The organism is Marinobacter sediminicola, assembly GCF_031157525.1.
Taxonomy (GTDB): domain Bacteria; phylum Pseudomonadota; class Gammaproteobacteria; order Pseudomonadales; family Oleiphilaceae; genus Marinobacter; species Marinobacter sediminicola.
The window spans coordinates 173,015-230,685 of sequence record NZ_JAVIXR010000004.1 but is presented as its reverse complement, the minus strand read 5'-3'; the positions used below and the strand labels follow the sequence as shown (position 1 = coordinate 230,685).

Below are 57,671 nucleotides of genomic sequence, written 5' to 3'. Positions count from 1 at the left end.
CGAGTACAGTACCCACCACCACCAATCCGACAGGCAGGGTTGCGTACTCCGGGGCCGGCGCCAGAAGGCGCCCCTGAATGCTTCCGATAAACACAATAAAGGGCGCCGTGCACATGGCCAATGCCTGCGCAGCTACCAGTACCCATACGTTGAAGGGCATCGCTTATTTTTTCCTGTAAATGATTCCGGGGTGGCACTGAACCATTTCGTAAAGATCGGGCAAGCCATTGAGGGATTCAGACGCACCCAAAATCAAATACCCCCCGGGATTAAGGGTGGCGTGTATGCGGGTCAGGATATCTTTCTTATGATCGGCAGAGAAATAGATCAACACGTTACGACACATCACAATGTCGAATTTGCCCAGCATATACCGCTCAAGGAGGTTCAGTTCTTTGAACTCCACCATGCTTTTGATTTCGGGCCGAATCTGCCAGCCGCCGTTGGTGGACGGTGTAAAAAACGCTCTCTGACGTTCTGGCGACAATCCTCTGCCAATAGCGATCATCTCGTACTCACCCCGGCGGGCGACTTCAAGCACGCTTTTGGAGATGTCTGTCGCAGTCACCTTCACATTGCGCAATTTCCCGGGCTTCTGACGCCGAAACTCGTCCACAATCATCCCAACCGAGTAAGGTTCCTGACCTGTAGAACAGGCAGCTGACCAGATTCTCAATGGGGTTGCCGGGGAGCGCTCGGCAAACTCGGGGAGCAGTTGTTCCTGAAGGATACGGAACGGGTGGTTATCACGAAACCATAGGGTTTCGTTGGTGGTCATTGCATCAATGACCACTTCTCTGAGACTTGCCCTACCGGACTTTTTCAAAAGCCCGAGCAGATCACCCAGAGAATTCAAATCATTCTCTTCCAGTATCCGCCGCAAACGGCTTTTCACCAGGTACTGCTTGTTTTCGCCCAGCAAAATACCACACGCATCCTGCAGGAACGACTTGAAGGCTTCATATTCCTGTGGGGTAATTTCTGCTTTCATTGGATCTCAGTTCTGTATGAATTACCTGTCGAAAAAGCCTCAGCCCTGATCTAACACTTCCATGACCCGCCCCGCCAACTCATCCGGGCTGAACTTTGCCATGAAATCATCAGCTCCGACTTTCTTAACCATCGCCTTGTTGAATACACCACTCAGTGAAGTATGGAGCATAACAAAGAGCCCACTGAGTGCGGGATCACTTTTGATTCGTGTAACCAGTGTATACCCGTCCATTTCGGGCATTTCTACATCCGAGATAGTCAATGAAAAATGATCGGTTGCCTTGGAGCCATCCGCTGTCACTTCCTTGAGATATTCGAGAGCCTGCTTCCCGTCGTTTCTCAAAACCACTTCCATGCCGATGGCTGTAAGGCAACGCTCAATTTGCCGGCGCGCAACAGCAGAGTCATCCACCACAAGAATTGGCAGGTGTCCGGCTTCTCTTTCCGCGCTCTTGTTCCGAACCGCCTCCGTCACATCGTCACTAATCGGAGACACCTCAGAAAGAATCTTCTCTACATCTATGATTTCTGCCAACTTATCATCAATCTTGGTAACAGCTGTAAGGTAGATATCCTTCCCTGCCCCTTTTGGAGGAGGAAGAATATCTTCCCAATTCATGTTCAGTATTCGGTCGACACCAGTGACCAAAAACCCCTGGGTTTTGCGATTGTACTCAGTGATGATCACAAAGCTATTGGGCAAGTCCTCCTGAGGTATCCCTGGCAAACCAATAGCCATCCCAAGATCAATAACCGGAATGGTCTCGCCCCGCGTATGTGCCACACCGCGAACCACTGCACGGCTGTTAGGCATGGAATACAGCTTGGGGCACTGCAGTACTTCCTTCACCTTGAACACGTTGATGCCGTATATCTGGCGGCCGCGCAACCGAAACAGTAGGAGCTCAAGGCGGTTCTGCCCGACCAACTGCGTGCGCTGATTTACACTGTCCAATACCCCTGCCATCGCAGTCTCCCCTGGCCGGCCTGTATCACCGGCATACATTTTGCTTTCTATTATGTTGAGTTGTCAGAGCGACGCAATAACGTCGCCTGCAAGCGGTTAGGCCTGTTTAACGGCCGGAAAGCCGCAATCCTTAGGCATTCTCAGTGGTATTTGCCGTATTACTGACAGCATAGGACAAACCAGCAGATATGCGCACCCAGCTTTTAGTATGGACCATTCTCGTAGCGGCGGTTGCAAGCCCGGCACAGGCGAAAACAACCGCCGACGAGATACGCGAAGCAACAACAGCACTTCTCGAGACCTTTGCCGCAGCGCAAGCCGGGAGGGGCTATAACGTCACCTTCGAAACCGGCAACATTGACAGCAGGCTGGCGCTGGCCCCCTGCTCTGCAGATCTGGCTATAGAGTTCACTGGCGACCCATGGAAAAGCGAGCACCCCTCAGTTCAGATAGCCTGCGCCGGCGAACGCCCCTGGCGTATGTTTGTAACGACTACGGTTTCCATCAACGGCCCTGCACTGGTCGCTGCCCGCCCGTTCGGAAGAGGTGAGCGCGTAACGGGTAATATGCTTGAAACCCGATCTGTTGTGGTTAATGCCAGCCGACGGGGAATAATAACCGATTCACAAATGGTTGAAGGTATGATCGTACGCCGACCCGTGAATGCCGGATCGGTGCTCACCCCGGACCTTCTCGACGCACCGAACGCTGTCAGCCGGGGCGACCATGTTATCATTACCGCCCGCCGCGGGGCCTTTTCAGTGCGCTCCCGCGGTAAGGCTCTGGCCAATGCGTCGGTGGGCGAACAGGTACTTATAGAAAACCTTGGCTCATCTCGCACGGTAAAAGCGAACGTAACAGCCCCCGGCCATGTAGAAGTGCCAATGTAGCGCCCCATGGCAAACTCTTTCCGCCGGCAGGTTTATGCCGGCGTGGCTCCCTGCCCGGGACGGCATCAGAAGTGTGACAAAATGTTAACAAGATTCGATAAATTGATCCTAAAGTATATCGGCCACTAGCCGTTAAATGGATATAAACCAGAGTCAGCCCACACAAGGTGTGGCTTAACCGTAAAGCAGGTATTGATATGTCAGTTGACTTAAATGGAATTGGCCAAGGCCAGGTCAACACCCAGAGAACCACGGCCGATAAGTCCGCCAACACCCAGAGCGCCAAGCAAGCCGCTCCCGAGCAGGCTAATGCCAAAGCTCAGAGCGCCCGCGGCGAAAACGTGAATCTGAGCAGCCAGGCCAGGAACCTCAAGCAGCTGGAACAGAAGCTGGGGGACTACCCTGAAATGGACGATGAGCGAATTGAGCAGATTCGTTCAGCCTTGGAAAACGGCACTTATAAAATCGATGCAGAAAAGCTGGCCCAGAAAATGCTTGATATGGATAAAAGCATTTTTGGGTGAGTAAATCATGGCTGCAATTGATAATCTGAAGAATCTCCTTTCGCTGGATATCCGTCAGCTTGAAACCCTGGCGGACATCCTGAAGAACGAAAAAACCTGCCTGTCCGACTCCGATACCAAAGCACTCGATACTCTGACTCGAGAAAAAAACGCAGTTTTGGGAGACATTCGCGAGCGTGCAAAGCAAAAAATCCGCACGCTTGTAGCAATGGGGTTTCGGCCAGACTCTGGTGACCCTTCCCGCTTTATTCGCAGTGCCGGGCTTGATGAGCTTTACGCCCTTTGGCAAGAAGCCGATTCAAAGCTTCGGGAGTGCCATATTCTTAATGAGAACAACGGGCGCATTATAAACCATCTTCAAAAACGCCTTACCCGGCTTACAGACATATTCCGGGGCGCTTCTGGCCAGCAAAAACTTTATGGTGCAAAGGGCCAGCAAACAACCGTATCAAACCGAACGGTACTTGCCAGCGCCTGATTATCGCGTATAGATAGTCATGCTCGAATCAGGGTGAAAACTGATGTCCTGAATACTGACGTTGCCCATGGATGGGCTACCTCCACCGCTGACCCGAATATTGTCCATTCGAATCTCTTCAATGCGCTCCGGAAATGCCATGGTTACCCGGCCATTTTCAGCCACCGTGTAGCGCGGCTCCCCGTCGCGATAATGGACGCCGGTGATCGTAAGGTCTGAGTCCAGAACGTTGAGTACCGGAAAAAACACATTGGCTGTGAGTTTCATACCCTCTATGACATCAGGCTCCACTTGACCTGCGCCCTCGTCAGAACCAGAGCCGCCAGCCATACCACTAACAATCTCAACCCGATCAAATAAAGAGCTGTTGCCCTGCCCGGCAACGGCAGACAGCTCATCCTCTGTCAGCGGCGACATTCCAGCCGCATCAAATAACTCACCGGCTTCTGCTGCCTGAGCTGCATTCGCGTTGTTGCTCGCTGCAAATGTCACCAATGGCTGAAATGGAAGCGTTGCCATGGTAACCATGGCCGCCGCACTGCGATAACGGGACTGATGCTTCAACACACGGCCGAGCTCTTTCTCGGTTATCCAGCCTGCCGCAATGAACACCTCACCCAGACGCACGCCACTCTCACGCTGTAATCTGAGACCCTCGTCAACCTGACTCTCAGACAAATAACCGCGATTGACCAGCAGTCGCCCGAGTCGTGATTTTTCCTCAAACCCTTTATGGAATCTCACTAAGCCTCTCCCATTTCCCACAGTGATTACCGTACAACGCGACCCGGTGAGTATGTTACTGCTTAACTACCATCAAAATATTAGCTGACAACCGCACATTCTGCGCGGGCGTGTGTCCCGAAAAAACAAACATATCTGTTAAGATCGGGGCATTCATGAAGCCCCCTGATTATTACAGGAAATTCACTCACAACTATACTAAGCGAGAGCCCGGCAATGACAAATTTGGTAAAACCCTTTAGCAACGTGATCCAGGTCGTACTTATGCTTCTTGGCCTGTCGCTCGTTGCACTTAACGCAAGCGCCCAGACCGATACGGATAGTGCAGATCAGGCGCTTCCGAAAGTGCGCATCCTGACTAACCAGGGGGCTATAGAGCTGCAACTTCGCCCAGATGTGGCACCGGAAACCGTAGAAAATTTTCTGCAGTATGCTCGCGAAGGCTTCTTTGATGGCACGATTTTCCACCGGGTTATTCCGGGTTTCATGGTTCAGGGTGGCGGTTTCACAAAGGACATGGCCCGCAAGGAAACCCGCTCGCCGGTCCGAAACGAAGCCTCAGCAACCTTGCCTAATCTGCGTGGCACTGTTGCCATGGCTCGGACGAACGCCCCGGATTCAGCCACGTCCCAGTTTTTCGTTAATGTCGCAAACAACGATTTCCTCAACGCAGGTGTTCGAGGAGCCGGCTACGCCGTTTTCGGAAAGGTAACCGCGGGAATGGGGGTGGTAGACAATATTGCCGGAGTGAAAACTGCACGTGTTCGGGGCATGGCCGATGTGCCGGTGAACCCTGTGATCATCGAGAGCGTTACTCTGGTTGAATAAAACAACGCAACAAGGCACCACGATGAACCCCTCGCCAGCTCCGCCCGCCATAACGCCGGCGGAGCTGGGTTGGTTCGATGACGTGTCAGAATCCAGCCAGGCATACATCAAACTCAATGACCTGCCAGCACGTTTTGCCGCGCTGCCCGAGGCAGGCTGTTTTGTGGTTGCTGAAAACAGCTTCCGATCGGGCCTTAATTTTCTTGCCGCGTGGCAGGCCTGGCGAGCTTTTGGCCCATCACATTCAGCCACCCTGCACTTTATCTCAGCAGCCCGCTGTCCCCTAAGCCGGCAGGATCTTGAAAAAGTTCTTTCCCGACGGCCAGAACTTCGCGAGTTTTCGGATGAATTGATTGCCAATTATCCGGCCTTGATTCGCGGCACCCATCGCCTGGTGCTGGAGGGTGGCAGAGTTCGCCTGACCCTTATATTTGGTGCTAGGCATGAAGCTTATGACACAGTTTCTTTTCTGGCTGACGCATGGTTTTTTAATGTCGGCTCACCAGCCGAAAGCCGGGGAGCGTGCCCGGAAGAGACCACCAACCATATCCACAAGTTCAGCAGGCCCGGCACTACCCTCGCCGCTCCGCAATCTACCCAGGCCTGCCAGATTGCACTTGAAAAAGCAGGCTTTCTCAAACAGGCCTGCAATAGCCTCGACAGTCAGCCAGATAGTTTCTATGGCATCTTTCAGCCCGGCAAGGGGCCTTCTCCCGCGCAGAGCAAGCCCGCGGAACCAGGCATGTCTGTTGCTGTAATTGGCGCTGGTATTGCAGGCTGCCTGCTTGCAAACAACCTCGCGCAACGCGGCTACTCCGTCACGCTCGTGGACGCTGCCGACGATGCTGGATCGGCGGCATCTGGAAACCTTCAGGGTGCAATGTACGTCAAACTGGGTGTGGAATTTAATCACCAAACCGAACTCGCACTCTCAGCACTAACCTTCAGCCAGCGTTTTTACAGCAACCAGGGAGGGCCGCTTTGGCATCCGACCGGGCTGCTTCAACTTGCCTGGAGTGACGGCGAGCAGGATCGCCAGCGCCGGTTTATCGAACGTAACCAGTACCCAAAAGATGTATTGCGACAAGTATCCAGGGAAGAGGCAGAAACACTGACCGGCGCAGCCTTGGAGAGCGGTGGACTATGGTTTCCGGGCAGCGGTTGGCTTGAGCCAGGCAAGCTCTGCAATGCGCTTGCCATGCACCCTCGCATACACAAAATGTTTGGTTGTTCTATAACGAAAATGGTGGCCACTGGAGACCAATGGCGCCTTGCCTTAACAAACAATGACAGCCCGAACATTCAGGCAAACCGTGTTGTTATCTGTGCCGGGCACTTGAGCCCGCTGCTGATTCCTGGCTCGGGTGCATTTCGCTTCAAGGCCATTCGAGGCCAGGTCACTCATCTACCTGAAGCCCTTGCCGCCAGCCCCAGTGCTGTTATCTGTGGAGCCCGGTATCTCAATCCGGCCCACGGTCTTGAGGGACAGCGACAGGCAGTTATTGGAGCAACGTTTGATCTTCACGACCGTGAGCCCGAGCCCACAACCGAAAGCCATCGGGAAAATATCAGGGCGCTTTCAGCCATGGTTCCGCAAATGCTGCCACCAGGCATGGCGAGCAGCGATCTGCCAGAGCGGCTTACTGGCCGTGTCGGGTTTCGCTGCACAACCCATGATTACCAGCCCGTAGCAGGGCCATTTTATGATGGCTCCGGAGTAGCAGTATCAGGGCTTTACCTTTTTACAGGGTTAGGCAGCAAGGGCCTTACTTATGCCCCTTTGCTTGCCGAGTTTATGGCAGATCAGATATCCGGACAGCCAACGGCTCTGCCTCGGTCTTTGGCAAAAAAGCTGGCTACTGCTCGCATGCATAGGCCAAACGTGGCGTCTTCGTAATCAATTTTAGCTAATGCTCTGCGCCAAGGCGCCGATACACTTAACAGATAGGTCTGTTCTCCAGAGGGTAAGACAGGTGTCCATTTTTGTTAGCGAACCAGGTCGTCCAGTAGGGACAAGGTTGCCGGAAGTATTTCGGGGGCGACGCGTGGGTGATGTCAGTGAGCTGACAGAGGGTCAACCCATCGATCCTGAACGCGGCGAAGCTACGGATGCCGAATTTCAACTTGCTGCTCGGTCAGGCCGGCATCGCGCACTGGAAGAGTATGGCGCAGCTGTTTCAGGCGAGCGCAAAGACCAACGGCCATATCTGCCAGTTTCGTCCATCTGCTCTCCTGTGCTTTACTCATTGCCCGCCTCTGGGACGGTGGCTGAAGCAATCACCTTGCTGGAAGAGCAAGGCGCCAATCATCTGGTGGTTACTGCCGATACTCACATTGCAGGGCTCGTAGCACAGCAATGGCTCCTGGCATGGCTCCACGAACATCAGGCCGATGCCATGAGCCACAGCCTGACCCAAATAGAGTTGCCGGCATTCCTTACAGCCTCTCCCGAAACAGATGCTCACCAACTAGCCAGGCTCATGCTGGCACATCAACTGAGCGCGGCCCTTGTAATTGATGCCAAAGGCCAGCCCGTGGGCATTGTCACCAGCACAGACTACCTTCGCCTGTATGCCAGCGCCAGCGGACAACAAGGCAATGTCTAGACATTAAAGCGGCAGATATGCTGCAGACTAAGGTGTCAGCAGCGTACCCTCAGGGCTCAGCAGCAGTATTGCCCAATCCGCCCCGATACGTGTCAGCGCCACAACTTCGTCATCCCGGTAATTGGCCAGCTTCATAACGTTCGAGTCTGCGGCATTTATCTGAAAGCGCCACTCATTACGATATGCTGCAGTTTCTGCATCCGGCTCGTCTTCGGGCACCAATGATATTCGCGCAACGATGCCAGTTTCTGAGCCACTGGTTCCTGCGGAACCGGTGAAATCACCATCGGAAACACCTCCGGCAATCAAGTCTCCGAAAAAGCCGGTTAATGTCGAAAACTGCTCGCTGGAAAGATCGTTTTCATCATTCAAGTTAAACGAGCGAACAATCTCTCCTTCAATGGTATAGCCCAATATGAAGCCACTCAGGCTGGAGTCCGGCTGACTTGTCAGGCTCAAACTGTCTCCGTCGCCCTGCTCTACGGTGTATCGGTTGCTGCCATTCCCAAGCAACCACAAAGTGGTTCCCTCTACTATGCCGTCAGCAACCTGCTCATCCGCGTCTGTACCACGCTGGCGCACGTTAAGCTCACCATCTTTTGATGCCGCGCTGTAAAAATAGACATCTTCGCCTCCCAGTGACGACTCACCGTTAACCGAACCCATGGCAGACCCAAACAATATCGGGCTAAGCCCCGTTGCCCTTGCGCCAGCAACACGGTCGTCTGCGGCGGACCCAGCTTGGCGAGTCCAAGCCAATGTCGGAGCAAAGGTGTTCCCGTCAGGTAATGAATCTATCCGCTGCACGAAGCTGTCAAAACCGCCAGCGGAGGTTTGATCCGGCCATTCACCCTCGGTTTCACCAGCAATCACGACAAATCCGCTTGCGGGATTGATACCTGCCGAGCGAACTATGTCGTCGGCAGTGGTACCAGTGCGAGTGGTCCAGGTTTCTACATATTCTCCGGTATTGCTCGCCTCGTCATACCAATACAACGACGAAACAACATCCTTCCCACCGACTCCGGTCGTACCACTTGCCGGGCCTTCCGCAGTGTATGCCACCACAAGTTCATAGCGGATCGTGCGGATATTGTTTTGCACCACCTCACGTCTCGCCACACCAACGACCGGATCCGGTGCTGCTAATTGGTCTCCGGGCGCGGATACTGAAAGCGACTGCAGTAGATTCCCTTTCTGGTCGTATATTTTCACAAACACCCGGTCACTATCGGCACTATCGTAACCGGCCACGAACATTTTGCCGCCATGCCCCACCACAACATCAGTTGCGACAAAGCCAACTCTAGAGCCAACGGTCAACGGCGATGTCAGCTCATTAATGCTGACGCGAAGTACGTCTTCGTCGTCAACCCGGGCGTAATTTTCTCGGCCAAGCTGATAGAGCGTATCCAGCCCCAGAAGCATAAAACGATCATCCGGCCCCGCATTGAAGTAGGAAGCAGGGTCCTCAACCGTCACTGTGAAGCTAACCTCATCTGTGCCCACGGGGAATACCAACTCGTCGTTGGGTAGATCGGTCCCGAATTCGGTATTCAACCGCGCCGACGAATCTTCCGTATGGCCCAGCTTCGCCCGAATCTCTCCATCTCGCTCACCAGTAAGGCGCGCAATGTACGTGCGGGAGTCGCCCACATTCAACGCATCGCGGGTTCCGCCTTTAACCGTCTCCAGGTGTACTTCTGGCTCGTTGTCATCAATAACCAGATTAGTGCGAGCACCCTCATTGGTTGGCCCAACCGCCGCGAGACCTGAGCGCACTTCTGTCAGGCGCAACTGTGCCACTTCTGTAGGTTCGGGGAAGCTATCATCTACAACTTCCAGACGAATGTAGCACTCGGTTATACCTGGTTCGAAGGTGATTACGCCTCCTGTATAGACACCAGGATAAGCCCCTGCGGGATCCGTTTCATAAGTGAGATAGGGAATGTCTTCGAGCAGTGCCTCACTGCCGCTACCAAGAGCCACAATATCGGTACCGGGAATAGCGTCGCCAGTGTTGGCTCGACCGTGGTCACACCGTTGATGGGGCGCCGTAAAGCCAGGGTCGCAACTTTGTGGGTTGTAATCCGATATCAATTCGAAAGCGACGGCGACACGGGTTACGGATGGACGATCCAGCAGTACTTTTACGAAAACCGGCCTGGTGGGCAACGTAAGATCGAGGGGGCTTGCAGTCACCGCACCATTAGCATCATAGGTATTGACGGTAAAGCTGTGCTCTCCCGGGGTTTCCAGATCGGGCAACTCACAGCGCTCCCGGTTTGTGTCTGGAATGGAGGGAGATTTTCCTTCTGTAAACGTCTCGGCTTCGAGTGAAAGCACGTTGTATTTTACTTCAATATCGAATGGCACTGCGCCCGCCATCTGCCCGTCAGTGCTCACCAGATTAATATTCGTCAGCTTACCAAGGTCGGCATCGCCCCGGGCTCCGCCATTCAGGCCTGGCACACCGCGCATGATAATGCCCTGTCGGGCCTTGTTGCTGGTATCTTCCAAAGCCAGCCAGGAAGGCGCATTGGTCAACGAGTAGTCAAGTATGTCCTCCCCGCCATAGGCACCAAAGTTGTAATAATACTCAACGCCTATGTAGGCAACCCCTGGCGGAATACCCAGAATTGTCGGCTGGTCGGGATCTTTCTCGGTTTTACAGCCTGCAGCAATGAGGGTAAGTGACAGAGCAATACTCACCTGCAAAGCGGTGACAGGGCGGGGAAACAACTCGGCGCGCATGGAAAAATCCGTTTCAGAACGTTGTTGTTATAGCAGTGCGTGAATCCTGGCGGAAACCACCGATTTACACACAGTTACAGAGTGCCTCCATGTTAGCCAGTTTCGGAAACCGGGTATCTGCGCGAGTTCTCAGATTCACCGGCCAGCCGAACTTCGCCGGGACAGTTGCCCGCCAATTGTGAATCCAGTGCCTATAACAAACCATGTTCTTTAAACATATCCAGCAAGGCCACCTCATCCATAACTTTTACGCCAAGTTGCTCAGCTTTTGTGAGCTTGGAACCCGCAGCCTCACCCGCCACCACACAGGATGTTTTTTTCGACACGCTGCCCGCAACCTTTGCACCAAGGGCTTCCAGCTTTTCCCGGGCTTCATCACGGGTCATTTCAGATAAGGTTCCAGTGAGCACCCAGGTTTGACTGTGCAGGGGCTTTTCACCGCCGGTAACTTCCTCTTCCTGCCATTTAACACCTGCGGCACGAAGGGCTTCGAGAGTCTCGCGGTTGTGGGTTTGCTCAAAAAAGCTGCCAATATGGCCAGCGACAATTGGCCCAACATCTGGCACAGCGATGAGCGCGTCCATGTCTGCCTCTGCTACAGCCTCCAGAGTGCCGAAATGAGATGCCAGGGACTTTGCCGTAGCCTCACCCACCTCCCGGATACCCAATGCATACAGAAAACGCCAGAGAACCGGCTGCCGTGAGCGATCGATGGCTTCAACAAGATTAGTAGCCGATTTCTCACCCATTCGCTCCAGACGAGTTAAATCCTTGACGGTCAGCAGATAGATGTCTGCAACGGTTTTAACCATGCCTTGGTCAACCAGAATATCGATCCATTTATCACCAAGGCCTTCGATATCCAGGGCTTTTCTGGAGGCATAGTGGCGGATCGCTTCTTTTCTTTGGGCAGGACAAAAAAGACCACCCGAGCAACGCGCGATAGCTTCGCCTTCAATCTGGATAACATCCGAGTCGCACACAGGACATTGTTTGGGAAGCTCCACCGATTGGGCGTTTGCCGGGCGCTTTTCCAGAACCACCTTCACAACTTTAGGAATAACGTCGCCAGCCCTGCGGATAAACACAGTATCGCCGATATGAACATCCAGCCGGCGTATCTCATCCATGTTGTGGAGAGTGGCATTGCTGACCGTCACCCCCCCGACAAACACCGGCTTCAGGCGTGCAACCGGTGTAACAGCGCCGGTGCGCCCAACCTGAAATTCAACATCTTCAACAACGGTCAGCTCTTCCTGGGCAGGGAACTTCTGGGCAATTGCCCAGCGTGGTGCACGGGAAACAAATCCCAAGGCTTGCTGATAATCCAATCGGTTTACCTTGAACACGATGCCGTCTATTTCGTAAGGCAACCCACCGCGCTTCTGCATTAGCTCTTCATAAGCCTTTAGGCACTCCCCGGCGCCAACCGCTTTGCGCATTTCGGGATTAATCCGGAATCCCCAGCGCTGAACCTGCTGCAACCCCTCCCACTGTGTGTCTGGCAACAAGCTCTCGTCTGTGACCGCGACGCTGTAGGCGCACATCTCCAGTGGCCGCCGTGCGGTGACCGTTGATTTCTTTTGGCGCAAGCTTCCAGCAGCGGCATTTCTCGGGTTCACAAAGGCTTTTTCGCCCTGATTTTCCAGCCTTGCATTCAACGCTTCAAAGCCGGCAAGAGGCATATAGACTTCACCTCTTACCTCCACAAGATCGGGTACGTCACTGCCTCTAAGCCGCAGTGGGACCGATGGGATAGTGCGGATATTGGCTGTGATATCTTCGCCGGCATAACCATCGCCCCGCGTTGCCGCCCGAGTGAGGGAGCCTTGTTCGTAATGCAGGCTAACCGCCAAACCATCGAGCTTGGGCTCACAGACATATTCAACGTCTTCATCCGTGCCCAGCCTTTCTCTCACCCGGCGATCAAAGTCTCGGAGTTCGTCTTCATTAAAAGCGTTGTCGAGCGACAACATGGGCAAGCGATGAACAACTTCCTCGAAGCTGGTTTCAGCACTGCTCCCTACCCTGCGAGTAGGCGAGTCTGCAGATTCCAACCCCGGGTGCTCCGCCTCAAGATTCTGAAGCTCCCGAAACAGGCGGTCGTACTCAGCATCCGGGATGCCGGGATCATCCAGCACGTAATACCGGTAATTGTGTTCATCAAGGGCGGAACGCAACTCATCTACCCGCTTGATCGTTTCCGGTAACGGCTTGGTCATAGCTTAGTGCTCTTGGCTGTCAAAAAAATGCCCGGACAAACCCGGGCATTGTTATTTCTCGTTCTGTCCCAGACCGGCTCAGTGGCGTGGCGTTTGCTGCTTGCGCTCAAACTCACGGATGCGCTGCCGACAATGCTCTACGGTTTGGGCTGTCATCACGCTGCGCCGTTCATCTTTGAGTTCGCCACCCAGATTTCGGACCACACACTGGGCCGTTTCGTGCATAAAATCAAAGGCCTGGAGTGCATTTGTTGGCCCTGGCATACTCATAAAAAAGCTGATGCCAGGTGTTGTCATAGCAGCCGCATCATTCGGCTTGAACGTGCCTGGCTCTACGGCATTTGCAACACTGAATTGTACAGGGCTGGTGGTATTCTCTGCCTCATGGCGATGGTAAATTTCCATATCACCGTGAGCCAGGCCACATGCCTCAAACAGTTTCTGCAAAGCGGTTCCGCTGAACTCTTCCCCCTGGCGAGCAAGCACGTTTATAACGATAACCTCACGGGCTTCCGGGCGATTGGCTCCCGCCAAAGGTTGGTCTGCGCCAGAGCTTCTCTGCGGCTCTCGACGAGCGGTATCTTCTTCGACATCAATAGCAGGGCTTTCAGCAGGCTCGGAAACAGGCAGTTCTTCCTCTGATGCCCCCCAACCGGTATCAGCGGTCAAATCATCCGGTTCAGCAGACGACCATTCGTCCTCTTCAGGATTTGCATCCGTGTTTTCCAGCTCCCAGTCATCGACATTATCTTCGGGCGGTTCATGCCCCCATGACGTGTCATCGGATGCAAACGTGTTTTCCCCAAGTGTTTCTTGAACAGGTCGTGTTGGCTTCTGTGGCTTAGCCTGAAAACGCGAGGGCTTTTCACGCCGCACGTAACCACGCTCTTCGAGTGTATCTTTTGAAATCGCCCTCGCCCCACCGTTCGGGAGCTCAGGATTATGGTAGTCATCCAGCGGAGACTCTTTCAAGTCATCAACACCCATACCGGATGAAATCGCAATAGATTCTTTGCGGGCGCGTCGCATGCGCCTCAATCCGTCGATAACAATGGCAAGGATAACCAAGGTGCCGATGGCAATTAACCATTCCCTAAGTGACATAGTGCTGCTGTCCTGTTTGCAGATCAGATCCGGAAGCGAATAAAGGGCTCCGGCTGATACTCTAAAAAAAGCCCGTAATGAATACAACGCAAAGCCGCATCACATGGCCTTTTTGTCATTTTTGCGGTTTTCTGGTCAGCGATATTTCAGGCTTCAGCCAGAGCGGCCGCTTCTTCCACATCCACAGTAACCAAGCGCGAGCAGCCAGGTTCGTGCATGGTAACCCCCATCAGCTGGTCCGCCATTTCCATAGCAATTTTGTTGTGGGTTATGTATATAAATTGTACCTGTTTTGACATTTCCTTGACCAGATTTGCATAACGTCCAACGTTTGCATCGTCCAGGGGGGCGTCAACTTCGTCCAGCATGCAGAAAGGCGCCGGATTGAGCTGAAAAATCGAAAATACCAACGCAATGGCCGTTAAGGCCTTTTCACCGCCTGAAAGCAGGTGGATGGTGCTGTTTTTCTTACCCGGTGGGCGCGCCATGATAGCCACACCCGTTTCCAGAAGGTCCTCACCAGTCAGTTCCAGATATGCGTTGCCGCCACCAAACACCTTCGGGAACAGGGCCTGAAGGCCGGCATTTACCTGGTCAAACGTTTCCTTGAAGCGCTGGCGCGTCTCCCGATCGATCTTGCGAATGGCAGTGTCGAGAATATCCAGCGCTTCGGTCAGATCTTCATGCTGGCTGTCGAGATAGGTCTTGCGCTCGCTCTGCACCTGATACTCGTCAATCGCAGCAAGGTTAATGGCTCCAAGGCGCTGAATACGATTACCAATTTTTTCCAGCTCTTCTGCCCACTCGTGCTGAGTGGCACCTTCCGGCAGTTGCGGTAGTATTTCCTGCAACTTCACATTCAGCTCTTCAAGTTGCTCAATGTGATTCCCCGCTCGGATCTCAAGAGCCTGAGATTCCATTTTCAGCTTTTCCAGCTTGGTACGAACATCCTGCACCCGGTGATCGGTGCCACTTCTACCCTGCTCCTTCTCACGCACCTCGCGATCAATTTCTTCCAACGCGTCTCGGGCCACGCCAAGTTTTTCTTCTTCGGCAAGACGTCGATCCAGCAGCCCTTCGAGCTGCATTTGCAGATCTTCCACGGGTTCTTCCGCGCTCTCTCTCGATTCTCTGAGCATTTCAAGCCGTTCTTCCAACCGTTCTTTCTGTAACTGCATACGATCTATAGTCTGACTCAGGCCATCTCGTTGACTACTCAGAGTTTGCAGTTGTAATTGCAGCTGGTGGGCGTGATCCCGATCATGACGTGCTTCCTGGCGCAGGCCATCAAGCTTTTCTCTAAGTACGTCGCGCTGCTCCAGGAGGCGCTCTTTTTCATCGTCACCGTCTTCAGCCTGCACCAACGCCTGCTGCCATTCTTCACGGGCGATGCCCAGGCTTTCCTGCTGACCCTCGAGGTTCAGCGCCACATCCGAAGCATCTTCATGAATCCGTGCAAGCCGCGCATCAATCTGCTCTGCCCGCGCACGAAGACCACTGATCCTGGACACGACCTGGCTGAGTTCACGATCAGTTTCACTTAGCTGGGCCTGCGCCTCATCCCGTGCAGCTTCTGCTCTTTCTGTTTGCGCCTGCAGTGCTTCATAACGAGCGACCACCTCTTCCTGAGAATGCTCGGCTTGTGCCAGTTGCTCCGCCAGCTCATCCACTTTCTTCTGCCGCTCGATAACGCCGATCTGGCTGACATCCGAATCAGGCATCAACACCCAATCCTTCGCCACCCAAACACCTTCGGGGGTAAAGATGCTGCGCCCTTCTGCCAGCGCCGACCTCTGCGACAACGCCTCCTCAAGGGTGTCGGCAACGTCGATGCCTGCCAACATGGCTGTTACCGCAGCGACACCGGTCGCTTTTGCTGCAAGGCCTTGAGCAGATGCCTTGTCGCCAGCACCCACCTCCATCACAGCAAGACCTTTTGGCGCGCTCTGTAAAGCCATTGAAATGTGTTCAATTTCTGGCAACAAGAGCCCCTGGCTTAGGCGACCAATCGCCTGCTCTACAGCAAATTCCCAGCCATCTTGTATTTGCAGCTTGGCGGCAACCCGTGGCAGGTCACCAAGCCGGTGTTCTGAGAGCCACGCTTGCAGCGTGTCATTCTGACCACCCATTTGCTCATCCAGAAGCGACTGCTGGGATTCCAGTGCAGCCTGTAAACTCTGCACCCGTTGCCGTACGTCTGTCAGGCTTTTTTCAGTATCCCGTTGATTTTGTCGGGCATGCTGCAACTCATCCTGCTCCGCTTCAATGCGCTCAGCCATTTCCTCGCGCTGCAGCGAAAGCGTTTCCTGCCGTTCCTGGAAATCCTGTAGCTCATCTCGATCAATCTGGTCATCCAGTTGCGCCTGCTCTTCCTGAAGTTTGCGCTGACGGGCAAGAAGCTGATCTATGGCCTCCTCAAGAGACTTGATGCGTGACTGGGCAAGCTCTGCCTCACGACGAGCATCAGCCGACCGTGAACTGAATTCCTCCCAGCGTTGCTGCCACTCACTCATGGCGTCTTCCGCCAGCTGAAGCTTTTCTCCGGATTCTTCAGAACGAATAGCAAGAGCTTCCTGCTCTGGCTCAATCATCTCCAGCTCTTCACGGATAGCAGACAGCTTGTCTTCGTCCTGGGCAAGCTCGCGAGTGAGCTCGCGCTGGTTGGCCATGGCTTGATCCAATTCCACCGCGGTTTGCCGACTGCGCTCCCGTTGATGCTCAAGACTCTGCTCAATGCGGGCAATATCTGCGCCGGCCTCGTAATAGCGGGCCTGAGCACGATTAAAGTGCTCTGTTCGCTCGTGGTGGCTGTCGCGAAGGGATTCAAGGGACGTTTCAAGGCTGATGCGTTCAGTAAGCTGCTTTTCAAGCTCTAGCTCTGTGTCGCGGATTTTGCCACGCCAGGATTGAAGATCATTATCGAGGGCTTGCCAGCGCAGAACCGTGAGTTCGGCTTTTTTCTGGCGTTCCTCCTGCTTGTAGGCTTTGTATTTTTCTGCAGCAGCAGCTTGCCGCTCAAGGTGCTGTAACTGGCGACCCAGCTCTTCACGAAGATCTGTCAGGCGCTCAAGGTTTTCCTGGGTGCGCCGCATCCTGTTTTCGGTTTCGCGGCGCCGTTCCTTGTATTTGGAAATGCCTGCAGCTTCTTCGATATAGACTCGCAGCTCTTCAGGTTTGGCTTCAATCAACCGTGAAATCATGCCTTGCTCAATGATGGCATAGCTTCGAGGGCCGAGGCCGGTACCGAGGAACAGATCAGTAATATCGCGGCGTCGACATTTCGTGCCGTTCAGGAAATACTCCGACTGGCCTTCCCGGGACACCCTGCGCCGAACGGATATCTCGTTAAAACGCACGAACTCACCGGGAGCCGACCCATCACTGTTATCAAACACCAGTTCAATGGACGCCTGACCAACCGGCTTGCGGGAACTGGAACCATTAAAGATAACATCAGTCATGGATTCGCCTCGCAGGTACTTGGCGGAACTCTCCCCCATTACCCAGCGAACGGCGTCAATAATATTGGATTTACCACAACCGTTAGGCCCGACTACCGCAGTCAGGTTGGTAGGAAAAGGCACGGTAGTGGGATCAACGAATGATTTGAACCCGGCAAGCTTGATGGACTTCAGGCGCATGTCACGCGCTCTCCTCCTCCATGAGAATACTCAGGACCTGTTGGCGCTGATGCTCACCAAATGCCTGTATTGCAGATTCTAAACGAGCTGCGTCACCAATCAGCGCAGCTTCTGCAAGCTGCTGAAAAAAGGCGGCGGTTTGGCCTATGCCGCCCCGGAAGTTCTCAAGCGCAACAAAATAGGTACGACTGATGGCAGGCCGGAAGTTTTCGAGCGTTTCCTCCAGAAACGGATTTTCCACCAGTCGATAGGCATAAAGCAGAACCTCAAAGCCCGCCTCGATCACTTTCTCGGCAGCATCCGGCCCAGTCGAGTTCACAGCTTGCGCTATTGCTTCAACCTCACGAACCCGCCCAAGAATTCCGCCCAGCTCTTTATTACCGGCCCAACGCTCAACGAGTTTTCGCCCGAGCATGCAGAGCAGGTCGATGTAAATATCATAAAGATTGTTGACGCTGGCCACCGTCAGGCTGGAAACCACTGCGCCCCGGCGGGGAAATATCTCAACCAGGTGCCTCCGCTCAAGAATTAACAAGGCTTCGCGCACGGACCCCCGGCTGACGCTAAGATCGCTGGCAACCTTGAGTTCCTGAATGCGGCTACCAGGCTTCAGATCCCGTGTAACAATCCGCTGCCCCAAATGCTGGGCGATCTGTTCGGAAAGACTTTCTGGAGCCTGAAACGTCATACGAAATGGTGCTCACTTCTGAAAATGGGGCGAATACAAGACCGTGAGTTTACCACAGGGATTCTACATCCCCACCCCTCCTGAACAGGCATTTTATTTCGGCCTGCACTTGTGCAGGAACAGGCTTGTCGTATTTTTGACGCTTAGCTCGACCTTCACAGATTCCGTCACCAAACCGCTTTAAGTTCATCGCCTAAATAACTGCTTATAAACAATTTAAAGATCATGGCACGATCGGTGCTTAGAGCTTCCTGAAGCATTGATACACTTTGCCAGTGAGTGAGCCCAAGTGAAAAACACACCGTCGATACAACGAACCACCAAACAGCCAATAAATCTGTCTGCAATCAGGCAGGCGTTTCAGCGATGGTCAAACAGCCCCGACCCACTCACACGGCTGACGCGCCGGCTATCCACTACGCTCTCGCTGGAAACTCAGCTGGGAATTCTGGCGGAAGAAATTGGCAATGCTATCCCCTTCGATGCGCTGAGCTACCGCCATACAATCGCACACCGTGACTTCGTGTTTGCTACCGGCATGGGCGGCCCCCACCAATGTGAATACCGCCTTAACCTGGAAGGGTTCTTTTACGGTACGCTCACGCTAAACCGCCGAAAGAGGTTTACGGATGATGAGCTCCAAGCCATCGAGATGGTCATCAGCGCCGCTATCTTTCCGCTGCGCAATACCTGCCAATATATTGCAATTGAACAAGCAGCTCTAACGGATGCGCTCACATCAATCCCCAACAAGCGTGCGCTTGATGAACACCTTCAGCGAGCAAGCTCGTTGTCAGACAGGCACGGAGAGGAATACACGCTGATCCTTTGTGATCTGGACCATTTCAAAACTGTAAACGACCAACACGGCCACGTAGTAGGTGATCACCTGTTGAAACTGACCGCAGAAGCAATTGAAAACGCGATCAGAAACTCAGACAGCGTGTACCGGTTTGGTGGTGAAGAGTTCGCGATTTTGCTACCACACACCGGTGAGCGGGAAGCGCGAGACGTTGCTGACCGCGTAAGAAATGCGGTTGGCGATATCAAGATAGATTGTGGCGGTACAGAGCTATCTGTAACCATCAGCTGCGGCCTAGCAAGGCACCTTTGTGAAGAAAGCCCGAGCCAATAGATAGCCCGCGCCGATGAGGCTCTTTACAGGGCGAAGGCTCAAGGCCGGAACTGCACTAGAGTATTTGCAAGCATTGGATGAATAGCCTGGGGCCTGCGGCACCCAGGCTATGCATTTCAGATATTACTTGTCGGAATGGGATTTCCGGGGTCTGCCCGTTCCTCTTTGTGGCTTTCCGGCACCGCCACGGGCCTTATCAGAACCACCACTACGGGCGGGCTTGGTGTCACTGACATCCCAGCGCCTGGCTCCAGGCTTCTTGCCTCCGCTTCCAGGGCTTTTTCGTCTCTGCCGCTCATGTGCGGCCTGCTCGTCCGGGGTTTTCTGAGGTATATCCACAGAGGCAAGCCCAACTTTTTTGCTCAGGCTATCGACCGCTTTCTGGTCCAACTCCTCCCACTTCCCAAGCGTCAGCCGGCTTGGCAAGAAGACAGGGCCATAGCGCACCCGCTTAAGCCGGCTTACCCGTACACCCTGAGACTCCCATAAACGACGAACCTCACGGTTGCGACCTTCAAGAAGCGTAACGTGGAACCAGCGGTTTATGCCGCTTCCACCGGCCTGAGTGATATCGCTGAACTTTGCCATACCATCTTCGAGCAAAACGCCCGCCATCAAGCGAGCTATCATGGCGTCATCCACCTCACCGAACACCCGGACGGCGTATTCCCGGTCAATCTGGCTGGAGGGGTGCATAAGGCGATTGGCCAACTCACCATCGGTGGTGAACAGTACGAGACCCGTAGTGTTAATATCCAATCGGCCGATGGATATCCAACGGTTATCCTTCAGCCTTGGCAGACGATCGAAGACCGTTGGCCGGCCCTCGGGATCCTTACGGGTAGTGACTTCGCCTTCTGGCTTGTTATAGATAAGAACCCGACGCACCGTAACAGCGGCTGCCGCGACGTCCAGTCGTTTTCCATCCAATTCAAACGTATCGCTTACCGTGGCTTTCTGGCCGGGCACTGCAGGCTCACCATTCACGATAAGACGTCCGGATTCCATCCAGCCTTCTATTTCCCGACGTGAGCCTACTCCAGCACGGGCCAACAATTTTTGAATCCGCTCTGGCTCGTCATTGATAGCCGTATCTGCGGCCGGTTTCGCTTTTCTTCCGGGGCGTTCTGACGCCATGAACTTAATCCTTAATCGCTGACTGACACCCGAATGGTATCAGTGAAATGTCTGATCTGGCGTGTTGTCGCCAGTGGGCTGAACTGATGCTGAATCAAACTCGATCTCAGCCTGTATATTCTTTTCAATTTCCCTACCGATTTCTTCCAGATCCCGGATTTCAGACAAAGGTGGCAATTCAGTCAGGCCGGAAAGATTGAAATAGTCGAGAAATTGACGGGTTGTCGCATACATAGCCGGTCGGCCAGGAACATCTCGATGCCCTACAATACGGACCCACTCTCGCTCAAGTAAGGTGCGAATGATATTGCTGCTTACCGCAACACCCCGGATATCTTCAATTTCACCGCGAGTGATTGGCTGACGATAGGCAATCAGGGCCAGAGTTTCCAGCAGAGCACGGGAGTAGCGTTGAGGCTTCTCCTCAAAAAGGCGACTGACCCAAGGCGCGAACTCCTCACGAATCTGTAGGCGATAGCCGCTAGCAACCTTGCGCAGCTCGAAACCGCGACCCTCACAGGCATTGCCCACAAGCATCATTACGTGCTCCATAACTTGCCGCGCCGGGCGCTCATCCTCTGGGAACAACTCTCTTAGCTGGTCCAGAGTTAGAGGCTTGCCCGCTGCAAGTAACGCCGCTTCGGCAATCGCCTGAATTTTAGCGAGGTTTTCTTCATTCATGATGGCTATCAGCCTTCTCAGTGCGGCGTTCCAATGCGATATTTATTCTAACGTGCCGCCCGCGCACGCACGTGAATCTGGCCAAGCACTTCTGCCTGTACCACTTCTATCAGCTGCTCTTTCACCAATTCCAGGGTCGCCAGAAATGTCACCACCACCCCTAACCGCCCTTCCTCAATGGTAAACAGGCTTTGGAAGGTGACGAACTGATCATCCCGCAACACTGACAAAATAGCGGACATGCGCTCGCGGGTGGACAGCCTTTCCCGCTCAACGTGATGACTGGTGAAAAGGTCAGCTCTGCTCAGTACGCCCTGCAAGGCAAGAAGCAGATCACGCATTTCAACGTCTGGGTGCGCTTGATTTGACGGAAGCTTCGGCAAGGATGCGGACACAGTAAATGTGTCGCGCTCCATGCGCGGAAGGGTATCAATATCCTCAGCGGCTTTTTTGAAACGCTCATATTGTTGCAGTCGACGAATGAGCTCTGCACGCGGATCCACCTCATCGTCTTCCTCTGCCTCATGCCGTGGCAACAACATACGGGATTTGATCTCCGCAAGTGTTGCCGCCATTACCAGGTACTCAGCTGCGAGCTCGAAGCGCATGACTTCTACGGCGCCAATATATTCCATGTACTGCCGGGTTATCTCACTGACGTCTATATCCAGAATATCCATATTCTGGCGCCGTATGAGATACAGCAATAGATCTAGCGGGCCTTCAAAAGCCTCAAGAAACACCGCAAGGGCATCCGGCGGGATATACAGGTCATTAGGAAGGTCAACAACCTCCTTACCTGATACCCGCGCTAATGGAGCCTGATCTGGCTTAGCGATAGCTCAATCCCATCGCAGCTCGAACTTCGTCCAGAGTATCTCTTGCAGCGTCCCGCGCGTGCTCACGCCCTTCCTGCAGAATGGAATGTACAAGATCTGGACTGTTTTCATATTCAAGAGCCCGCTCACGAATGGGGCGCTGCTCTTCCACAATTGCGTCAATTAATGGCTTTTTGCAATCCAGGCAGCCTATGCCGGCACTGCGACAGCCCGTTTGAACCCACTCTTTGGTGGACTCATCGGAGTACACCTTGTGCAGACCCCAAACAGGGCACTTTTCAGGTTCGCCGGGGTCAGTGCGACGCACTCGCTGTGGATCTGTCTGCATGGTACGAACTTTTTGAGCGACGGTATCGGGATCTTCCCGCAGCCCAATGTAGTTGTTATAGGACTTGGACATTTTTTGACCGTCCAGCCCCGGCATTTTTGAATCGGGCGTTAAAAGGGGCTGTGGCTCAGGCAATATGATCTTGCCACCACCTTCGATGAAGCCGTAAAGGCGTTCACGATCACCAAGGGAGATATTCTGCTGCTCCATAAGTAACGCTCGGGCAGTTTCAAGCGCTTCCATGTCGCCCTCTTCCTGATAACGCTTTTTGAGTGTGCGATAGAGCTTGGCGTTCTTCTTACCCATCTTCACGATGGCCGCCTCTGCCTGGTCTTCAAAACCGGGTTCACGCCCGTAAAGATGGTTAAAGCGGCGTGCCACTTCGCGGGTGATTTCCACATGGGAGACCTGGTCTGCGCCTACAGGCACCTTGCCTGCCCGGTACATAAGAATGTCTGCCGTCTGCAGTAGTGGATACCCAAGAAACCCATAAGTTGCCAGATCCTTTTCCCGCAGTTTTTCCTGCTGATCCTTATAGGTGGGAATGCGTTCCAGCCAGCCCAGCGGTGTAATCATGGACAACAGCAAGTGAAGCTCTGCGTGTTCCGGTACTTGAGACTGGATAAACATGGTGGATGAGCCAGGATTCACCCCCGCCGCCAACCAGTCGACCACCATATCCCATACGCTTTGTTCTATGCCGGACGGGTCGTCGTATTGCGTTGTCAGGGCATGCCAATCGGCTATAAAGAAGAAGCACTCAAATTCGTGCTGGAGTTTCACCCAGTTTTTTAGCACACCATGGTAATGACCTAGATGTAGCTTGCCGGTCGGACGCATACCAGACAAAACCCGTTGCTGGGACTCTACTGAACTCAAAGCACAAACTCCTTCTTTTGAATGGGATTCGCCCATACTAGATCAGACGACCCAGCATTATAAATAAAAAACCCCCGCTCTGCAGAACAGAAACGGGGGTTTTCACGAAAGAAACTAACTTACCAGCCAGTTACTTCCTTCAGAGCCTTACCAATATCGGCCAAACTGCGAACAGTTTTAACGCCGGCATCGTTCAAAGCCGCAAACTTCTCGTCTGCCGTGCCCTTACCACCAGAGATGATGGCACCGGCGTGGCCCATACGCTTGCCCGGAGGTGCTGTAACACCGGCAATGTAGGCAACCACTGGCTTAGTGACGTTATCCTTGATGAATGCAGCCGCTTCTTCTTCAGCAGTACCGCCAATTTCACCAATCATCACAATCGCTTCTGTCTGCGGGTCATTCTGCAGCAGTGCAAGGATATCGATGAAGTTGGAGCCTGGAATCGGGTCGCCACCAATGCCTACGCAGGTAGACTGGCCGTAGCCGAAGTCTGTGGTCTGCTTGACCGCTTCGTAAGTCAGGGTGCCGGAACGGGATACGATACCCACCTTGCCTGGCTTATGAATGTGGCCCGGCATAATACCGATCTTGCACTCACCCGGAGTAATCACACCCGGGCAGTTAGGACCAATCATGCGAACGCCTTTACGATCAACGTATTCTTTGGCGTAAAGCATGTCGATGGTCGGAATGCCCTCAGTGATGCACACGATCAGCTCAATACCGGCATCTGCCGCTTCAATGATCGCATCCTTACAGAACGGAGCAGGAACATAGATTACGGTAGCCTCGGCTCCGGTCTTTTCTACTGCTTCACGAACGGTATTGAATACCGGCAGGCCCAAATGCTCAGTGCCGCCCTTACCCGGGCTTACGCCACCGACCATTTTGGTTCCGTATTCGATAGCCTGCTCAGAGTGAAAGGTACCCTGTGCGCCAGTAAAGCCCTGGCAAATAACCTTGGTGTCTTTATTGATCAGGATGCTCATTATTTACCCCCTGCGGCTTTAACAACTTGCTCTGCAGCATCCGCCAGACTGGTGGCGGCGATAATGTTCAGGCCACTTTCAGCAAGTACCTTGGTGCCTTTCTCAGCGTTGTTGCCTTCAAGGCGCACAACCACAGGAACCTTGACGCCCACTTCCTTGACTGCACCGATAATACCTTCAGCAATCATGTCGCAACGGACAATACCACCGAAGATGTTAACCAGAACGGCTTGTACTGCGTCGTCAGACAAGATGATCTTGAACGCTTCAGTAACACGCTCTTTGGTTGCACCGCCGCCAACGTCAAGGAAGTTTGCTGGCTCACCGCCAGACAACTTGATGATGTCCATGGTGCCCATGGCCAAGCCCGCACCGTTAACCATGCAGCCGATATTTCCATCCAGCGCTACATAGTTGAGCTCCCACTTGGCAGCTTCGGCTTCACGAGGATCTTCCTGGGAAGGATCGTGCATTTCCTGAATCTTTTTCTGGCGATACAGTGCGTTACCGTCAACACCAATCTTGGCATCCAGGCAGTGCAAGTCACCGGCTGGGGTAATAACCAGCGGGTTGATTTCCAACAGAGCCAGGTCACGCTCTTCAAACAGCTTCGCCAGACCCATGAAAATCTTGGTGAACTGACCGATTTGCTTGCCTTCCAGCCCAAGCTTGAATGCCAACTCGCGGCCCTGGAATGGCTGTGCACCAACCAGCGGATCGATCTCAGCTCTCAGGATCTTTTCCGGTGTTTCTTCAGCAACCGTCTCGATCTCGACACCACCTTCGGTGGACGCCATGAACACGACCCGACGGGAGGCACGGTCGACAACCGCCCCCAGATACAGTTCCTGATCAATATCGGTCAGGGACTCAACCAGAATCTTGGTGACCGGCTGGCCGTTTTCGTCTGTTTGGTAAGTCACCAGGTTTTTGCCCAGCCACTTTTCAGCAAACTCGCGAATCTCGTCTTTGGTCTTGACCAGCTTTACGCCGCCAGCCTTACCACGGCCACCCGCGTGAACCTGGGCTTTAACCACCCACGCATTGCCGCCAATTTCATCAGCGGCTGCAACCGCGTCTTTCGGAGTATCACAGGCAATGCCTTGAGATACGGGCAGGCCATATTCAGCGAAAAGCTGTTTGCCCTGATATTCATGCAAATTCATAGTTAGTGTCCCGCTTTTTGATGGAGGATAACCACGTACGGCAGTGAACTCGCCACTCCCCGGATGAGGAGCCTTAAACGCGAATTCTGTTCGATGAGCAGGGGATCACCTCAGCTCACCACGATCGCAAACGGAAATCTGTCTTTTTATAATAAAGGGGCGCCATTACGGACGCCCCTACTTCCTGTTTTGCGTTACTTCTTTTTGCGACGGTTCGCGATGTGAATCGCACCACCGTTGACTGCCAGGGCCGCCTCATGCACAGACTCCGAAAGAGTCGGATGTGCAAAACAGGTCAGCGCCAGATCTTCTGCACTGGAACCGAACTCCATGGCAATAACGCCCTGGGCAACGATTTCTGATGCCTGAGGCCCAACAACGTGGAAACCCAGAATTCGATCAGTTTTCTCGTCGGCAATAATTTTCACCATACCTGAGGCGGCATTTGCAGCCATTGCACGGCCGTTCGCCGCAAATGGGAAAGTACCAACCTTGTAGGCTTCGCCTTCAGTCTTGAGCTGCTCTTCCGTCTTGCCTACCCAAGCCACTTCCGGCGAGGTGTAAATAACGTTGGGAATGCAGTCGTAATTTACCTGGGGCTTTTGGCCAGCGATGCGCTCAGCGACCATTACACCCTCTTCCGAAGCTTTGTGCGCCAGCATTGGGCCGCGCACTACATCACCTACAGCCCAAACACCCGGCGCTTCGGTCTTGCACTTCTCATCAACAAAGATGAAACCGCGCTCGTCCATACTTACGCCGGAATCGGCTGCCAAAAGGTTATCGGTATAAGGTCTGCGACCGACGGCAACAATCAGCTTGTCGACCTTCAGTTCCTGCTTACCCTTGCTGTCTTCGTAACTCACATTAACCAGCTTGCGCTTGACCTCGGCACCGGTTACGCGGCCACCCATGACAATATCCAGGCCCTGCTTACGGAACTGCTTCAGTGCATCTTTTGCAATCTGCTGGTCAACCGCCGGCAGGAAGGTATCTTGCGCCTCCAGCACAGTCACTTCAGCGCCCAAGCGGGCCCAAACACTACCCAGCTCAAGGCCGATAACCCCAGCGCCAATGATGCCAAGACGCTTTGGCACCTTATCAAATTCCAACGCACCTTCAGAATCGACAATATAGCCTTCCGTCATAGGCGCAGGCGGGATATCGATAGGCTTGGAACCCGTTGCAATAATAACGTTATCCGCTTCGTAGGTGCTGGTTTTCCCGTCCTTGTCAGTCACTTCCACCTGACGATTAGCCAACAGCTTGCCGTGGCCATAAATAGAGGTGACACCATTAGCTTTAAACAACCCGGCGATACCGCCAGTCAGCTGTTTTACTATACCGTCCTTGCGCTCCATCATTTTGGCGATGTCGATTTTGACATCCTTGGCAATGATGCCCTGCATTTCATAGTCGTGGCTTGCTTCCTCAAACTTATGGGAAATCTCAAGCAAAGCTTTAGACGGGATACAACCCACGTTCAGGCAGGTGCCGCCCAGAACCTGTGACTTGCCATCTTTAGAGCTCCAAGATTCGACACACGCAGTTTTGAGACCAAGCTGAGCCGCTTTGATGGCAGCAACATAGCCACCAGGACCTGCGCCAATAACAATTACGTCGTACTTATCAGACATAGTAAATCCTGTTTTCCGATTCGTTAGGTGTCAGCTCACACGTCCAGCAGAATGCGCGCCGGGTCCTCAAGCATGTCTTTGATGGCCACAAGGAATTGTACCGCCTCCTTGCCATCCACCATGCGGTGATCATAGGACAGTGCAAGGTACATCATCGGACGGATTTCCACCTTGCCATTGACCGCCATGGGGCGTTCCTGGATTTTGTGCATACCCAGAATCGCTGTTTGCGGCGGATTCAGGATCGGCGTAGAAATCAGGGATCCGAAAATACCGCCATTAGTAATGGTAAAGGTACCACCGGTCATATCTTCAATCGCAAGCTTGCCACCTTTCGCCTTGGTGCCGTACTCAACAATTTTCTTCTCGATATCTGCCAAGCCCATTGCGTCCGTATCACGGAGTACCGGAACAACCAGGCCGCGATCAGTGGATACGGCAACACCGATGTCCTGGTAGCCGTGGTAAACCATATCGTTACCATCGATAGACGCGTTCACAGCCGGGAAACGCTTCAACGCTTCCGTGGCAGCCTTGGCGAAGAAAGACATAAAGCCCAGCTTGATATCATGACGCTTCACGAAGCTGTCCTGATATGCCTTGCGCAGCTCCATGATAGGCCCCATATCAACCTCGTTAAAGGTCGTCAGCATGGCGGCTGTTTGTTGCGCATTAACCAGTCGCTTGGCGATGCTGGCCCGCAAACGGGTCATTGGCACACGCTTTTCAGGACGCTCACCAGCAGCCACGTTCACTTCGGGCATAGCAGACGGTGCAGCTGCTTTTGCGGAACCACCTGAAGACTTGGAAGTATCCACATGATTTTGAACGTCTTCTTTCGTAACGCGCCCGTCTTTTCCAGTGCCCTTTACAGCAGCCGGATCAACGTTGTTTTCGTCAGCTAACTTACGCGCAGCCGGGCTCAGAATCGCGTCGCCGGACTCCTGGCTCTGCTCAGACTTGGCTTCACCTTTATCCGCACTGGCACTGCTGGCTTTGCTCTCCGAAGAACCGGAGTCGCCCGCAGCGCCCGCTTTAAATTTACCAATGACTTCACCGCTCTCTACGGTATCGCCTTCACCTTTAAGAATTTCCTCGATTACACCGTCTGCAGGTGCGACAACTTCGAGAACCACTTTGTCGGTTTCGATATCGACAATCAGGTCGTCACGTGAACAGGCTTCGCCAGGCTGTTTGTGCCAGGTCGCGACGGTACCCTCTGCGACCGACTCCGGGAATACGGGGGCTTTAATCTCAGTAGACATTACAGTTCCTTAGTTCGGTAGCTCGTCAGATTTCAAACGCGTCGTTAACAAGGTTTTTCTGCTCTTCAATATGCACGGACATGTGTCCTGCCGCCGGAGCAGCGGAAGCCTGACGGCCAGCATACTGAAGGTACAGCTTTGGATTCAGACGTTGCAGCGCATTCCGCATATGGTGCTGACTGCAATACCAGGCACCCTGGTTCATTGGCTCTTCCTGGCACCAAACAACATGTTTGAGCTTCGGATACTGCGCCAAGGTTTCGTCCAGATCCTCGCCGGGGAACGGATAGAGCTGCTCAATACGCACTAGGGCAACGTCGTCCCGCTCGTCGGTTTTCTTCTTTTCCAGAAGGTCATAATAGACCTTGCCACTACAAAGAATAACCCGGGTAACCTTTTTCGCTTCAGGCAGATCTTTCTCAGGAAGTACTGTCTGGAAGGTGCCTGAGGTCAGATCGTCCAGATCCGAGGTCGCTTCTTTGTGGCGCAACAGACTCTTGGGCGTGATTGCCACCAGAGGCTTACGCAATGGACGCTTAACTTGGCGGCGAAGCATATGGAAAACCTGGGAAGGCGTGGTTGGCACACATACCTGAATATTGTGCTCTGCCGATAGCTGGAGGAAACGCTCAAGCCGTGCAGAACTGTGCTCAGGCCCCTGCCCTTCATAGCCGTGCGGCAGCAACAGAGTCAGCCCGCACAGGCGGCCCCACTTATGTTCGCCGCTGGTCAGGAACTGATCGATAACCACCTGGGCGCCGTTTGCAAAGTCACCAAACTGAGCCTCCCAGACAACCAGTGCATCCGGCGTAGTTGTTGCGTAGCCGTACTCGAACGCCATCACTGCCATTTCCGACAGTAGCGAGTCGTATATTTCGAACTTTGGCTGTTTATCAGAGAGCTGTGCGAGCGCTATGTGTCTGGAGCCGTCTTTCTGATTATGCAAAACCGCGTGACGGTGAGAGAAGGTTCCACGCCCCACATCCTGTCCGGTCAAGCGGATTGGATGCCCTTCATTGAGCAGCGTTGCGTACGCCATGATCTCGCCGTAACCCCAGTTAATGGGCAGCGCACCTGCCGTCATTTTGTCTCGGTCAGTGACGATCTTGGATACCTGGCGCTGAATGCTGAACCCTTCGGGCACCTGGGTCAGCTTCTTGCCCAGCTTCTGGATGGTTTTCAAGGGCACGCTGGACTTACACTTGGCAGTCCATGCGTGACCAAGATAAGGAGCCCAGTCCACGTAGAGATCTTTGTTCGGCTCTTTGACTAGAGATTTGACCACGTGCTCGCCGTTGTCCAGCGCATCACGGTAGTCATTTTCCATCTGCTTGGCTTCGTCTTCAGTTACCACACCTGCAGCAATCAGCTTGTCTGCATAGATATTGCGCGTGGTTGGCAGCTTACGAATTTTTTGGTACATCATCGGCTGTGTTGCAGCAGGCTCATCCGCCTCGTTGTGTCCACGACGGCGATAACAAACCAGATCGATAACCACGTCACCTTTGAATTCGTTGCGATAGTCCATCGCCATTTGAGTTACAAACACAACCGCATCTGGATCATCAGCGTTCACATGCAGTATCGGCGCCTGGACCATCTTCGCGATGTCGGTGCAGTACTCCGTAGAGCGCGCGTCTTCCTGCTTGCTGGTGGTGAAGCCAACCTGGTTATTGATAACAATATGGATGGTGCCACCCACCCCGAAACCACGGGTCTGGGACATCTGGAAAGTTTCCATCACCACACCCTGACCAGCAAATGCCGCATCACCGTGCATGATAACCGGAACAACCTGATTGCCTTCCGTATCAGAACGCCGAGTCTGGCGGGCACGAACCGACCCCTCTACCACTGGAGATACTATTTCCAGGTGGGATGGGTTAAACGCCATGGCCAAGTGCACTTCACCGCCGTCAGTCATAACGTTGGACGAGAAGCCCTGGTGGTATTTAACGTCGCCGGAACCTGAATCGGCGAGCCTTTTGCCTTCAAACTCATCAAACAGTTCTTTGGGGTTTTTGCCCAAAGTATTGACCAGAATATTCAGTCGGCCACGGTGGGCCATACCCAGAACAATTTCCTTGGCACCGTAATGACCGGCACGCTGGATAAGCTCATCCATGCAAGGAATAAGACTTTCACCACCCTCAAGACCAAAACGCTTGACGCCTGGGTAGCGGGAGCCAAGGTATTTCTCCAAGCCTTCGGCAGCTGTCAGGCGTTCAAGAATATGGGTTCGGGTAGCGGATTCGAAACCGGGCTCTGAGCGAACCGGCTCCATACGTTGCTGAAACCAGCGCTTGATGCGGGTATCAACCACGTGCATATATTCGGCACCGATGCTTCCGCAGTATGTCTTGCGGAGACCATCGTAGATATCGCCAAGCTTCATGGTGTCAGAACCAAAGCTCAGAGAGCCTGTCTGGAACTCCAGATCGAGATCGGACTCGGACAGATCGTGAAACGACAGTTCAAGATCTTCTACCTTGGGACGATTCCAGACGCCGAGTGGATCAAGCTTTGCTTCCTGGTGACCACGAAAACGATAAGCATTGATTAACTGAAGAACACGAATCTGCTTTTTATCAGCATCCGACGTAGCGCCAGCTGGCACGCCATTAGTCGTGAGGAAACGCTGATTGCGGGAGATGTGCTCAAACTGTTCCCGGATCGAAGAGTGAATAACGTCGCGGCCATGATTGCCATCAACGCTTGGAAGCTTGTCGAAATAGCTGCGCCACTCTTCAGGAACGGCATTAGGGTCTGTCAGGTAGGTTTCAAAAAGCTGTTCAACATAGGCCAGATTTCCACCTTGCAAGTGGGACGTCTGCCATAACTGCTCCATCATGCTTTCTTGCATTTTGAATAGCTCACCTTGGGCTGGTGCGGGGGAGCCAAGTATGGTCGGCCAGGGGTAACTATCAGTCAATACGGGTTTTTACGGGATCGACTATGGCCACCACACCCAACATGGATGTTTTCCGTTCCCCAATGATTTTTTATACTCTGCAACGCCGCAAGAAAACCTGCTGAGTTCCCGGCACGGCTTGCGTAGTGTGCACCCGGGTAAGACCTTTGACTATAAGCCTTTGGTTGAAGGCCCCGCATAAAATGCGAGGCCTTCCGGGAGTCCAACCTATTCAGACCAGTATAGCGTCTGTCTGAAATCTTGCCGCTTATGTAGCTCTATGCAGCAAAAGATTCCGGATATGGCCAATTGCCCTTGTGGGGTTGAGACCTTTCGGACATACGCTGACACAGTTCATGATGCCCCTGCAACGGAACACACTGAACGGGTCATCCAGATTGGCAAGGCGCTCAGCTTGCGCTGTATCGCGGCTATCCGCCAGGAAGCGATATGCCTGCAACAGACCTGCCGGACCAATAAACTTGTCCGGGTTCCACCAGAACGAAGGACAGGATGTGGAGCAGCATGCACAGAGAATACACTCGTACAAACCATCCAGCTTTTCCCGATCTTCTGGTGTCTGGAGACGCTCAATAGCAGGCACTGGCGTATCGTTCACAAGGTACGGCATTACTTTTTCGTACTGCTTATAGAACAGACTCATATCTACGACCAGATCGCGGATAACCGGCAAGCCTGGCAAAGGGCGCAATACCAACTTGCCATTCTTGACGACCTGCGACATTGGCGTAATACATGCCAAGCCATTCTTGCCGTTCATGTTCATGCCATCCGAACCACACACACCTTCACGGCACGAGCGGCGGTAGGCCATTGACGAATCCTTTTCCTTGATGAGGTTAAGCACATCAAGAACCATCAGATCCTTTCCTGCCGGAAGCTCAACCTCTACGTCCTGCATGTAAGGGGCGTTGTCAGTTTCCGGGTTATAACGGTAAAGACTTACCAACATAGTGTACGTTCCCCTTAGTATGTCCGGACTTTCGGCTGGAAGGTTTCGACAGTTTTCGGCGCGAAGTTAACATCACGCTTGCCAATACGCTTATCCAGCGGGAAGTAGAGAGAATGCTTCAGCCAATTTTCGTCATCACGCTCGGTGAAATCGTTACGGGCATGAGCACCACGGCTCTCTTTACGCTCGTTTGCCGCAATGGCCGTTGCCTGAGCCACCTCAAAAAGGTTGTCCAGCTCAAGCGCTTCAATACGGGCAGTATTGAATGCATTGCTTGTGTCGGTCAGCTTGGTGTTACGAACGCGCTCACCGATCGCCGCGAGCTTCTTCAAGCCCTCTTCCATGCTCTTGCCGTCACGGAACACACCAAAATAGAGCTGCATGCAATTCTGAAGATCCTTACGAACCTCAGCAACGCTCTCACCTTCAGAAACACTGTTCAGGCGATCCAGACGAGCCATTGCACGCTTAATGTCTGCGTCGGTTGCGTCGTCAGTTTCGAAACCGCCGCGCAACTGCTCTTCAATGTGCAGGCCTGCCGCACGACCAAAAACAACCAGATCGAGTAGCGAGTTACCACCCAGGCGGTTTGCACCGTGGACGGAAACACAGGCTGCCTCACCGCAGGCAAACAGACCCGGGATCGGCTGATCGTTACCGTTTTCGTCCTGCGTCAGCGCCTGGCCACCTACGTTTGTAGGAACACCACCCATCATGTAGTGACAGGTAGGAACAACCGGAACCGGCTCTTTTACGGGATCTACGTGAGCAAATGTACGGGACAACTCACAGATACCCGGCAGTCGCAGGTTCAGGGTTTCTTCGCCCAGGTGATCCAGCTTCAACAACACGTGATCCTTATCGGGACCGCAACCGCGACCCTCAAGGATCTCAATAACCATGGAGCGCGCCACAACATCACGGCCCGCAAGGTCTTTCGCGTTCGGAGCGTAGCGCTCCATAAACCGCTCGCCTTCAGAGTTGATCAGGTAGCCACCCTCACCCCGGCAACCTTCGGTTACCAGCGTACCGGCACCGTAGATTCCAGTTGGGTGGAACTGCCACATTTCCATGTCCTGCATCGGGAATCCCGCACGCAGCGCCATGCCAACGCCATCGCCAGTGTTAATCAGCGCGTTGGTAGTAGAGGCATAGATACGACCGGCGCCACCGGTCGCCAGAACCGTCGCCTTGGACTTGATGTAAGCCACTTCGCCGGTTTCAATTTCAATGGCAACAACACCAACAACTTCGTTCTTGCTGTTTTTCACCAGATCAACGGCATACCATTCGTTCAGGAAGGTAGTACCGCCCTTCAGGTTCGCCTGATACAGCGTGTGCAACAGCGCGTGGCCGGTACGGTCAGCGGCTGCGCAAGTGCGTGCGGCCTGAGTCGGGTTATCCGGCCCTTTGGACTGACCACCAAATGGACGCTGATAGATGCGACCCTGCTCAGTTCGGGAGAAAGGCAACCCCATGTGCTCAAGTTCGAAAACAGCCTGCGGCCCTACGGAACACATGTACTCAACTGCATCCTGGTCAGCAATGTAATCAGACCCTTTAACGGTGTCATACATGTGCCAGCGCCAGTCATCATTGGGGTCTGCACTTGCAATCGCGCAGGTAATGCCACCCTGGGCAGAAACCGTGTGCGAACGGGTTGGAAACACTTTAGTGATACACGCAGTTTTGACGCCTGACTCGGTCAACTGCAGGGCCGCTCGCATGCCGGCACCGCCGCCGCCGATTACAATTGCGTCGTAAGAGATAGTCTTAATATTAGACATCGATCAAAGCCCCCAAATAATCTGGATTCCCCAGACCACATACACAAAACCAACCAGGATGAATGCGGCTTGAAACAGAAAGCGCGGCATTGCTGATTTGATATAGTCGGTAGATACCGTCCAAAGCCCAACCCACGCGTGAGCGCCGATTGAAAGCAGAGCCAGCAATGAAAAGATCTTGAACCAGGTTTGATCAAACAGAGCCGACCAGGACTGGTAATCCACATCGGTTGCCACAAAGAAACCAATCAAAAACAGTGTATAAAAGGCCAGGACGTACGCAGAAACCCGCTGGATAATCCAATCCTGGATACCGTTACGGCCAATGTTGGTCACACTATTCATGCCCATACGAAAACTCCTGCCAGAACGATAAGGATAACGGATACTGCAATCGTAATTTTTGCAGCTGCTCGCCCGCTTTCCAGCTCTTCACCAATGCCCATATCCATCAGCAGGTGCTTGATACCCGCAACAAGGTGATAAAGCAGAGCAGATAGAATGCCCCAGGTGATCAGCTTGGCAAGGAAGCTGTTCAGCAGTTCACTGACCTGACTGAAGCCTTCTTCCCCTGAAAGGGAAAGCTGAAGCCCGTAGAGCATGAACGCAACACCAACAAAAATGATGATGCCGCTGATGCGGTGCAATATGGACGTAATGGCTGGCAGCGGAAAATGAAACGTGCCGAGATCGAGATTTACTGGTCGTTTGCTATTCACAGCGCTCTCACACTCTCTTTTGGTGCCGCGGAACCGGCAAGCCGGCGGCGGTTAGTTGGTATGTAACGATCGAATGTTGAATACGATATCGACAGACGATTGGTTCAGGAGGGTGAACACCAACAAGGTAGCTTGCTACGCACAAACGCCCATGAAGATGGATCCCCAATTCCGGGCTAGGGATTATAAGGAGGCGCCCGTATAATTACAAACGCGCAACACGCGCCGAAGCCGCGCGAGGACTGTAACAGAGCAAGCTATTAAGCGTATTGACAAATGCTTTTTTCCATCCGGGGCCGCATTATTCGTGATATCCCTGATTTACAATGAAGGGCTTATCGCGATGTTTCCGTACTCTTTCATTGACAAAAAAAGCCTACGCCCTATATTTTGCCGCCAGTTTTGCGATAATACGCGCCTTCTCGCGCAACTATAAAGACAGCTAGCACTGTCAAAGCTGATAAACAGGAGAGCACTATGACCGACAGGAAAGCCACGCTCTCGGTGGGGAATGAGTCCATTGAGCTACCGATTTATTCCGGCACCGTTGGACCTGACGTTATCGACGTTAGAGGTTTAGTCCAGAATGGCGTTTTCACTTACGACCCGGGCTTTGTCTCTACGGCCGCCTGTGAGTCGGCTATCACCTACATTGATGGTGACGAAGGCGTTCTACTGCACCGAGGTTATCCAATCGAGCAGCTCGCAGAGCATTCAGACTACCTTGAAGTCTGTTACCTGCTACTGAAAGGCGAACTGCCAACAGCTGAACAGAACAAGCTGTTCCACGACACCATCAAAAACCACACCATGCTGCACGACCAGATGCGCAATTTCTTCCACGGCTTCCGCCGGGACGCGCACCCTATGGCAATCATGTGTGGAGTTGTCGGGGCACTTTCCGCGTTTTATCACGATCAGATGGACGTTACCAACGAACATCAGCGCGACATTACGGCCCATCGCCTCATCGCCAAAATGCCAACAATTGCGGCCTGGTGCTACAAATACAGCATCGGCCAACCTTTCGTTTATCCACGAAACGATTTGTCATACTCAGAGAACTTCCTGCAGATGATGTTTGGCGTGCCCTGCGAGACTTATAAGGCAAACCCGATTCTCGCAAAAGCCATGGACAAGATTTTTATTCTCCATGCGGACCACGAACAGAACGCCTCCACATCTACTGTGCGACTGGCAGGCTCCTCTGGCGCCAACCCGTACGCCTGCATCGCTTCTGGCATTGCGGCACTCTGGGGCCCTGCACACGGCGGCGCTAACGAGGCTGTCCTGGACATGCTTGCGGAAATTGGCGACGTATCCAACATCGATGCGTTCATTGCCAGAGCTAAAGACAAAGATGATCCTTTCCGCCTGATGGGCTTTGGTCACCGGGTTTACAAAAACTTTGACCCGCGCGCCAAGGTTATGGCCGAAACTGCCCATGAAGTCTTGAGCGAACTTGGACTGGAAAATGACCCTCTCCTGAAAATCGCTCAGCGTCTTGAGCAGATCGCCCTTGAAGACGAATACTTCGTCAAGCGTAAGCTTTACCCGAACGTAGACTTCTACTCAGGTATCATTCTCAAAGCTATCGGGATCCCGACATCCATGTTTACGGTAATCTTTGCCATGGCACGGACGATCGGCTGGTTCTCCCACTGGAACGAAATGGTCAGCGGTGATTACCGCATTGGCCGTCCGCGCCAGCTGTACACTGGCTCTCCAGCAAGGGATTACCCTAAAAAGTAACCCTGAACTGCACTGGATAAAAAAAGGCCGCTGAATCAGCGGCCTTTTTTTATGGGTTTGATCGCCACCCTTTATCGCGGTTAACTTGTCCTTGTCTGTGCTAATTTAACCGCCATAACTCTACAAGGAGAAAGCAATGACAACCGCAACCTTTATAGGTCTTGGCGTTATGGGCTACCCCATGGCCGGCCACTTGGCAAAAGCCGGCATTACGGTTAGGGTATGGAATCGCTCCACGGAAAAATCGATACAGTGGGCCAAAGACTATCCCGGAACCGCCTGCGAGACCATCAAAGAAGCCGTCCTAGACGCTGATTTTGTAATGACCTGCGTAGGTGCCGACAGGGACCTGATTGCGGTTTACGAGGGTGAAGATGGCATTCTGGCACATGCAAAACATGGTGCGGTGCTGGTGGATCACACCACCGCTTCTGCCGGCGTAGCTGAGAACCTCTCCAAGGCTGCCCGCAAGGTCGGTATGGGTTTTATCGACGCACCGGTCTCCGGAGGCCAACAAGGCGCCCAGAACGGACAGCTTACGATCATGTGCGGCGGATCAGAGGAAGACTACTCGAAAGCCCAACCGCTATTGCAGATCTATGCCAGAGCATTGAACCTCATGGGCCCCGCTGGAAGTGGCCAGAAGACAAAAATGGTCAATCAGATTGCCATCGCAGGCTTGGTGCAAGGCCTCTCAGAAGCTCTGCATTTTGCCGAACAGGCAAATCTCGATGTGAAAAAAGTTGTGGACGTCATTTCCAAGGGCGCAGCTCAGTCCTGGCAGATGGAAAACCGATCAGGAACCATGATTGATGGTAAATTTGATCATGGATTTGCCGTTGACTGGATGCGCAAAGACTTGGGCATATGCCTCGATGAAGCACGCAAGGTAAATGCCTCGCTACCAGTTACAGCACTGGTAGACCAGTTTTATGGCGACGTTCAGGAAATGGGCGGCAACCGCTGGGATACGTCTTCGCTGATTCAGAGACTACGGAAGTTCAGATAAGCCAGGAAAAAACCCAGCTAAGCGAAAAAGAGGCCAGAGCTTGCGCTCTGACCTCTTTTCTTATTCGCCTGACCAGCCATTACTACTTCTCGCGCGGCTGCCATTTTCCATTAACATACCATGCGGACCAACCGGTCGCCTTACCGTCTTTTTCCGTCATCACATACTGCTCTTTGGTTTTTCGGCTATACCGGATGACCGTCGGGTTACCCTCAGGGTCACGCTCCGGAGCCTCCATCAAGTAATCGTGCTTCGGATCGATTTCCTTCCGGTGCGGCTTAATCTCCATGACCAGTGGTGGCCGAGTCTCGCGGTTTTTCGGGAACTTGCTGGCCGCCAAAAACATTCCTGATGCACCATCACGCAACACATAGGTGTCGTCGACTTTCTGGCATTGCAATTCAGGCATCGGCACTGGATCCATTTTGGGTGGCGCCGGCTCCCCGCTTTTCAGCAGTTTGCGGGTATTCTTACAAGTATCACTCATGCAACCGAAGTACTTGCCAAATCGGCCTGTTTTCAGCTGCATTTCGGAGCCACACTTATCGCATTCCAGCGTGGGGCCATCGTAGCCTTTAATCCGGAATGTACCCTCTTCCACTTCGTACCCGGCACAGTCCGGATTATTACCGCACACATGGAGTTTTCGGGTTTCATCTACCAAATAGCTGTCCATGGCCGTTGCGCAGATCGGGCAGCGACGCTTTTTACGCAACAGCCGGGTTTCACCCTCACCCTCAACATCGTCATCCGCGCTAACCACTTCATCACCAGACACCAGGTTGATGGTGGTTTTGCAGCGTTCTTTAGGTGGCAGTGAATAACCAGAGCACCCCAGGAACACACCCGTACTGGCGACACGAATCTGCATGTTACGAGCACAGGTTGGGCAGGGAATATTGGTTTCGGTTGGATCGTTCGGGCGCATACCGCCCTCACCATCAGCTGTCTCCGCAGATTCCAGCTGCTGACGGAAATTGGCATAGAAGTCGTTAAGAACCTTCTTCCATTCCACATCACCCAAGGCAATGCGGTCCAGATCACCTTCCATCTTGGCTGTAAAATCGAAGTCCATCAGATTGGAAAACGATTCGCACAGGCGATCTGTGACAATCTCACCCATCTTCTCCGCGTAGAAGCGACGGTTCTGCAAGCGCACGTAACCGCGATCCTGAATGGTCGATATAATCGACGCATAGGTGGATGGCCGTCCAATCCCCTGCTTTTCGAGCTCTTTAACCAAGCTGGCTTCCGTATACCTAGGCGCTGGCTTGGTAAAGTGCTGGCTTGGCTCAAGCTTTTCGAGACTCAAAGCCTCACCTACCTTGATGTCGGGCAGGGCAACGTCTTCTTCTTTCTTGGCCGACTGAGGAGCAACCTTCAGAAAGCCCTCAAATTTGATGATGCGGCCACGGGTGCGCAGCTCGTAACTGCCATTGGCAACAACAATAGACGTGCTAAGAAATTCTGCTTCAGCCATCTGGCAGGCAACGAACTGTCGCCAGATAAGCTCATAGAGCTTCTCCGCGTCTTTTTCCAAACCACTGATAGCGGCTGCCTTACGAGAGACCTCTGTAGGACGAATAGCCTCGTGTGCTTCCTGGGCCCCTTCTTTACTGCCATATACCTTAGGCTTCTCTGGCAGATAACGATCACCGAACTGCTCCTTGATAAAATCACGGCAGCTGTCGATTGCATCCTGGCTAAGGTTGGTGGAATCGGTACGCATGTATGTGATGTAACCGGCCTCATAGAGGCGCTGCGCCAGCATCATGGTTTTCTTGACACTGAACCCAAGGCGATTACTTGCAGCCTGCTGTAGCGTTGAGGTAATGAAAGGCGCTCCGGGCCGAGACCTGGTTGGTTTGTCTTCCCGCTTGGCCACCTCAAAGGCGCCAGCTTTCAGGCGCTCTACATGTTCATTACTCTGCTGTTCGTTAACCGGGCGGTACGGCTTGTCATTGTAGCGAGTGACTTCAAACCGCACAGGTTGTTCGCTGGCCTTTGCACCCAGTCCGGCAAACATCTGCCAGTATTCCTCAGGCACGAACACACGAATGTCTCGCTCACGCTCTGCAATCAAACGCACCGCAACCGATTGAACACGGCCAGCCGACAAGCCACGGGCAAGCTTGGCCCAAAGCAGCGGCGACACCATGTAGCCCACGACCCGATCAAGAAAGCGTCGAGCTTGCTGCGCATTAACCTGATTGGTATCCAGGCTGCCCGGATTCTCGAACGCTCCCTGAATCGCGCGCTTGGTAATTTCGTTAAACACAACGCGGCGATACTTTTCAGGCTCACCACCAATGGTCTGCTTAAGGTGCCACGCAATGGCCTCCCCTTCGCGGTCAAGATCCGTTGCGAGATAGATGTGGTCGGCATTTTTGGCAAGGCGCTTCAGCTCACTGACAACTTTTTCCTTGCCAGGAAGCACTTCATAGCGAGCGCTCCAGTCATTGTCCGGATCAACACCCATCCGGGCAACCAACTGCTCCCGCGCTTTGCGCTTTTTGTGTGCAACCTTGTCTTCCGGGCTGAGCTTGCGAGTGATCGCCGCCTGCCTGGCGCGCTCTTTCGGATCAGACTGGGATCCGCTGCCACTAACAGGGAGATCACGAATGTGCCCAACGCTGGACTTTACGATGAAGTCAGAGCCCAGGTACTTGTTGATGGTCTTCGCTTTCGCTGGTGACTCGACAATTACGAGACTTTTACCCATATCGGAGTTCTGTATCCTTTGCGATAAATCGGCCGGTAAACAAGCAGACCGTAAACTCGCTGTAAAATCAATCGGCTGGAAAAGCTATAGGAGCCGCCATTGTGTATAGGCTCACTGTTTTACAGGGTCAGGAATAGCAAGACAACCCATTCTTTGTTTCAGTCATGCATTTTTCAAGTTTCCGTGGCGCACTCTACAGATCCCCAGAAACAAGAAAAGCCCGGCACGAGCCGGGCCTTCCATGAAAGCGTTACTGCATCCGTCTAGCGGATTACAGGCGCTCCCAGACCGTCGCAATACCCTGACCCAAGCCGATGCACATGGTGGACACACCAAGTTTACCGCCTTTGGCCTGCATTACGTTCAGCAAGGTCGTAGAGATACGGGCACCTGAGCAGCCCAGCGGATGCCCGAGAGCAATCGCGCCACCGTTCAAGTTTACCTTCTCCTCCATAACACCCAGAAGTTTCAGGTCTTTCAGTACCGGCAAAGACTGACCAGCAAAGGCTTCGTTCAGTTCCCAAAAGTCGATATCTTCAACTTTCAGGCCCGCACGCTTGAGCGCCTTCTTGGTTGCTGGTACCGGGCCGTAACCCATGATTGCGGGATCACAGCCGGCAACGGCCATGCTGCGGATCTTCGCCATCGGCTTAAGGCCCAGCGCTTCTGCACGCTCTGCAGACATCAGTACCATTGCAGAGGCACCATCGGTCAGCTGAGAGGAAGTACCAGCCGTCACAGTACCGCTCTTCGGATCAAAAGCCGGCTTAAGCTGGCCCAGTGATTCAACCGTGGTCTGTGGACGAATGGTTTCATCATGCTCAATCAGCACCTTGAAGCCATTCTCATCGTGACCTTCAATAGGCACGATTTCGTTCTTGAAACGACCTTCAACGGTCGCTTCCTGGGCCAGACGATGTGAACGCGCACCGAACTCATCCTGCTGCTGACGAGTAATACCGTGCATTTTCGCCAGCATTTCTGCAGTCAGACCCATCATGTTCGAGGCCTTGGCAGTGTACTTGGAAGCAGCCGGGTTATGGTCGAAACCTTCCGTCATGGGTACGTGCCCCATGTGCTCTACACCACCAACCACAAACACATCGCCGTTGCCGGTCATGATGGCCTGAGCTGCCGTATGGATTGCACTCATTGCAGATCCACACAGGCGGTTCACCGTCTGGGCTGCAGACTCGTGAGGGATGCGGGTCAGCACGGAAATCTGCCGCGCCACGTTAAAGCCCTGTTCCTTGGTCTGGTTTACACAGCCCCAGATAACATCTTCAACTTCTTTTGGGTCGAGCTTCGGGTTGCGTTCGAAAAGCGCATCGATCAGCGTAGCCGAAAGGGTCTCCGCACGCACATGGCGGAAACAACCATTTTTGGCACGACCCATCGGAGTCCGCACGCAATCGACGACGACAACGTCTCTCGGATTAAGGCTCATAGATCTTTCTCCGTTCGGAAATCTCGTTCAGGGTTAACCAAAGAACTTTTCACCAGTTTTGGCCATTTCACGCAGCTTCTCGGTCGGATGATACAAAGCACCAAGATCTGCAAACTTGTCTGCCAGCTCAACGAACTTGTCTACACCCATATCATCGATGTAGCGCAGGGCACCACCACGGAACGGCGGGAAGCCGATACCGAAGATCAGACCCATATCCGCGTCAGCTGCATCTGCCACGATGCCATCTTCCAGGCAACGCACAGTTTCCAGACATAGCGGAATCATCATACGAGCAATGATATCTTCGTCGCTGAACTCGCCCTCACCCTGAACAACCGGCTTGAGCAGCTCGTAGGTCTCTTCATCGACAACCTTCTTCTGCTTACCTTTACGGTCCAGTTCGTATTTGTAGAAGCCCAGTTCGTTTTTCTGACCATAACGGTTGTTTTCAAACATCACGTCAATGGCCGTCTTTTCTGCATGCTTCATGCGATCCGGGAAGCCATCGGCCATCACTTCGCCAGCGTGCTTGCCGGTATCCATGCCAACAACGTCCAGCAGGTATGCTGGACCCATAGGCCAGCCGAACTTTTCCATTACTTTGTCTACGCGCTGGAAATCTGCACCGTCACGTACCAAGCCGACAAATCCACCGAAGTAAGGGAACAGAACACGGTTCACCAGGAAGCCTGGGCAATCGTTTACAACAATCGGGGTCTTACCCATCGCCTTGGCGTAGGCAACCGTTGTTGCAATAGCGCGATCGCTGGTCTTCTTACCGCGGATAACCTCAACCAGAGGCATCATGTGTACCGGGTTGAAGAAGTGCATACCGCAGAAATTTTCCGGACGCTTCAAGTTCTTGGCCAGAAGATCGATGGAAATGGTTGAAGTGTTCGACGTCAAAATGGCGTCGTCACGAACCATATCTTCTGCTTCACGCAGAACAGCATCTTTTACCTTCGGGTTTTCAACAACAGCTTCTACAACCAGATCTACGTTTTTAAAGTCACCGTAGTTGAGGGTCGGAGTAATGCTGTTGAGAACATCGGCCATTTTGCCTGCGTCCATGCGGCCTTTATCGACGCGCTTGGTTAGCAGCTTCTTGGCTTCATTCAGACCCAGGGTAATACCGGCCTGGTTAATGTCCTTCATGATGATCGGTGTGCCTTTCAGTGCTGACTGATAAGCAACGCCGCCACCCATGATTCCGGCACCCAGTACGGCAGCCAGTTTCACTTCAGACGCTTCTTTTTCCCAAGCTTTGGCTTTCTTTTTAAGTTCCTGATCATTCAGGAACAAGCCAACAAGGCAGGCCGCCACATTCGTCTTCGCCATTTTGGCAAAGCCTTTGGCTTCCACTTCAATCGCCTTGTCGCGGGTCATGCCAGCGTGCTTTTGCATCACCTTGATCGCTTCGACCGGTGCTGGGTAGTTCTTGCCCGCTTTGGCACCCACAAAGGCTTTGGAAATCTCGAACGCCATCATGCTTTCCATGGCATTGAGCTTGATCTTGCCTTTCTTCTCTTCGCGACGCGCTTCGTGGTCAAGCTTGCCTTCGTTGCACTGATTAATGATAGCAACAGCTGCTTCCACCAGCTGCGCCGGCTCAACAATTGCGTCAACAGCACCCGTTTTCAGAGCTACGTCGGCACGGTTTTCTGCACCGCCACAAATCCACTCAACAGCGTTATCCACACCTACCAGGCGGGATAGACGAACAGTGCCGCCGAAGCCCGGGAAGATACCCAGCTTTACTTCAGGCAGGCCTACTTTAGCCTTGGGAGCCATAACCCGATAATCGGTCGCCAGGCACATTTCAAAACCGCCGCCCAAAGCGATACCGTTAATTGCAGTCACAGTGGGGAAAGGAAGATCCTCTACCGCGCTGAAAATTGCATTGGCCTTCAGGTTGTTGGCAACCAGGTCTTCCTCGGAACCGGCAAACAGTTCAGTAAACTCTGTAATGTCGGCACCAACAATGAAACTGTCTTTGGAACTGGTTACTACCAGGCCCTTGAGTTTCTTCTGTGCTTTAAGTGCATCAGTCGCGGCGTGGAGCTCTTCAATGGTAAGACGGTTGAACTTGTTTACCGACTCGCCTTGCAAGTCGAAGTCCAACTGAGCGATCCCGCCTTCGATCTCTTTAACCGTGATGGCTTTACCTTCGTAAATCATCAACTGATCTCCAGTCTGTGTTTGGAACTGCTTCCAACTCTGGACAGCCTCTTTATCGAGATTGCCAAAGCTGTTTGATGCAGCGAGATTTCTGTCACTGCCCGATCAGACGACTAAAAATTCATACAGTCGTTTGAATCGTGAGGGCACACGATGTGAAAAAACAGCACGTTTGTCAATTTGTTTCTTTGTGATCGAACGCAACATGCAGCAATTACACCCGCGCCACGACATCAGATCCTTATGTATCAGTAGATTACAACCTAATGCATAGAAGGAGCTTGAACTTCATGACGCAAATTTCAAAGATATTTACAATTCCCCATTCCCGCGCCAGCAAAACTGCTTGATTGGCCGAGAAACTTACTTTACCTTCGTTCTACGACTTTGGTACACAATAATAAACGCTTTACGGAGAATCCGTCCGATGAAAACCACCCACCTGGGCGCTCGCGCCTCTCTGGTTGCTTCACTGTTTTTGTTCTTGCTCACATCTATGAACGTAAAGGCACAGGAGTCTGACGACTTCCTCGCCCAACTGCATAACTTCCGCGTGAGCAACTACGTGGCGCTTGATGCGTATTACCGGTTTATCGGATCTGGCAGCACCAACACTCTGAACGAGATCGTGGCCGGTATCAACTCAGCCAACGACGCCATGAACCTCGTTACAAACAATACAAGTGGCGGACTATCCAAAGAACAACTTGAAGAGCTCAACGGCCAATTCGATAAATTCAAAAGTCTGATGCGCGACAACATCAACGATGTGCGGACAACGGGTTATCCAGATTTACGTTTGGTGTCTGACATGGCTAATCAGGCACTGGAAATGAACAGCAAGGCAACCGAGCTTTACCAGATCGCCCAGGAAGGCTCCGCGAAACAAACAAGCCAGCGGGTTGAAGCAGCCAGAATGGGTGCGGTTGTCATTGCCCAAATGATGGCAAAGTACTCAGTTCGCACCAACTCGTCGGTTGCGCAAATCTTTCAAGGCTCCTCCCTGGAAACATCACTTGATGAGCAGGCCAAAGACTTTGACAAGCTGCTTGAAACAATGAGCACGGGTGAAAGTAACGCAGAGCTGAGCGGACTATTAAGCGACGTAAATGCAAAATGGCAGTTTATCCGCGGCTCTTACATCAACTACAACGAAAACAACGTAGGCTTTGTAATTGACCGGTACTCCAAGCGCATCCTCGAAAGCCTGACTTCGGTTATTTCGCTACTCCAGCAGAGCGCGTGAATACCACGAGAGCCCTTCCCCCAGTCGGGCTCGCGTACTATGCTGTAGCAAAGCCGATATAGAAGGAGTTAGGGATGTCTGCATACAATACAATGCTCGTTGCTATCGATCTTACCGAAGAAGCACCCCAGGTTCTGGAAAAAGCTAAAGCCATGAGCGTAGCTCACGGTGCCAACCTGGTTCTGGTACACGTTGTCGAGCCAGTGGGGTACGCGTATGGTGGAGATATCCCGATGGACCTGACCGAGCTTCAAACTCAGCTCGATAAAGCGGCCCGGGAACAGCTGGCTGCGTACGGTGAACAGTATGGCGTCGAAAAGACCAACCAGATTGTGACTGTGGGCCGACCGGAATCTGAGATACACCGGTTGGTTAAAGAGCAGGCTGCGGATCTTGTGATTGTGGGAAGCCACGGCAGGAAGGGCTTCCAGTTGCTACTCGGCTCAACTGCAAATGGCGTGTTGCATGGTACAGAGTGCGATGTTTTAGCGATCAGAATTCGCTAACTCATCTCGCAACACCCAGCCCTGGAAAAAAGCCTGAGGCAATACACTGCCCCAGGCTTTTTTATTAATCCCAAGCACTTGCCTTAACCAAGCGCCTGCTCTTCCAGTTCCATCCATCTCTCGATAACCTTCTCCAGCTTGAGCTCTTTCTGCTCCAGCTCTTCCAGAACCTCAGCAACGTCTTCAGCTGTACCTGAATAAAAATCGGCTGAAGCGATACGCGCCTGAATGCTCGCTACATCCTGCTCCAAAGCTTCTATTTGCCCTGGCAACTGTTCAAGTTCGAGCTTCAACTTATAACTCAGTTTAACCGGCTTAGGCTTGCTGACACCGGCATCATTCGAGCTTTCTGCAGCCTGCTCACCCTTGGCTGGCGAATCACCATTTTTCTTGCCACCCGTTTGCTTACCTGACTTTGCCGCCTTGTCGTGCCGATCGGGGCGTGCGCCCGTTTCCTCAGCCGGGAAACATCCTCCCTGCCGACGCCAGTCGCTATAACCACCTACGTATTCTCGCACCCGCCCAGAACCGTCCAGGAAAACCGTTTCCGTTACAACGTTATCGAGAAACTCCCGGTCGTGGCTGATAACAATCACGGTGCCGGCAAATTCGGAAAGCTGCTCTTCCAGCAACTCCAGGGTTTCCACATCCAGATCGTTGGTTGGCTCATCCAGTACCAGAATGTTTGCTGGTTTGCTGAACAGTTTTGCTAACAACAACCTTGCACGTTCACCCCCGGAGAATACCCGAACAGGCGATCTGGCCCGCTCCGGCGTAAACAGGAACTCCTGCAAATACCCAAGCACATGCTTGCTCTGGCCGTTGATATCAATAAATTCCCGGCCTTCCGACAAGTTGTCGAGTGCGTTCGAGTTAAGGTCGAGCTCACCACGAAGCTGATCAAAATAGGCCACCTGGAGGTTAGTACCCAAGCGGATCGTGCCTTCAGTCGGCTTCAGGTCGCCCAACAACAAACGCACCAGCGTTGTTTTACCCGTTCCGTTCTCACCCACAAGGCCAATTTTATCGCCCCGGAGCACAGTAAGACTCATATCTCGAATAATGGCTGTCCCGTCAGGGTATGCAAAGCCGGCATCAACTGTCTCTACTACCAGCTTGCCCGAGCGCGCAGCATCTTCCACAGCGAAGCTCGCTGTACCACCACGAACTCTGCGCTGCCGGTGCTCTTCGCGCATCGCTTTCAGGGCCCTTACCCTACCCATGTTGCGGGTGCGGCGAGCTTTAATGCCTTGACGAATCCACGTCTCTTCCTGTTTCAGCCGCTTGTCGAAAAGCGCATTTTCCCGCTCTTCCTCCTCAAGCGCTTTCTCTTTCAGATCAAGATATCGGTCATAAGAGGCAGCAAAGCTGATCAACTTCCCGCGATCCAACTCTACGACTCGGGTAGCCATGCGCCTGATAAAAGCCCGGTCGTGGCTCACAAACAGCATGGCGCCACGAAATGCACCAAGCGCTTCCTCAAGCCAAGCGATGGCTGGCACATCAAGATGGTTGGTGGGCTCGTCCAACAAAAGAATATCCGGCTCTCCAACGAGCGCTTTAGCTAACAACACCCGACGCTGCCACCCTCCGGAGAGGGTATTCAACCGCTGGTCCGGATCTATGCCATATTGCGCCAAAATGGCCGTAACCTTTTGATCGAGCCGCCACCCGTCAAGAGCTTCAATGCGCTCCTGAACCTTCATCATGCGATCGAGACTGGATTCGTCTGCGCTTTGGGTAAGCGTGTGAAACTCCGCCAGAAGTTGGCCTGCTTCCGGGAAGGCGCCAGACACTACTTCGTACGCCGTTCTGGTATCGTCTGAGGGAAGGTTCTGGGGCAGGACCGCCAACACGGCGCCATCCTCAAGGCGCACCTTGCCGCCATCCGGAATAACATCACCGCAGACGATCTTTAGCAGCGTGGACTTACCCTCGCCATTCCTTCCCAACAAACATACCCGTTCGCCAGCTTCAATATTCAGCGAAGCCTGATCAAGCAGCGGGTGCATTCCGAAGGCCAGGGAAATCGAGTCCAGTGTTAACAGTGGCACGTTGTTTTCTACTCCGATTCAATAACAGTGACGGAATCATCCACATGGATTATTCCGGGGGATTCGTGAATGGCATTTTGGCCGAAAATAACACCGTCTGGCGTCCTGCGGTATCCAGAGAGCGCTCTCAAAGGCTGCAGGCCGGGATCTTTCAACCCGGTATCCGGATCAACGGTGGTCAGCACACAACGGGAACTTGGCTTCACAACATTGAAGCTTTGTTCTCCTACCAAAAGCTTGCGCCAGTGGTCTTCCTGCCAGGGTGCCATGCCCCCTATAACGATGTTGGGCCGGAACCTGCGCATATCCACAGGCGCCTCGAGTCGCCCGTTAAGCTCACTTAAAGAGGCCAGATTGGTGATCAAAAAAGGAAAGCCATCCGCAAAGCCTACTCGACGATATTCACTTACATGCCCGGCATCAACCCGCCGAAACGAAGAGTCCGGCATATAGACAAAGCGCAAGCGCCTACCGCAATAGCGACTTAGCGCCTCACTGGCGGCTGACCCACCCTCCAGAGCTTTAACCCAGTCGCGCCAGACCAGCACTCGTAACTCCCGGTCAGTCTGCTGCAACAAGAAATCGCCCTCACCTGGCACGTGAATGCTGACGGAGCCCCCATGTAGAGAGGTTGACACCCTGGCCAACTCAGGAAGCTCTCTCTGGGTAACAAACCGGCGCTCCTCATCAACAATCATCCATCGCCGGTCACCTTTAGGGCCGAAGTCGTCCATTTCAAAACAGGAAACCTCGATGCCAGTGAGCGACTTCACCGGGTAAACATGGAGTGAATGAACTTTCAAGGCGCGTCTCCAGAGCAGGAATCAAATGTGGGGAGGCGGGCAGTATAACCAAAAACAAAAAACCCGACCTCTTTCGAGGTCGGGTTTCTGGAATTTGGAGCGGGAAACGAGATTCGAACTCGCGACCCCGACCTTGGCAAGGTCGTGCTCTACCAACTGAGCTATTCCCGCAATGTTGACCAGCTTGCGCTAACAACGGATGTGTATTCTACGCATCCCGCCCCTTTCGTCAACCTCCTTTGCAAACTTTTTTATTGCCCAAATCGATTGGCGGTGCCCAGATAGTCCTTCTCCGCGTCAGTCGAGGGTCGTCCAAGAGCCTTATTACGATGGGGAAACCGCCCAAAACACTCAATGATGTTGTGGTGATCCTGAGCTGACCGCAGAAAGCTTCTTAAAAAATCCTGCAACATCCCTGAGGTAGACGCGACCAACTGCTCATAACATTCAACCGACAACGCTTGATCATCAAGCCGCTCAGAGTGTTGTAGTGGCATATACATAAATGCACGCTGAATCGGTGGAAGCGCGACGTCACCTCCCCTGCGCATGGCCTCTTTGCAAAGCGCCCTTGCCTGCTTATCCTGCTCGAACGCAAGTGCCCCGCCCCGAAAAATATTTCTGGAAAACTGGTCAAGCAGAATAATTTCAGCTAACTGCCCACCAGGAATCTTACGCCAGTGATCCAGACCTTGCTCAGACGCGAACAGAACCATGGAAAGAAACCGACGGCGAATTTCCTGGTCGAACTTACGGCTTGAAAGAAACCAACGATTACGATGTTCGCTGTCGGGGAGTCCATTTTCATCTAATTCACCGAACCAGAAATCCAGAATCTCTTTCCAATCGAACATTAAAGAACACCCTGTTATCTTGACTGACGGGATCGACAGAGAATACCGGCCCGCAACCAAATTTACGACAGGCACCTGTCACAGATCATCGAGGAGCACGAATGAGCAGTCGCCGCATTATTCTGTTAGCCCATGGTAGCAGCGATAAACGCTGGTGCGACACATTCGAGGCGCTTGCAGAGCCGACGCTAAAGGCTGTACCAAACTCGAGGATTGCCTATATGGAACTGGCGGAACCCTCCCTGGAGGCCGTCGTTCGCGACGGTGTGGCAGCCGGAAGCCGAGAATTCACAGTTGTCCCCCTTTTTCTAGCCGCCGGGCGCCACCTGCGTAAAGATGTGCCGGCCATGATTACAGCCCTTGAGACAACCACTGGGGCAAATATTACGCTTTCCCCCCCCATTGGAGAGAACCCGCTTCTGGGTCAGGCAATCAAAGACGTGGTAACCCTGCAACTGGCTCACAGCGCCAAAGATTAAGGAGCGTCAACATGAAAAAGCGCGTACTGATTACCGGCGGCACTGGCTTTATTGGCGGCGCGCTTTGCGGCACATTGCTTGATCGTGGCTACGGGCTGACCATTTTAAGCCGACAGTCCGCCGATGCAGTACGGGCCCTGTGCGGGCAGGTTGAGGTGATCAATAACCTTGAAAACGTCCGCGGCCATGCGGGTTACGATGCCGTGATCAATCTCGCAGGTGAAGGCATCGCCGACAAGCGCTGGACTGCCGGGCGTCAGCAAGCATTGCTAAACAGCCGCATTGCTTTAACCCACACTCTGGTAGAGGTCATCAAGAGCTGGAAGCAAAAGCCTGACGTGATGGTTTCGGGCTCGGCTGTCGGTTTTTACGGTGATCAGGGTGACCTGCGGGTAACCGAAAACACCGCACCCAACGATGAGTTTACTCACCAGATGTGCAGGGACTGGGAAAAGGCAGCGCTCGAACTGGAATCGCTTGGAGTGCGCGTATGCATCTCCAGAACGGGCATAGTGGCAGGTCCTGGGGGCGGCTTTTTGAAGCGTATGGTTTTACCATTTAAGCTTGGACTGGGTGGCCGCCTTTGCGGCGGGCATCAGTACATGCCCTGGATTCATCGTGAGGATGTGGTCGCGGCTCTTATCTGGATGCTGGAAACGCCACAGGCCTCCGGTGCATACAATGTAGTCAGTCCTAACCCGGTCACTAATCGTGAGTTCACCCTTTGCCTTGCTCGCACACTCAATCGGCCCGCTATGTTCCCTGTTCCGGCACCAGTGCTCAAACTTGCACTCGGGAAGATGTCACGACTACTGTTGACTGGCCAGCGGGCAATACCAGAAAGGCTGATCGACGCCGGATTCGAATTTCGCTATCCGACACTTGCAGAAGCGCTCGAAGCCACCACTAAATAACTTATTAGCTTTTTTCATCAAAAGCGTTGACAGCTGCACGAGGCTTACTTAATATACGCGCCACCTCGACGAGGCAAAGTTTTAAAGCGTTGCGTCCCCTTCGTCTAGTGGCCTAGGACTCCGCCCTTTCACGGCGGCAACAGGGGTTCGAACCCCCTAGGGGACGCCATTTTTTCCCTCATAGAACTCTTGAGTGAAAAAAGTCGCTTACTTGCCCAAATCAAGGCGCGCCTGTTCAGGCGGCCTTTCTATCCAGTTTAATATCTTTCTTTGCAGCGCTAGTGCCGTGAGCTTTCTGATCCCGCATCACAAAAATGCCTACGCCAACAAAAAACGCCACCATCAACAACACAGTCGCAATTCCAGCGAAAACCACCACATCCATATACATATTTTTTCTCCTACCCATATTCAAACTTGATTAAGCTCAGATTACGTCACTACTGAATACGGATATTGATCTAGGTCAATGGCGGCATCACTGCTATAACTCAAAAGCCCTCAAATACAAAAGTGAACATAATTCTCCCGTGTTTTCGCGGATTTGCAGGGAATTTGAATAAAAGGACTGCTATAGTCATCGAATAATGGACTATCTGCTTATATCAACCGGTCTGGGTGGCTGAAGTACAAGATGCCGAAACTGCCGACACGCTTACAACGTTTTCGCTCAGGCTCCCCCCTGTCCTTCAGGCTGCTCGCCTGGATACTTCTGTTCAGCTCGGCCTTCACGCTGATAGCATCGGCTATCCAGATCTATTCTGATTACCGTAACGACCTAGCACAGATTGATAGCCGCATAGCTGTGGTTGAATCCGGGTATGCCTCCAGCCTTGCCAGAAGCCTCTGGGCCCTTGACCAGAAACTTCTGCAAACCCAGATGGAAGGGATTCTCAGCCTGCCAGACATCGTTCATCTGAGACTGGGCATTGAGCCAGACTCTGAACTGGTTATGGGAGACATTCCCCGAGGCTCTGATACCAAATCGCACAAATTTGATCTGCTTCATGAGGGCGAAGGGGCATTCAAACTGGGCGAACTCACGGTAACAGCCAATCTTGATCGTGTTTATGAAGATCTGAAGGTTAAAGTCGGCATTATTCTCGCCACCCAATTCCTGAAAACCTTTTTTGTATCGATATTGATCATCTGGGTTTTCCAGCACTTTGTTACCCGCCATTTAACCGCTATGGCGAACTATGCAAAGGACATCTCTCTGAAGAACCTCGGCACCCCGCTCACTCTTGACCGTCCGGATACTCCGTCGCACCACAGAGATGAAATCGGCCGGGTAACCGATGCTATCAACCAGATGCGCGAGCGTCTGAATGACGACATGGTACGGCAGGAAAGGGATGCCGCCGAGATTCACAAGTTCTCCATGGCTATCGAGCAAAGCCCCTCCTCTGTCGTTATATGCGACCGCCAATGGCGAGTCGAGTTTGCGAACCACAAGTTCACGCAGCTTACGGGGTACAACGCAAAAGCGATTGTTGGCCAACACCCTGGTGCATTAAGCGAGAACACCATGGAAATCCGTGAAAATCGCCAACTGTGGCAATCCATTCGCCTGCAAGTTCAGCGCGTGGGCGTATGGCAGGGTGAAGTGAACAGCGCACGACGCAATGGCGAGCGCTTTTGGGAACAGCTTATTGTTACACCTATTAAGGATAGTGCTGGCGAAGCGACGGGCTACCTTATTCTCGGTGAAGACATCAGCATTCGTAAGCGTTACGAACAGCAATTGTTGCGTCAAGCGAACTACGACATACTGACCGGTTTACCCAACCGCATGCTGGCATTGGACAGGCTCAAATTGGCCCTGGCTCAGGCGCGCCGCGAAGGCACCATGGTTGGCGTCATGTTTTTGGATCTTGATAACTTCAAGCACATTAACGACACACTAGGGCACGACGCCGGCGACAATCTGCTGATTGAAGCTGCGAGGCGAATATCCAGTTGCTTGCGCGGAACAAGCACGGTAGCCAGGCTCGGAGGCGATGAATTTCTTGTGATTTTGCCAGGGCTTAACGGCTCGGATTCCGCGGCACAGGTGGCAGAACGTATTCTTTCGAACTTTACCCCGGCCTATACCTTGAATGGCCAGGAAGTCTTTGTTACGACCAGTATTGGTATTGCAATTTTCCCGACCGATTCAGACAACAGTGGCACCCTTCTCCAGCACGCGGACGCCGCCATGTATCAGGCAAAGCGCCAGGGCAAAAGCTCCTTCGCGCACTTCACTCCCGAAATGTCTGAGGTCTCCCATGAGCGCCTGCAAATGGAATCCCGCATGCGGAGGGCATTGGAGCAAAATGAGTTCGAACTGTATTTTCAACCTATTGTTGAGACCACCACCGGCGAAGTGCGCGCTGTAGAAGCACTTCTACGCTGGAACAACCCCGTTATGGGAATGGTAATGCCGGACCGCTTTATTCCGCTGGCTGAAGAGACAGGGCTTATCATCGCTATTGGTGAATGGGTGCTTGAACAAGCCTGCCTCGCAGCTACCGAGTGGAAAGCAATTGCCGGCCGGGATATTGGAATTTCTGTCAACGTGTCACCAAGACAGTTCCGGGACCCCGGATTTATCAATGCTGTGATGCGTGCGCTAACCAACAACGATCTCGCTCCCCAGTTGCTGGAATTGGAAATTACCGAGCGCTTGCTGCTCGACAATTCCATCGAAACAGCAGAAATTCTCAGAGAACTGGACCGGGCGGGCATCCGCCTGTCAGTCGATGATTTCGGTACTGGTTACTCTGCTCTAAGCTACCTCAAGAGCTACCCGTTCGATACCCTTAAAATTGACCGCACCTTCATCAACGATGTAACAAAGTCGCAAGGGGGAGCCTCCCTGGTGTGCGCAATAATTAATATGGCGCACAGCCTGGGGTTGACCATCATAGCGGAAGGCGTTGAAGAGGAATCACAGACCCATTTCCTGAAGCAGGAAGGGTGTGATTTGTCCCAGGGCTATTTCTACAGTCGCCCACTCCCTGCAGGGGAGTTTATTGAGTGGCTGAAAGCCAATCACCGTACACCAACCTAACTCTCACGGAATACCGGGAACATGAAACAATCCATTCTTGTCGTTAACTGCGGCAGTTCGTCGCTTAAACTTGCCTTGTTCGACGAAAATGAAGAAAAGCTCGTATCTGCAATAGCAGAACGGCTCAATGAGCCGCAAGCCTTCGCACGAATCAATGGTGATGACCGCATCGTCGAATTGCCAGCCAAAGCCAATCACAAGCAAGCCCTTAGTGCATTGGTGTCGGCGTTCCGTGAGCGTGATTTTATGCCCGCAGCGCCCACCTCTATCGGGCATCGCGTGGTGCATGGTGGCGAAACCTTCCGCGAAGCCGTTTTAATAGACAACGGTGTTGTGGACGCGATTAACGACTGCGCAGGGCTGGCCCCTCTCCATAACCCGGTCAATCTTGCTGGCATTGAAGCCACCCGGGAACAGTTTCCTGAAATACCACAAGTCGCCGTGTTTGATACCGCGTACCACCAAACCCTTGCACCCCATGCATATCTTTATGCACTGCCAGAGTCCTACTATCGAGACTGGAGCGTAAGACGCTACGGATTCCACGGAACCAGCCATTTTTTTATGGCCAATGAGGCCGCGCGTCTTCTTGGTAAAACCCTTGCCACTACCTCGATTATTTCAGCGCATCTGGGGAATGGGTGCAGCATTACGGCAATCAAGGACGGTGCCAGCATGGACACCAGCATGGGTCTGACCCCGCTGGAAGGATTGGTGATGGGTACCCGCAGTGGTGATATCGATCCGGGGCTTTTCGATTACCTGAACTCCCGAGGTATGCAATTAGCCGATGTACACAGGGAACTGAACCAAAACAGTGGGCTTCTGGGAATCTCCGGCAAAACTAACGATATGCGCACCTTGTGTGAACTGGCCGACCAAGGCCACGAGCCTTCAGCGCTAGCAATCGAGATATTCTCCTTCCGCCTGGCAAAGTATGTTGGTGCCATGATGGCCTCATTGGATCATCTTGATGCGCTTGTGTTCACCGGTGGTATCGGAGAAAACAGCAGTCGGGTAAGACAGAAGACATTGGGTCATCTCAAGCTGCTCGGATTTGATCTGGATACGGACCGGAATCAGCATAACGGGCGTCGCAGCGATGGCAGGATAGAAAGCGCCAACTCACGATTCCCGATTCTGGTCATTCCCACTAACGAAGAGCTTGTAATCGCACGCGAGGCTGCGCGCCTGGCTGAAAGTTTTTAAATAGATTTACCGGGCTGCCTGCTTCGCCCATTACCAGAACCTGTTACCAGAACTACCGGAACCTCTATATATGGCTAAAAGTCTGTTTATTGCACCTACATCCATGGATTCAGGGCTTACATCCGTGTGTCTGGGCTTGCTGCGCGCAATGGAGCGCGTGGGTATAAGCGTTGGGTTCTACAAACCCTTCTACCAGTCGGTGAACCAAGCCGAGTCTTTGCATAACGATGGCAAAGATTCATCCGTTACCTTTGTGCGCTCGCGAAGCCACCTGCAGCCCCCCGAACCGATTCCTCTGAAGAAGGCTCAGCACCTGTTGAACCGCGGCAAATCCGACCTGCTGATGGAAACCGTGGTGGGCGAATACCAGAAAGTCGCCAAAGATGTCGATGTTGTTATTATTGAAGGTCTTGTTCCCGACCGTCGCGAGGCCTACATCGCTCGTTTAAACGTGGAAGTGGCGCGCAATCTGGGCTCAGACGTGGTGTTGGTCAGCACACCGGGCAAGAGCAGCCCTGCCGAACTCGACGAGGAACTGGATTTCTCTGCACGGCTGTTTTCAGATGTTTCAGCTCAGGATGTGATTGCCGTTATTCTCAACAAACTCGGCGAGCCCGAACGCTCTGGCATGGAACCCTACAGCAATATCAGCCAGACCGAAGGGGAAACTCCGGACTACCGTAATAGCTGCAAGGTGTTCCGCGATGGGCGCTTCCGCTTGCTTGGCCAAATTCCGTGGCAGTCCGACCTACTGGCGCCGCGCGTGTCTGATATTGCCCGAGAGCTTAACGTCCCGGTGCTGTATGAAGGCCAGATGCACACTCGCCGGGTACAGAGAGTATCTGTCTGCGCCCGCTCCATCCGCAACATGACGGAGACCCTTGGCCCAGGCACCTTGATGGTGACTCCTGGCGACCGCGAAGACATCATCGTGACAACCGCCGTTGCGGCACTTAATGGTGTTCCTTTAGCGGGCCTCATGCTGACCGGCGGGCTTATGCCTGATCAGCGAGTCATTGATCTGTGCTCCCGTGCGCTGCATACGGGCTTGCCGGTGCTGAGTTCCCCCACCAATACTTACGAAACCGCACACATGTTGGCGAATCTCTCCAGCGCGATTCCCACCGACGACCCTGACCGGGTCGAAAAAGCGATGGAAGCCGTAGCGACAAAGATCGATACAGACTGGCTGCAGGAGCACCTGCGCGTTGCAGTTCAGAGCCGACTGTCCCCACCGGCATTTCGCTATCAGTTATCTGAACGCGCCCGGGCGGCAAACAAGCGCATTGTACTGCCAGAAGGCAGTGAGCCACGCACCGTTCAGGCTGCGATCATTTGTCACCAACGCAAGCTTGCACGTTGCGCCCTGATTGGCAACGCAGCAGACATTCGGGATGTTGCGGCTTCGCAGGGCTTCGAGTTGCCTGACGATATTGAGATCATTGACCCGGTTGATGTGCGCAAAAACTATATTGCCCCCATGGTTGAGCTGCGCAAACACAAAGGGCTGGCCCCGGATATGGCCGAAGCACTGCTTGAGGACAATGTGGTTCTGGGCACCATGATGGTGGCTCTGGATGAAGCCGACGGTCTTGTTTCAGGCGCTATCCACACCACAGCAAACACCGTGCGCCCTGCCCTTCAGCTGATCAAGACCCATGACGACGCCAAAGTAGTGTCGTCAGTGTTTTTCATGCTGCTTCCGCAGCAGGTGCTAGTTTATGGTGACTGTGCAATCAATCCAGACCCCAATGCAGAGGAACTGGCCGATATCGCTATCCAGAGCGCCGAATCTGCAGAAGCTTTTGGTGTGGAGCCTGTGGTTGCCATGATCAGCTACAGCACTGGCGAGTCTGGTAGTGGTCACGATGTGGAGAAGGTGCGAGAGGCCACCAGAATAGCGCGCGAACGCAGGCCGGACCTGCTCATTGATGGTCCGCTGCAGTACGACGCAGCAGCCATCGAAAGCGTGGCACGCAGTAAAGCACCCAATAGCAAGGTCGCGGGCAAGGCGACAGTGTTCATATTCCCGGATCTCAACACCGGAAACACGACCTATAAAGCGGTTCAGCGTAGCGCTAATGTAGTGAGCATTGGCCCAATGCTACAGGGCCTGAGGAAACCAGTTAACGATCTCTCGAGGGGGGCGTTAGTAGAGGATATTGTGTTTACCATCGCACTGACAGCGGTGCAGGCAAAGCAGGTTGAGGATGCGGGGCTGGCCTGAGCCGCCCCGATCAACAAACAGTCCCGCTAGCGTTTAGTGCTCTTCTGGCGGGTCTTTTTCACTTGACGACCTGCCTTCTGGTCGTTGTCCTGCTTTACCTTCTGGCGAGGTGTTTTCCGATCAACCTTGTTGGCGAACGGGTTCTCGGCGGAGCGGAACTCAAAGCGGATCGGTGAACCGGTGACATTCAGCACTTTGCGAAACGTATTTTCAAGATAGCGCTTGTAAGATCCAGGTAAGGCATCTGTCTGGTTACCGTGGACAACAATAACCGGCGGGTTAGAGCCACCTTGGTGTGCATAGCGCAATTTTATCCTGCGTCCACGAA

Annotated in this window: 46 protein-coding genes and 2 tRNA genes (2 of these 48 running past the window's edge); 17 read left to right on the top strand and 31 right to left on the bottom strand. The window is 53.1% G+C overall.

What is annotated here, in order from left to right:
• The 3 genes in view from RG807_RS07895 to RG807_RS07885 are tightly spaced (at most 39 nt apart) and all read right to left on the bottom strand, a layout consistent with a single transcriptional unit that may run on beyond the window.
• On the bottom strand, positions 1 to 160 hold the 5' portion of the coding sequence (locus RG807_RS07895) for an MFS transporter (protein WP_309044402.1). It extends 1,031 nt beyond the left edge of the window; only the first 160 of its 1,191 coding nucleotides appear in the window; the start codon lies at positions 158 to 160; its stop codon lies beyond the left edge, outside the window.
• A 3-nt stretch (positions 161 to 163) separates the two neighbouring features.
• Entirely contained in the window at positions 164 to 991 is an 828-nt protein-coding gene (locus RG807_RS07890; protein WP_309044401.1) for a CheR family methyltransferase, read from the bottom strand.
• A 39-nt stretch (positions 992 to 1,030) separates the two neighbouring features.
• Positions 1,031 to 1,960 carry a chemotaxis protein CheV gene (locus tag RG807_RS07885; RefSeq protein ID WP_309044400.1) on the bottom strand — a complete coding sequence of 310 codons (930 nt, stop codon included), beginning with the start codon at positions 1,958 to 1,960 and terminating at the stop codon, positions 1,031 to 1,033.
• A gap of 188 nt (positions 1,961 to 2,148) precedes the next feature.
• On the opposite strand from RG807_RS07885, the gene flgA reads away from it, so the two are divergent.
• The 3 genes from flgA to RG807_RS07870 all read left to right on the top strand — a co-directional run bounded on the left by flgA (position 2,149) and on the right by RG807_RS07870 (position 3,852).
• Entirely contained in the window at positions 2,149 to 2,850 is a 702-nt protein-coding gene (flgA, locus tag RG807_RS07880; RefSeq protein WP_309044399.1) for a flagellar basal body P-ring formation chaperone FlgA, read from the top strand.
• A 197-nt stretch (positions 2,851 to 3,047) separates the two neighbouring features.
• The gene (flgM, locus tag RG807_RS07875) at positions 3,048 to 3,374 is read left to right on the top strand and encodes a flagellar biosynthesis anti-sigma factor FlgM (RefSeq protein ID WP_309044398.1); all 327 of its coding nucleotides are present in this window, start codon (positions 3,048 to 3,050) and stop codon (positions 3,372 to 3,374) included.
• Positions 3,375 to 3,381: 7 nt separating this feature from the next.
• A complete protein-coding gene (locus RG807_RS07870) occupies positions 3,382 to 3,852 on the top strand; it encodes a flagella synthesis protein FlgN (RefSeq protein WP_309044397.1) in 471 nt (156 codons plus the stop codon).
• Here the strand turns inward: RG807_RS07870 and RG807_RS07865 are convergent, their stop codons facing one another.
• The gene (locus RG807_RS07865) at positions 3,853 to 4,596 is read right to left on the bottom strand and encodes a cyclic di-GMP-binding domain-containing protein, MshE-related (RefSeq protein ID WP_309044396.1); all 744 of its coding nucleotides are present in this window, start codon (positions 4,594 to 4,596) and stop codon (positions 3,853 to 3,855) included.
• Positions 4,597 to 4,860: 264 nt separating this feature from the next.
• On the opposite strand from RG807_RS07865, the gene RG807_RS07860 reads away from it, so the two are divergent.
• The 3 genes from RG807_RS07860 to RG807_RS07850 all read left to right on the top strand — a co-directional run bounded on the left by RG807_RS07860 (position 4,861) and on the right by RG807_RS07850 (position 8,030).
• Complete coding sequence (locus tag RG807_RS07860; protein WP_309044576.1) at positions 4,861 to 5,424, top strand: peptidylprolyl isomerase; 564 nt, start codon at positions 4,861 to 4,863, stop codon at positions 5,422 to 5,424.
• 22 nt (positions 5,425 to 5,446) lie between these two features.
• Positions 5,447 to 7,321, top strand: a complete 1,875-nt coding sequence (mnmC1, locus tag RG807_RS07855; protein WP_309044395.1) for an FAD-dependent 5-carboxymethylaminomethyl-2-thiouridine(34) oxidoreductase MnmC1 — start codon at positions 5,447 to 5,449, stop codon at positions 7,319 to 7,321.
• A 76-nt stretch (positions 7,322 to 7,397) separates the two neighbouring features.
• Positions 7,398 to 8,030, top strand: coding sequence for a CBS domain-containing protein (locus tag RG807_RS07850; RefSeq protein ID WP_309044394.1), 633 nt, complete (start codon positions 7,398 to 7,400; stop codon positions 8,028 to 8,030).
• Between the two features lie 27 nt (positions 8,031 to 8,057).
• Here the strand turns inward: RG807_RS07850 and RG807_RS07845 are convergent, their stop codons facing one another.
• The 5 genes from RG807_RS07845 to RG807_RS07825 form a co-directional block, all read right to left on the bottom strand.
• The gene (locus tag RG807_RS07845; protein WP_309044393.1) at positions 8,058 to 10,784 is read right to left on the bottom strand and encodes a hypothetical protein; all 2,727 of its coding nucleotides are present in this window, start codon (positions 10,782 to 10,784) and stop codon (positions 8,058 to 8,060) included.
• A gap of 191 nt (positions 10,785 to 10,975) precedes the next feature.
• A complete protein-coding gene (gene ligA, locus RG807_RS07840; RefSeq protein ID WP_309044392.1) occupies positions 10,976 to 13,006 on the bottom strand; it encodes an NAD-dependent DNA ligase LigA in 2,031 nt (676 codons plus the stop codon).
• A gap of 78 nt (positions 13,007 to 13,084) precedes the next feature.
• The gene (zipA, locus tag RG807_RS07835) at positions 13,085 to 14,110 is read right to left on the bottom strand and encodes a cell division protein ZipA (protein ID WP_309044391.1); all 1,026 of its coding nucleotides are present in this window, start codon (positions 14,108 to 14,110) and stop codon (positions 13,085 to 13,087) included.
• A 146-nt stretch (positions 14,111 to 14,256) separates the two neighbouring features.
• On the bottom strand, positions 14,257 to 17,751 hold the full coding sequence (smc, locus tag RG807_RS07830) for a chromosome segregation protein SMC (protein WP_309044390.1): 3,495 nt from the start codon (positions 17,749 to 17,751) through the stop codon (positions 14,257 to 14,259).
• Between the two features lies 1 nt (position 17,752).
• Positions 17,753 to 18,439 carry a GntR family transcriptional regulator gene (locus RG807_RS07825; RefSeq protein ID WP_309044389.1) on the bottom strand — a complete coding sequence of 229 codons (687 nt, stop codon included), beginning with the start codon at positions 18,437 to 18,439 and terminating at the stop codon, positions 17,753 to 17,755.
• A 289-nt stretch (positions 18,440 to 18,728) separates the two neighbouring features.
• Between RG807_RS07825 and RG807_RS07820 the strand changes: the two genes are divergently transcribed.
• Complete coding sequence (locus RG807_RS07820) at positions 18,729 to 19,574, top strand: GGDEF domain-containing protein (RefSeq protein WP_309044388.1); 846 nt, start codon at positions 18,729 to 18,731, stop codon at positions 19,572 to 19,574.
• A 123-nt stretch (positions 19,575 to 19,697) separates the two neighbouring features.
• Here RG807_RS07820 and rluB read toward each other — a convergent pair whose 3' ends face one another.
• From rluB to sdhC, 13 genes are all read right to left on the bottom strand, one after another.
• On the bottom strand, positions 19,698 to 20,711 hold the full coding sequence (gene rluB / locus RG807_RS07815) for a 23S rRNA pseudouridine(2605) synthase RluB (protein WP_309044387.1): 1,014 nt from the start codon (positions 20,709 to 20,711) through the stop codon (positions 19,698 to 19,700).
• Between the two features lie 39 nt (positions 20,712 to 20,750).
• Entirely contained in the window at positions 20,751 to 21,392 is a 642-nt protein-coding gene (gene scpB, locus RG807_RS07810) for an SMC-Scp complex subunit ScpB (protein WP_309044386.1), read from the bottom strand.
• A gap of 47 nt (positions 21,393 to 21,439) precedes the next feature.
• On the bottom strand, positions 21,440 to 22,231 hold the full coding sequence (locus tag RG807_RS07805) for a segregation and condensation protein A (RefSeq protein ID WP_309044575.1): 792 nt from the start codon (positions 22,229 to 22,231) through the stop codon (positions 21,440 to 21,442).
• Entirely contained in the window at positions 22,224 to 23,438 is a 1,215-nt protein-coding gene (locus RG807_RS07800) for a tryptophan--tRNA ligase (RefSeq protein WP_309044385.1), read from the bottom strand. The genes RG807_RS07805 and RG807_RS07800 overlap by 8 nt, the downstream gene beginning before the upstream one ends.
• 119 nt (positions 23,439 to 23,557) lie before the next feature.
• Positions 23,558 to 24,430, bottom strand: coding sequence for a succinate--CoA ligase subunit alpha (gene sucD / locus RG807_RS07795; protein ID WP_309044384.1), 873 nt, complete (start codon positions 24,428 to 24,430; stop codon positions 23,558 to 23,560).
• Positions 24,430 to 25,596 carry an ADP-forming succinate--CoA ligase subunit beta gene (sucC, locus tag RG807_RS07790; RefSeq protein ID WP_309044383.1) on the bottom strand — a complete coding sequence of 389 codons (1,167 nt, stop codon included), beginning with the start codon at positions 25,594 to 25,596 and terminating at the stop codon, positions 24,430 to 24,432. Before sucC ends, sucD begins: the two co-directional genes overlap by 1 nt.
• A 194-nt stretch (positions 25,597 to 25,790) precedes the next feature.
• Complete coding sequence (gene lpdA / locus RG807_RS07785; protein ID WP_298446960.1) at positions 25,791 to 27,233, bottom strand: dihydrolipoyl dehydrogenase; 1,443 nt, start codon at positions 27,231 to 27,233, stop codon at positions 25,791 to 25,793.
• Positions 27,234 to 27,268: 35 nt separating this feature from the next.
• Positions 27,269 to 28,498 carry a 2-oxoglutarate dehydrogenase complex dihydrolipoyllysine-residue succinyltransferase gene (gene odhB / locus RG807_RS07780; RefSeq protein ID WP_309044382.1) on the bottom strand — a complete coding sequence of 410 codons (1,230 nt, stop codon included), beginning with the start codon at positions 28,496 to 28,498 and terminating at the stop codon, positions 27,269 to 27,271.
• A 25-nt stretch (positions 28,499 to 28,523) separates the two neighbouring features.
• Positions 28,524 to 31,361: a 2-oxoglutarate dehydrogenase E1 component gene (locus tag RG807_RS07775; RefSeq protein ID WP_309044381.1), complete on the bottom strand. Its 2,838-nt coding sequence runs from the start codon at positions 31,359 to 31,361 to the stop codon at positions 28,524 to 28,526.
• Positions 31,362 to 31,677: 316 nt separating this feature from the next.
• Positions 31,678 to 32,382: a succinate dehydrogenase iron-sulfur subunit gene (locus RG807_RS07770; protein ID WP_298446957.1), complete on the bottom strand. Its 705-nt coding sequence runs from the start codon at positions 32,380 to 32,382 to the stop codon at positions 31,678 to 31,680.
• Between the two features lie 14 nt (positions 32,383 to 32,396).
• Positions 32,397 to 34,169 (bottom strand): succinate dehydrogenase flavoprotein subunit, encoded by a 1,773-nt coding sequence (gene sdhA, locus RG807_RS07765; RefSeq protein ID WP_309044380.1) that lies wholly within the window; start codon positions 34,167 to 34,169, stop codon positions 32,397 to 32,399.
• A 3-nt stretch (positions 34,170 to 34,172) separates the two neighbouring features.
• Positions 34,173 to 34,514, bottom strand: a complete 342-nt coding sequence (sdhD, locus tag RG807_RS07760; protein WP_410804549.1) for a succinate dehydrogenase, hydrophobic membrane anchor protein — start codon at positions 34,512 to 34,514, stop codon at positions 34,173 to 34,175.
• The gene (gene sdhC / locus RG807_RS07755; protein WP_200204961.1) at positions 34,511 to 34,888 is read right to left on the bottom strand and encodes a succinate dehydrogenase, cytochrome b556 subunit; all 378 of its coding nucleotides are present in this window, start codon (positions 34,886 to 34,888) and stop codon (positions 34,511 to 34,513) included. Before sdhC ends, sdhD begins: the two co-directional genes overlap by 4 nt.
• A 477-nt stretch (positions 34,889 to 35,365) precedes the next feature.
• Here sdhC and gltA point away from each other — a divergent pair, with 477 nt between their 5' ends.
• Complete coding sequence (gene gltA, locus RG807_RS07750; RefSeq protein ID WP_309044378.1) at positions 35,366 to 36,640, top strand: citrate synthase; 1,275 nt, start codon at positions 35,366 to 35,368, stop codon at positions 36,638 to 36,640.
• A gap of 136 nt (positions 36,641 to 36,776) precedes the next feature.
• Positions 36,777 to 37,649, top strand: coding sequence for an NAD(P)-dependent oxidoreductase (locus RG807_RS07745; RefSeq protein WP_309044377.1), 873 nt, complete (start codon positions 36,777 to 36,779; stop codon positions 37,647 to 37,649).
• Between the two features lie 82 nt (positions 37,650 to 37,731).
• Here the strand turns inward: RG807_RS07745 and topA are convergent, their stop codons facing one another.
• From topA to fadB, 3 genes are all read right to left on the bottom strand, one after another.
• The gene (gene topA, locus RG807_RS07740; protein WP_309044376.1) at positions 37,732 to 40,371 is read right to left on the bottom strand and encodes a type I DNA topoisomerase; all 2,640 of its coding nucleotides are present in this window, start codon (positions 40,369 to 40,371) and stop codon (positions 37,732 to 37,734) included.
• A 271-nt stretch (positions 40,372 to 40,642) separates the two neighbouring features.
• Positions 40,643 to 41,818, bottom strand: coding sequence for an acetyl-CoA C-acyltransferase FadA (gene fadA, locus RG807_RS07735; protein WP_298446951.1), 1,176 nt, complete (start codon positions 41,816 to 41,818; stop codon positions 40,643 to 40,645).
• 33 nt (positions 41,819 to 41,851) lie between these two features.
• Positions 41,852 to 43,999: a fatty acid oxidation complex subunit alpha FadB gene (gene fadB / locus RG807_RS07730; protein WP_309044375.1), complete on the bottom strand. Its 2,148-nt coding sequence runs from the start codon at positions 43,997 to 43,999 to the stop codon at positions 41,852 to 41,854.
• 427 nt (positions 44,000 to 44,426) lie between these two features.
• Between fadB and RG807_RS07725 the strand changes: the two genes are divergently transcribed.
• Both RG807_RS07725 and RG807_RS07720 read left to right on the top strand, forming a co-directional pair.
• A complete protein-coding gene (locus RG807_RS07725) occupies positions 44,427 to 45,245 on the top strand; it encodes a hypothetical protein (protein ID WP_309044374.1) in 819 nt (272 codons plus the stop codon).
• A 74-nt stretch (positions 45,246 to 45,319) separates the two neighbouring features.
• The gene (locus tag RG807_RS07720) at positions 45,320 to 45,751 is read left to right on the top strand and encodes a universal stress protein (protein ID WP_298446948.1); all 432 of its coding nucleotides are present in this window, start codon (positions 45,320 to 45,322) and stop codon (positions 45,749 to 45,751) included.
• An 83-nt stretch (positions 45,752 to 45,834) separates the two neighbouring features.
• Here RG807_RS07720 and RG807_RS07715 read toward each other — a convergent pair whose 3' ends face one another.
• The 4 genes from RG807_RS07715 to RG807_RS07700 all read right to left on the bottom strand — a co-directional run bounded on the left by RG807_RS07715 (position 45,835) and on the right by RG807_RS07700 (position 49,462).
• Entirely contained in the window at positions 45,835 to 47,805 is a 1,971-nt protein-coding gene (locus RG807_RS07715; protein WP_309044373.1) for an ATP-binding cassette domain-containing protein, read from the bottom strand.
• Positions 47,806 to 47,813: 8 nt separating this feature from the next.
• Positions 47,814 to 48,608 (bottom strand): MOSC domain-containing protein, encoded by a 795-nt coding sequence (locus tag RG807_RS07710; protein ID WP_309044372.1) that lies wholly within the window; start codon positions 48,606 to 48,608, stop codon positions 47,814 to 47,816.
• A 95-nt stretch (positions 48,609 to 48,703) separates the two neighbouring features.
• Positions 48,704 to 48,779 (bottom strand) — tRNA-Gly (locus RG807_RS07705).
• Between the two features lie 80 nt (positions 48,780 to 48,859).
• Positions 48,860 to 49,462: a DUF924 family protein gene (locus RG807_RS07700; protein ID WP_309044371.1), complete on the bottom strand. Its 603-nt coding sequence runs from the start codon at positions 49,460 to 49,462 to the stop codon at positions 48,860 to 48,862.
• Between the two features lie 101 nt (positions 49,463 to 49,563).
• Here RG807_RS07700 and RG807_RS07695 point away from each other — a divergent pair, with 101 nt between their 5' ends.
• From RG807_RS07695 to RG807_RS07685, 3 genes are all read left to right on the top strand, one after another.
• Positions 49,564 to 49,941: a sirohydrochlorin chelatase gene (locus RG807_RS07695; protein ID WP_309044370.1), complete on the top strand. Its 378-nt coding sequence runs from the start codon at positions 49,564 to 49,566 to the stop codon at positions 49,939 to 49,941.
• Positions 49,942 to 49,952: 11 nt separating this feature from the next.
• Positions 49,953 to 50,855, top strand: coding sequence for a TIGR01777 family oxidoreductase (locus RG807_RS07690; protein WP_309044369.1), 903 nt, complete (start codon positions 49,953 to 49,955; stop codon positions 50,853 to 50,855).
• Positions 50,856 to 50,948: 93 nt separating this feature from the next.
• Positions 50,949 to 51,024: transfer RNA gene (locus RG807_RS07685), tRNA-Glu, on the top strand.
• Positions 51,025 to 51,090: 66 nt separating this feature from the next.
• On the opposite strand, the gene ccoM is transcribed toward RG807_RS07685, so the two are convergent.
• The gene (gene ccoM / locus RG807_RS17800; RefSeq protein ID WP_410803694.1) at positions 51,091 to 51,246 is read right to left on the bottom strand and encodes a cytochrome c oxidase subunit CcoM; all 156 of its coding nucleotides are present in this window, start codon (positions 51,244 to 51,246) and stop codon (positions 51,091 to 51,093) included.
• Positions 51,247 to 51,489: 243 nt separating this feature from the next.
• On the opposite strand from ccoM, the gene RG807_RS07675 reads away from it, so the two are divergent.
• From RG807_RS07675 to pta, 3 genes are all read left to right on the top strand, one after another.
• Complete coding sequence (locus tag RG807_RS07675; protein ID WP_309044368.1) at positions 51,490 to 53,907, top strand: bifunctional diguanylate cyclase/phosphodiesterase; 2,418 nt, start codon at positions 51,490 to 51,492, stop codon at positions 53,905 to 53,907.
• A gap of 21 nt (positions 53,908 to 53,928) precedes the next feature.
• Positions 53,929 to 55,116, top strand: a complete 1,188-nt coding sequence (locus tag RG807_RS07670) for an acetate kinase (protein WP_309044367.1) — start codon at positions 53,929 to 53,931, stop codon at positions 55,114 to 55,116.
• A 70-nt stretch (positions 55,117 to 55,186) separates the two neighbouring features.
• On the top strand, positions 55,187 to 57,343 hold the full coding sequence (pta, locus tag RG807_RS07665; protein ID WP_309044366.1) for a phosphate acetyltransferase: 2,157 nt from the start codon (positions 55,187 to 55,189) through the stop codon (positions 57,341 to 57,343).
• Positions 57,344 to 57,369: 26 nt separating this feature from the next.
• Here the strand turns inward: pta and der are convergent, their stop codons facing one another.
• Positions 57,370 to 57,671, bottom strand: the end of a protein-coding gene (gene der / locus RG807_RS07660; RefSeq protein ID WP_309044365.1) for a ribosome biogenesis GTPase Der. Its footprint extends 1,120 nt past the window's final position; only the last 302 of its 1,422 coding nucleotides appear in the window; its start codon lies beyond the right edge, outside the window — the gene reads right to left on this strand; its stop codon occupies positions 57,370 to 57,372.

Bases quoted from the DNA above. Each gene is read 5' to 3' on its own strand.
- RG807_RS07890 (WP_309044401.1), bottom strand. From the start codon at position 991: ATGAAAGCAGAAATTACCCCACAGGAATATGAAGCCTTCAAGTCGTTC.
- RG807_RS07885 (WP_309044400.1), bottom strand. From the start codon at position 1,960: ATGGCAGGGGTATTGGACAGTGTAAATCAGCGCACGCAGTTGGTCGGG.
- flgA (WP_309044399.1), top strand. From the start codon at position 2,149: ATGCGCACCCAGCTTTTAGTATGGACCATTCTCGTAGCGGCGGTTGCA.
- flgM (WP_309044398.1), top strand. From the start codon at position 3,048: ATGTCAGTTGACTTAAATGGAATTGGCCAAGGCCAGGTCAACACCCAG.
- RG807_RS07870 (WP_309044397.1), top strand. From the start codon at position 3,382: ATGGCTGCAATTGATAATCTGAAGAATCTCCTTTCGCTGGATATCCGT.
- RG807_RS07860 (WP_309044576.1), top strand. From the start codon at position 4,861: ATGCTTCTTGGCCTGTCGCTCGTTGCACTTAACGCAAGCGCCCAGACC.
- mnmC1 (WP_309044395.1), top strand. From the start codon at position 5,447: ATGAACCCCTCGCCAGCTCCGCCCGCCATAACGCCGGCGGAGCTGGGT.
- RG807_RS07845 (WP_309044393.1), bottom strand. From the start codon at position 10,784: ATGCGCGCCGAGTTGTTTCCCCGCCCTGTCACCGCTTTGCAGGTGAGT.
- ligA (WP_309044392.1), bottom strand. From the start codon at position 13,006: ATGACCAAGCCGTTACCGGAAACGATCAAGCGGGTAGATGAGTTGCGT.
- zipA (WP_309044391.1), bottom strand. From the start codon at position 14,110: ATGTCACTTAGGGAATGGTTAATTGCCATCGGCACCTTGGTTATCCTT.
- smc (WP_309044390.1), bottom strand. From the start codon at position 17,751: ATGCGCCTGAAGTCCATCAAGCTTGCCGGGTTCAAATCATTCGTTGAT.
- RG807_RS07825 (WP_309044389.1), bottom strand. From the start codon at position 18,439: ATGACGTTTCAGGCTCCAGAAAGTCTTTCCGAACAGATCGCCCAGCAT.
- rluB (WP_309044387.1), bottom strand. From the start codon at position 20,711: ATGGCGTCAGAACGCCCCGGAAGAAAAGCGAAACCGGCCGCAGATACG.
- scpB (WP_309044386.1), bottom strand. From the start codon at position 21,392: ATGAATGAAGAAAACCTCGCTAAAATTCAGGCGATTGCCGAAGCGGCG.
- sucD (WP_309044384.1), bottom strand. From the start codon at position 24,430: ATGAGCATCCTGATCAATAAAGACACCAAGGTTATTTGCCAGGGCTTT.
- sucC (WP_309044383.1), bottom strand. From the start codon at position 25,596: ATGAATTTGCATGAATATCAGGGCAAACAGCTTTTCGCTGAATATGGC.
- lpdA (WP_298446960.1), bottom strand. From the start codon at position 27,233: ATGTCTGATAAGTACGACGTAATTGTTATTGGCGCAGGTCCTGGTGGC.
- odhB (WP_309044382.1), bottom strand. From the start codon at position 28,498: ATGTCTACTGAGATTAAAGCCCCCGTATTCCCGGAGTCGGTCGCAGAG.
- RG807_RS07775 (WP_309044381.1), bottom strand. From the start codon at position 31,361: ATGCAAGAAAGCATGATGGAGCAGTTATGGCAGACGTCCCACTTGCAA.
- RG807_RS07770 (WP_298446957.1), bottom strand. From the start codon at position 32,382: ATGTTGGTAAGTCTTTACCGTTATAACCCGGAAACTGACAACGCCCCT.
- sdhA (WP_309044380.1), bottom strand. From the start codon at position 34,169: ATGTCTAATATTAAGACTATCTCTTACGACGCAATTGTAATCGGCGGC.
- sdhD (WP_410804549.1), bottom strand. From the start codon at position 34,514: ATGAATAGTGTGACCAACATTGGCCGTAACGGTATCCAGGATTGGATT.
- gltA (WP_309044378.1), top strand. From the start codon at position 35,366: ATGACCGACAGGAAAGCCACGCTCTCGGTGGGGAATGAGTCCATTGAG.
- RG807_RS07745 (WP_309044377.1), top strand. From the start codon at position 36,777: ATGACAACCGCAACCTTTATAGGTCTTGGCGTTATGGGCTACCCCATG.
- topA (WP_309044376.1), bottom strand. From the start codon at position 40,371: ATGGGTAAAAGTCTCGTAATTGTCGAGTCACCAGCGAAAGCGAAGACC.
- fadA (WP_298446951.1), bottom strand. From the start codon at position 41,818: ATGAGCCTTAATCCGAGAGACGTTGTCGTCGTCGATTGCGTGCGGACT.
- fadB (WP_309044375.1), bottom strand. From the start codon at position 43,999: ATGATTTACGAAGGTAAAGCCATCACGGTTAAAGAGATCGAAGGCGGG.
- RG807_RS07725 (WP_309044374.1), top strand. From the start codon at position 44,427: ATGAAAACCACCCACCTGGGCGCTCGCGCCTCTCTGGTTGCTTCACTG.
- RG807_RS07720 (WP_298446948.1), top strand. From the start codon at position 45,320: ATGTCTGCATACAATACAATGCTCGTTGCTATCGATCTTACCGAAGAA.
- RG807_RS07700 (WP_309044371.1), bottom strand. From the start codon at position 49,462: ATGTTCGATTGGAAAGAGATTCTGGATTTCTGGTTCGGTGAATTAGAT.
- RG807_RS07695 (WP_309044370.1), top strand. From the start codon at position 49,564: ATGAGCAGTCGCCGCATTATTCTGTTAGCCCATGGTAGCAGCGATAAA.
- RG807_RS07690 (WP_309044369.1), top strand. From the start codon at position 49,953: ATGAAAAAGCGCGTACTGATTACCGGCGGCACTGGCTTTATTGGCGGC.
- ccoM (WP_410803694.1), bottom strand. From the start codon at position 51,246: ATGTATATGGATGTGGTGGTTTTCGCTGGAATTGCGACTGTGTTGTTG.
- RG807_RS07675 (WP_309044368.1), top strand. From the start codon at position 51,490: ATGCCGAAACTGCCGACACGCTTACAACGTTTTCGCTCAGGCTCCCCC.
- RG807_RS07670 (WP_309044367.1), top strand. From the start codon at position 53,929: ATGAAACAATCCATTCTTGTCGTTAACTGCGGCAGTTCGTCGCTTAAA.
- pta (WP_309044366.1), top strand. From the start codon at position 55,187: ATGGCTAAAAGTCTGTTTATTGCACCTACATCCATGGATTCAGGGCTT.